We start from the raw sequence: 54,149 nt of genomic DNA on the forward strand, positions 1-54,149 counted from the left end.
CTATTGGCATTTCCCGTCCCGCGACGCGCTGCTGCAGGCTGCGCTGGAGCGTTGGGAGGCGTTCGAGGAGCAGGACGTCTTCGGCAAGCTCGAGGCCGTTCCCGATCCCCGCGAACGCCTGCGCGCGCTGTTCCAGATGGTGGCCCGGGAGTTCAAGTCGCACGTGGTGTACAGCGCGCTGCTCAAGGCGCCGGACCATCCGGCCGTGCAGCCGGTGATCGACCGTGTGTCGCAGCGCCGGCTCGATTACCTCACCGCGTCGTTCCGGCAGGCCGGCCTGGGCCGCACCGAGGCACGGCACCGCGCGCGGCTGACCTATGCCGCATATGTCGGCTTCCTGCAGTTGAACCTGCAATTGCACCAGGCCCGGATGCCGCAGGAAGAGTTCGATGAATACGTCGAGCACCTGACCCGCACCCTGGTGCCGGGCTGACGCGGAGCATTGCTGCTTATTGCACTGCAGCACGCGGCGGGGTGCCGGCTGGCTAGAATTGGTGGTCCAGCCTGAAAAAAGCGCTTTGCGGAGGCGCAAGACACATGAATGCAGTTCCCCAGCAGGGCGCCCGTGCGACGCCCGGCACGCGGCTTGCGTCCCTGCGGCAGTGGGTCGACGAGGTCGCGGCGCTGACCCGGCCGGATCGCGTGGTGTGGTGCGACGGCAGCGACACCGAAGCCGCCGGCCTGGAGGCGGCCATGATGGCCGATGGCACCCTGCTGCCCTTGAACCAGGACACCCACCCGGGCTGCGCGCTGCACCGCTCCAGTCCCGATGACGTGGCCCGGGTCGAGCACCTGACCTTCGTCTGTCCGTCCAACCGGGATGACGCCGGCCCCAACAACCACTGGATGGCGCCGGCCGAGGCGCACGCCAAGATCGATGCCCTCTTCGACGGCTGCATGCAGGGCCGCACGATGTATGTCGTCCCGTACTGCATGGGTCCGATCGATTCGCCGCTGGCGCGCTGCGGGGTCGAGATCACCGACTCCGCGTACGTCGTCGCCAACATGCGGCTGATGACGCGCATGGGCGCCGGGGCGCTGGCCCGCATCGAGCGCGAAGGCATGTTCGTGCGCGGCCTGCATTCCACCGGCGAGCTCGATCCCGGGCGCCGCTACATCATGCATTTCCCGGAAGAGCTGGCGATCAAGTCCTACGGCTCGGGCTACGGCGGCAACGCGCTGCTGGGCAAGAAGTGCCACGCGCTGCGCATCGCGTCGCACCAGGCGCGGCAGGAGGGCTGGCTGGCCGAGCACATGCTGATCGTCGGCATCGAGAACCCGCAGGGCGAAGTGCATTACGTCGCCGCGGCGTTCCCCAGCGCCTGCGGGAAGACCAACCTGGCCATGCTGATCCCGCCGGAGTCCTACCGTGAAAAGGGCTGGAAGGTGTGGACGGTCGGTGACGATATCTGCTGGATGCACCCGGGCGAAGACGGGCGGCTGTGGGCGATCAATCCGGAGGCCGGCTTCTTCGGCGTGGCGCCGGGAACGTCTGAAAAGTCCAACCCCAATGCCCTGGCTTCGATCCAGCAGAACACCATCTTCACCAACGTCGCGGTCACCGACGACGGCCAGCCCTGGTGGGAAGGCCTGGACAAGCGCGAGCCGGCGAAGGACTGGCAGGGCCGTCCCTACGACGCCGGCAACGGCCCGGCCGCGCATCCGAACTCCCGCTTCACCGTCAGCGCACGCCAGTGCCCGAGCTGGACGCCCGAGGCCGAAGCACCGCAGGGCGTGCCGATCAGCGCGATCGTCTTCGGCGGCCGCCGCGCCAGCCTGGTGCCGCTGGTGTTCGAGGCGCGCGACTGGACGCACGGCGTGCTGGTCGGCGCGGCCATGGGTTCGGAAACCACGGCTGCGGCGACCGGGGCGGTCGGCGTGATGCGCCGCGACCCGATGGCGATGAAGCCGTTCTGCGGCTACAACTTCGCCGACTACTTCAGCCACTGGCTGTCCTTCGACACACCAGAGGCGCGGTTGCCCAAGGTCTTCCACGTGAACTGGTTCCGCAAGGATGCCGACGGCCGCTTCGTGTGGCCGGGCTTCGGCGACAACCTGCGCGTGCTCGAATGGATCATCGGCCGCGTCAAGGGCGAGGCCGGGGGAACGGATACGCCCATCGGCGCCATTCCGGCGGCAGGCGACCTGGCGCTTGAGGGCCTGGACCTCGACGATGCCGCGCTGGCAACCCTGCTGGGCTTCGAGCGCGAGGGCTGGCGCACGGAGTTCGGCGAGATCGGTGGCTTCCTGGACGGCTTCGGTGAACGCATGCCGGAGGCGCTGCTCGACGAGCATCGCCGGATCAGCGACGAAATCGCCGTCTGACCCGGACTCCACGTTCCGCTTGAAGGGCGACCCGCCGGGTCGCCCTTTTTTCTGCGCGACGTATCGGCAGGCACAAAAAAAGTGGCCCCGTTTCCGGGGCCACTTCCTGAATCAGCTTCCTATCAGAAGCGCTGCATGTATTCCATGTAGATGTAGCGGCTGTCCGGAATGTCGTACTGCGGGTCGAACGAGTTCGCGAAGGCCACCTGCGAGTACGGCGCGCTCTTCTTGAAGATGTTGTTCACGCCGAGCTTGACGGTACCGTTCCACGGCAGTGCATAGCGAGCCTGCATGTCGTGATAAGTGGTCGCCGACAGGCGGTTCCGCGGGGCGAACTGGGGTGAGCCGTCGGGACCGTCGATATAACGATCCTCATTCGAGCACATGCCGTAACCGGGATACAAGCACTCCTCGACCACGCCCGAGTAGTAACGGGTGGACCAGGTCGCGCCGAAATCACCATAGTTCCAGTCAAGCGAAGCGTTGGCACGCAGGCGCCACGTCGGATCGCGGTCGTTGTAGATACCAATGAGGTTCTCGACCTCGGCGCCCGGCAGCGACTGGAGGTCCCACTTGCTCATGTAGCTGCTGTCGAAGTTCAGGGCGAACTGGCCGAACGAGGTTTCCGGCAGGCGGTAACGCACGTTGAAGTCCCAGCCTTCGACTTCGATGGACGCCACGTTCTGCGGCACCAGCAGCATGTCGGTGATCACGCCCTGGTTCGGGCCCGCGGCAGTGTCGCGGACGATCATGTCGCAGAACTGCTGGTTACCGAGGCCGTAGCACTGGTCGAGGATTTCGGTCGTGCTCGGCGTGGAGATCGCATTCGTGATCTCGATGTTCCACCAGTCAAGCGAAATGTCCAGGCCGTCCACGAAGTTGGGGCTGTACACGAGGCCCAGCGTGACGGACTCCGACTCTTCCGGACCGACATCGGCGTTGCCGCCGAAGGTGAACGGGAAGATCGTCTGCCCGCCGTAACCGTTTACGGCGTTGCTGGTGATCTGGAGGTAGTCAACCGGTACGCCCGCCGCGGTGCAGTTCGCCGCGATGGTCGCGTTGTAGCCCGGGAAGTCGACCGAGCAGATGTCGCCGAAGCTCTCGTAGGAGTCCGCGTTGCCGCGGAACAGCGTCTGGACCGGCGGGGCGCGGAAGCCTTCCGACCAGTTGCCGCGGACCAGGAGGTCTTCGATCGGCTTCCACTTGAAGCCCACCTTGCTGTTGGTGGTGTCGCCGAAGTTGCTGTAGTCGGAGTAGCGCGAGGCCAGGCTGAACTCGAGCAGCTGTGCACCCGTGACGCCCGAAAGGACCGGGAGCAGAAGCTCGGCATAGACCTCGTCGAGGTCGTACGAACCGGAGGTCGGCAGGCGCGAGTTGCCCGAGGTGTAGCCTGCGGCCACGAAGGCGTCGGGACGGTCGAAGCCGCTTTCCTTGCGCGATTCGATACCTGCCGCGAACGCCATCATGCCGCCCGGCAGTTCGACGATCTCGCCGCTGATGTTGGCGGTGAAGCTCTCGCTGCGGTTCTGGAAGGTGTCGTTGGCGGTGAACAGGATGAAGTCGAGCATCTCCTGGGTCACGCCGCCAGCCGGGCTCAGCGGGTTGAACGGCACGCAGCCGTCGATCACCGCACCCGGTGCACCGCACTTGATCACGCCATCGGTGTCCATGAACGACGGACCGACGCCGAGCGCCACGTTGAGCATGTTGGCGTCGCCGATCTGGGCGTCGTGCTGGTCGGACTTGTTGAAGTTGTAACCGACGTCCCAGTTGAAGAAGCGGTCACCCAGCTCGAACGCGCCCTCGAAGCCCACATAGGTGTGGATCGTCTTGACGTCCTGCTCGTAGTAGCGCGCCTGCTCGGTGAGGCGATGGCTCCAGTGCAGGTCGCGGCCGTCACCGCCATGCGCGACGTTATAGGGGTTGAAGTAGCTCTCACCGCTCATCACGGTGTCCGCCGGGTTGCCGAGCAGCGGGCCGCCGCTCAGCGGGAAGCCCGCAAGCTGCTGGGCCGAGCGACGCTCGTTGTACATGGCGTCGGCGCGGAAGCTGACGTTGTCGGTGATGTCGTAGCGACCCTTGAGGAACATCGAGGTGCGCGTCTGCGGAGTCAGCAGGTAGTTGTCCTGCGCGTAGTTGTACGCATGCTCGGCCGCGGTGAACGGGACGAACTGGTCCAGTGCGTAGCGGCCGTTGGTCGGCGTGGCGCTGCCGTCGACGACCAGGTTGGGCGCGCCGGCACGGATACGGCCGTGGTTGGACGTGCCGCTGTACATGTCGCTGCCCAGGCCAAACACGGGATCACGCGACAGCTCGCGGTCGCGTGCCATGACGGCCTCTTCCTCGACGCGCGACAGGCTGATGACCACGTTGCCGCGCTCGCCGCTTACGCCCACGGTCGCGTCGACCGAGGTGCGCTCGCCGTCGCCCTGGTTGAACTGGCCGATGTGGGTGCGGAACTCGGCGCCTTCGAAGTTGTCGCGGGTGATGATGTTCACCACGCCGGCGATGGCGTCGGAACCGTAGATCGCGGACGCGCCGTCCTTCAGGACTTCGATGCGCTCGATGACGGCCGCGGGGATGGTATTGAGGTCGACCGAGCCGGTCAGGGTGGAGACCCAGCGACGACCGTCAACGAGCACCAGGGTGCGCGAGGAGCCGAGGTTGCGCAGCGAGATCTCCGAAGAGCCGTCGCCGCCGTTGTTGAAGGAGCGGTTGATGCCGGCGCCGTTGGCCGAGATGCGCGAAAGCACTTCGGCAACCGAGGTCAGGCCCTGCTTTTCGATCTCGGCGCGATCCAGCACCAGGACCGGCTGCGAGGTTTCGGCATCGACCGAACGAATGCGCGAACCGGTGACCTCGATGCGATCGAGGGTGGTCGCCTGCTGCCCGGAATCCTGGGCGAACGCGACGCCGGTACCGGCGATGCCGGCACCGCCCGCGACCAGTGCGATCAGCACCGCGTCACGGAGTTGGGTGGTCTTGAACGTCATCTCTCTCTCCAAGTGAGTCTTGGGTAAATCCCATGGGAACCCCACCGGTGGAGTCAAAGCAGACGCCAAGGCCGGCAGGGCCGTCGCCGATAGTAGCCCTGCCGAAGCGAAAATTAAAGTGTTGTTAAAAAATGCGGCCCGCGTCACGGGAACCCGCATGAATCAAGGACTTAGAGGTCCTGTTCGTACCGGATATAGGGCACGGTGCCCTCGTCGTCACGCCCGTTGACGTTCGGGGCGAACGGATTCCGGCCCCGCGTGACGAGATTGTCGGCGCCCACGGTGAGCTGTCCGCTCCAGGGCGTACGCCAGGTCAGGCCCAGTCCGAGGCCTTCCCACTTGGGCTGGCCGGGGGTTTCCACGACCTGGCCGACGATGCTGGCGCCAAAGCGCCCATAGCCGCCGCCGATCGACAGGCTGTGCGAGGTCCAGGCATCGCCGATGCCGAGGTTCGTGGCTTCGGCGGGGGTCACCAACGTGGCCTTGGCCACGGTGCCGGCGATGGCGACCATGCCCTCGCGGCCGATATTGTGCTGCGCAAACACGGTCAGGTCGTTGAGGTCGACGGTGGCGCCCGTGCCCCGGGTGCCCGGGGTGAGCCAGCCGGGGAGCGTGCCGCTGCCGCTGCCGGCACTGAGGCCCAGCCGGGTGTTCCGGCCGGCCTTGAAGGCTGCCGTGCCGCTGGCATGCGTGCCGCCTTCGTCTTCGAAGCTGGCGAGCATGCAGTTGTTGGCGAGGTTGCCCAGCGCGCTGGCAAGGCCCGACTTGCGGTCGCAGAACACGCCCAGCGAATTGCCCGCGTCGATCCCGAAAGCGGCGTCGAGGGCGTTGCTGCCGAAGCCCGGAGCGGAGCCGGGGTCGGCCGCCTCGAGCAGGAGCAGGGCCTCGATCTTGCCGCTGGACTGGTTCCACACCGGCAGCACGGCCTGGTCGCGTTTACCGCCCTGCAATGACTGTGCATGCGCGCCCGTGGCCACGCCGAGGGCGAGGGCGAGCGACAGTGACAGTTGTGCAAGGCGCGACTTCATGGCGTGCCGATAGACCCCCAGGCTGAGGCGGAAGTTCCGCCCCGATCATGGCTTGGACTCTAGTGGATTTATATTTCCTTAACAATCCCCTCCACGCTACTGCAGTCCCGTGGGGGCCTCCATTGGGCGCTGCGCCGAAGTGAAGAGGGCGTGTATGGCCCCGGCATCGAACGCATAGCCCTGTCCGCAGAATTCGCATCGCACGGTGGCCGTGCCTTCAACCAACGCGGCTTCCGCCTCGTCCCGGCCCAGCGAGGCCAGCATCGCCTCAACCCGCCCGCGCGAGCACGAGCAGGCAAAGGACAGCGCGCGGCCGCCCAGCAGCTCCGGCGACTCCTCGTGGAACAGCCGGTGCAGCAGCGTCGATCCCGCAGTGGCCATCAGTTCGCCGGCATCAAGGGTGGAAAACAGCGCGCTGGCGCGGATCCAGCCGTCGTCATCGCCCGCATCGGCCGGGAGCTTCTGCAGCATTAGGCCGGTGGCGTGGTCCTCGCCGGCCGCCAGCAGGATCCGCGTGGGCAGCTGCTCGGACTGGGTGAAGTAGCTCTCGAAGGCAGCGGCCAGTGCCGGGGCGTCCAGCGGAACAAGGCCCTGGTAGCGCGCGGCATCGCGGCTGCCGATGCCCGGATTCTCGATCGTGATCGCGAGCAGGGCGTCGGCGCCGAGGTCCTGGAGCGCGGCGATGTCGCCGGCACCTTCGGCCATCCGCGCAATGCCGCGCAGGGTGCCCGCCGCGGTGCATTCGGCGAACAGGGTGCGCAGCGCGCCCTCGCCGCGCAGCTGCACCGACAGCCGGCCGTCCACCTTGACGTGGCCCGTGAACAGCGCCGACGCCACCGCGGCCTCGCCGAGCAGGCCGCGCACCACCGGCGGGTAGTCGTCGCTGGATGCGATCCGGCGCCAGGTGTCGTCCAGGTGGACGTGCACGCCGCGCACCCCGGCGCGCGGCAGCAGGAAGCGGGTCAGGAAGTCATGGCTTTCGGTGGAAGCGGTCATGCGGAATCCGGTTGCGATTGTGGCGGGCGCCGGCGGCTGGATAATCAGCGTAACGGCCCGCGTGTGGGCGAACGATGGAGATGGGGATGGCGCGTGGCAGGAACAAGGACGCGGAACCGGCGTCGCCACCGGCCCCGCGGCGTCGGCGCAGTCGCTGGCACTGGCTGTGGAAGCTGCCGCTGCTGCTGGCGTTGCTGAGCATCGCGCAGGTGCTGGTGCTGCGTTTCGTCGATCCGCCGTTCTCGTCGTTCATGGCCATCCGCCAGGTCGAGGCCTTGCGCGCGGGTGATGCCGGCTTCCGGATCGCTTACGACTGGCGTGACCTGGACCGGATCGCGCCCTCGCTGCCGCTGGCGGCGGTGGCTGCCGAGGACCAGAACTTCGCCCGTCACCGCGGTTTCGACCTCGAGGCCATCGAGCGCGCGCTGGAGCACAACTCGGAGGGCAAGCGCATCCGGGGTGGCAGCACGATCAGCCAGCAGCTGGCGAAAAACCTGTTCCTGTGGAGCGGGCGCAGCTGGGTGCGCAAGGGCGCCGAGGCCTGGTACACGCTGTGGATCGAACTGCTGTGGCCGAAGCAGCGCATCCTCGAGGTCTACGTCAACGTGGCCGAGTTCGGCGACGGCATCTACGGTGCGCAGGCCGCGGCGCGCAGCTACTGGGGCAAGGACGCGGATGCCCTGTCCAACAGCGAGTGCGCGCGCCTGGCCGCGGTGTTGCCGAGCCCACGACGCTACAGCGCGCACCGTCCGGGGCCCTATGTGCAGCGGCGCGTGCAGTGGATCGAGCGGAACATGCGTAACCTCGGCGGTGCGGCCTGGCTGGACGGCCTGGAATGAAGGTGGCTGGAGCGCCGCCGTCGCGCGATAGGATGAGGGCATGACCCGCGATCGACTGACCGTGGTGGTGGCGGCCTTCAACGAGGCCCAGTCGCTGCCGGAGCTGCACCGCCGCCTGGGCGCCGTGCTTGCAGGGCTGGCCAGCGAAGGCGGCGTGGACGGCGGCGTGCTGTATGTGGACGACGGCAGTACCGATGCCACCTGGACGGTCTTGCGGGACCTGGCCACCGCCGACCCGCGGGTGTCGCTGCTGCGCCTGTCGCGCAACTTCGGCAAGGAGGCCGCGCTGACGGCGGGCCTGGACCGGGTCGTTGAAGGCGCGGCGCTGATCCTGGATGCCGACGGCCAGGATCCGCCCGAGCTGATCCCGCGGTTCGTCGCGCGCTGGCGCGAGGGGTATGACGACGTCCACGGCACGCGCCAGGCGCGCGAGGGCGAGGGCTGGTTCAAGCGCGCGTCCGCGCACGCCTTCTACCGTGTGATGCAGCGGCTGTCGAAAACGCCGATGCCCACCGACACCGGCGACTTCCGCCTGTTGTCGCCGCGCGCGCTCGCCGCACTGCGGGAACTGCGCGAGCGGCACCGCTTCATGAAGGGCCTGTTCGGCTGGATCGGCTTCAATCGCGTGAGCGTTCCGTATCGCCGTGAACCGCGCTTGGCCGGCAGCAGCAAGTTCAACGCCTGGCGGCTGTGGAACTTCGCACTCGAAGGCATCACCAGCTTTTCCACCGCGCCGCTGCGGCTGGCGACCTACCTTGGCGTCGCCACCGCGGTCGTGGCGTTCGCGTATGGCCTGTGGATCATCCTCAAGGCCCTGTTCTGGGGAGACCCGGTGGCGGGCTGGCCGACGATGATGTCGGTGATCCTGTTCCTGGGCGGCGTGCAGCTGATGGCGCTCGGGCTGATCGGTGAATACCTCGGCCGGCTTTACGAAGAGTCCAAGCAGCGGCCGCTGTACGTGGTCGACACCTGGTCGCCGGCCGAAGGGGTATGCTCGGCCATGCCACCCACGATCGAGCGAGGCCGCGATGCGCACGGTGAGGCAGCTGCTGGAGTCCAAGGGTCCTGAAGTCCACGCGATCGGTCCGGATGCGGCGGTGATCGACGCCATCCGGCTGATGGCCGAGAAGGGCATCGGCGCACTGGTGGTGCTTGAACCTGGAGGGCGTCTTGCCGGCATGGTCTCCGAACGCGACTACGCGCGGAAGATCGTGCTCGACGGACGCTCGTCGAAGGAAACACCGGTCCGCGACATCATGACCGCCGACATCGTCACCGTCGGCCTGGATGATGTCGCACCTGCGTGCATGCAACTGGTTACCGAACGGCGTGTCCGCCATCTGCCCGTCGTCGCCGATGGCCGGGTGGTGGGCCTGGTCTCCATCGGCGACCTGGTCAAGGCGGTGATCGAGGAGCAGCAGTACGAGCTCGACCAGCTGCAGCGCTACATCACCTCCTGAACCCGCAGGTCACTGCGCGTACTGCCCACCGCAGTCGCTGTCTTCGCCCGGTCCCAGTTCCAGCGTGGCCAGGAGCGCCGCGGGCGGCGCGATGCTCGCCAGCGTCAGCGCGATCGCGCCGCGCAGGCCGAGGCGCCCCATGTCCGGCCGGAAGCCCGGGTCGCGGAAGCTGCCGTCGACCACCAGCGGTGAACGCAGCGCGAGGATGCTCCGGTCCTTGGGCCGCGGCTTGAGCACGAGGTCCAGTTGCTCTTCGTCGAGGTCGACCGTACCTTCGCCGATGATGATCGTGTCCGAGGTATCGAAGGCGAGTGCGCGCGCGGTCATCACGCCATCGGCGATCACGAAGTCGCCGAACGCGCAGCGGATCGCCACCTTGCGGTCCTTGCCGAGCAGGAACCTGAGCGCCTCGAAGATATCGAGGCCGGCGAGTTCGAGCAGCAGGTTGCTGACTTCGCCACGGCCCATGCCGAGCACGGCTTCGCCGTCGGCGCTGCCGAGCATGCGCGCGATCGAATTGCCGCTGCCGGCGATGTCGATGTCGCCGCTGATCCGCCCGACCGCATCGTCGGTGAGCGCCGAGTCGGGAAACAGCCGGCCCAGTTCGAGCCCGCGCGCGCGGATGGCGGCATCGGTGCGGATCGCTTCCTGGCGCGCGTCCATGCGGATCGTGGATCGCACGCGGCCGCCGGCCACGCCGAAGTCCAGCGGCTCAAGCCGCAGCAGGCCGGCCTCGAGCAGGATGTGCGCGTCCATGTCGTCCAGCGGCCAGCCCGGCGCTTCGATGCGCTGTGCCTTCCAGCGCACGTCGGCGTCCATGGTGCGCAGCTTGTGCAGGTCGTACGGTGTGTCGGGGAGCAGGCGGTCGGCGGCGGTGTACTCGCTGGCTTCGGCTTCGAGCTCGGCGCTGCCGGTCTCGCCGGCACCGCTCTCCGGCGCGGCTCCGACGAAGCCGGCGAGGTCGTCGAAGTCGAGCAGGTCGGAGTGGAGGTCGCCCTCGAACAGCAGGCGTTCGCGGCCTGTGGTGATGGTGGCCGTGCCGGCGAGATCACTGTCGCCGACCTTGCCGCTGAAGCCCTCGTAGCGCCACACGGCGTCCTCGCGGACGAGGCGGCCGTCGAGTTCGTAAGGCGGCGTGTTCGGCAGTGCGATCCCGAGCAGCGGATAGAGATCCTCGAGGTCCTTGCCGGACAGTGCCATCTGTACGTCGAACGCAGTCAAGCCGAGCAGGCGGGTGATGGCGCCACGGGCATGCGCGCGGGTTGCGCCGGCGGATGCCTTCAGGTCGACCGCGTAGGGCGTCCCGGTGTCGCGCAACTCCAGCGGGGAAGCGACGGCACCCGACACCTTGAAGGCTTCGCCGCGCCAGTGGCCGTCACCGCTCAGCGCAAGCGGGCGCAGCGACGGATCGTCGGTGTCTTCACTGGCGACGGAGAGGTCCACGTCGGTCTCGTGCGCGGCGTCGACGAAGCGCAGGCGGCCCGTATCGACCTGCAGGTGGTCGATGCGCGGCCCATCGCCATCGCCCGACATGCCGTCGAAGCGCCAATTGCCGCCGTCGTCGCCGGCTTCCAGCAGGACATCGGGACGCGAGAGGCGAAGTTCCGGAATGTGGATGCGGCCGGCCAGCAGCGGCAGCAGCCGGACGTGCAGCTCGAGCGTATCGGCGCTGGCCATCTCCGGCGTGTCGGACCAGCCGGCGTTGCCGAGCATCAGCCGGTCGGCACGGATCACGGCGGTGCGGCCCAGGTCGACGTGCAGGTCGCCACCGATGTCGAAGCTGCGGCCGGTGCGGGCGGTGACGATGCGTTCGACCGGGCCCCGGAACCAGTTCCAGTCCCACAGCAGCACCAGGGCCAGCAGGCCCACGCCGACGATGGCCACCGCCGTGCGCCAGGGATGGGCGTGTACGGCAACAACGGCCTTGCGATAGGGCGTGTCGTGCGGCGGGACATCCGTCGGCATTCGCCGGCTCCGGGTGCGGGTGCGATGTCCAGCCTCTACCGGGCCCGGTCAAACCGCAGTGAATGCGTTCCGGGGTGTTCAGGCGTTCAACGTCACCTGCGCCATCACGGCGACGTAATGGCAGACGCTGCCGGCGATGCAGAACAGGTGCCAGATCGCGTGCGAGTAAGGGATCGACTCGCGGTGATAGAAGATCGTGCCCAGCGTGTAGAGCACGCCGCCCGCGACCAGCCAGCCGAAGGTCCAGGCATCAAGCGCGGCCAGGACGGGCTTGATCGCCACCAGCACCAGCCAGCCCATGGCCACGTAGACCAGCGTGGACAGGCGCTTGAAACGCCCGGTGTAGAACAGCTTGAACACCACGCCGGCCAGGGCCAGCGACCAGATCGCGACGAACAGGCTCCAGCCCCACGGTCCGCGCAGGCCAATCAGGGTGAAGGGCGTATAGGTGCCGGCGATCAGCAGGTAGATCGCGCAGTGGTCGAGGACTTTCAGCCGGCCCTTGAGCACCGGGTGCTCGAAGGAGTGGTAGAGCGTGGACGCGAGATAGAGCAGCAGCAGGGACACGCCGAACACGATCGCCGCGCCCAGCTGCCAGCCGTTGCCATGCAGCGCGGCCAGCGTGATCAGTACCGCGCCGCCGGCGAGCGCCGCGGCGGCGCCCAGGCCATGGGTCAACGCGCTTGCGAGCTCTTCGCGCTTCGCGCGCAGGTTCATGGTCGACACGATGGAATCCCGGGGGAGAAGCCGGATCGATGATGCCATGCGTGGCTTGTCGGCGCCTCAGTCGTACCGCAGAAGCTTCTTGCCACGGATTCACGCGGATAAAGGCGGATTTACGCGGATAGGACAAGAGCATTTTTTTAGCCACGGATCAGCGCGGATTACGCGGATCTGGCTGGGGCACTTCTGCTGCAGGCCGCGGGATAGGAGTGGGTCAGCGCAAGGAGCAACTCAAAGCCTTGGCTTGATCCGCGTAAACCCGCGCCAATCCGCGTCATCCGCGGCAAAAAACGCTCTTCCTCCGCCCCGCCAGAACCTCAGCCCGCGCCTTGGGTGTGGACCTGTTCGCGGGTGGCGTCGAAGCGGACGTCGGGCCAGCGTTCCTGGGCCAGCTGCAGGTTGACCCGGGTCGGGGCCAGGTAGACCAGTTCGCCAGCGGCATCAATGCCGAGGTTGGGGGCGTTCTTCTCGCGGAACTCTTCGAGCTTCTTTTCGCTGTCGCAGTGCACCCAGCGCGTGGTGACGACGCCCACGGGTTCGAAGATCGCGTCCACGCCGTACTCGGCCTTGAGCCGGTAGGCGGCGACGTCGAACTGCAGCACGCCGACCGCGCCCAGGATCAGGTCGTTCGACATCAAAGGCCGGAAGAACTGGGTCGCGCCTTCTTCAGACAGCTGCGCCAGGCCCTTCTGCAGCTGCTTGAGCTTCAGCGGGTCGCGCAGGCGCGCGCGCCGGAACAGCTCGGGCGCGAAGTTGGGGATGCCGGTGAAGGCGAACTGCTCGCCCTCGGTGAAGGTGTCGCCGATCGAGATCGTGCCGTGGTTGTGGATGCCGATCACGTCGCCCGGATACGCCTCGGCTGCGATCTCGCGGTCGCTGGCCATGAAGGTCAGCGCGTTGGCGAGCTTCATGTCCTTGCCGGTGCGCACGTGGAAGGTCTTCATGCCGGCTTCGAAGCGGCCCGAGCACACGCGCATGAAGGCGACGCGGTCGCGGTGCTGCGGATCCATGTTCGCCTGGATCTTGAACACGAAGCCGGTGAGCTTCGATTCTTCGGGCGCAACGACGCGGCTGGTGGTGGCGCGCGGCTGCGGCGAGGGCGCGTGGCGCACGAAGAAGTCGAGCAGCGGCTGCACGCCGAAGTTGTTGACCGCCGAACCGAAGAACACCGGGGTCTGCCGCGCGGCCAGGTATTCGTCGACGTCGAAGGCGTGGCTCGCGCCCTGCACCAGTTCCAGTTCGTCGCGCAGCGAGGCCAGCATGTCGGCGCCGATGCGCGCTTCCAGGGCGGGGTCGTCGATCGAGGGGAAGATGGTCGAGTCCTGGCGGGTGAAGTTGCGGCCCTGTTCGTACAGGTGCACTTCCCCGGTGATCAGGTGTACGACGCCCTTCAGGCGCTTGCCCATGCCGATCGGCCAGGTCACCGGCGCGCACTGGATGCCGAGCACGCTCTCGACCTCGTCGAGCAGTTCGATCGGCTCGCGCCCCTCGCGGTCGAGCTTGTTGATGAAGGTCATGATCGGCGTGTCGCGCATGCGGCACACCTCCATCAGCTTGATGGTCCGTTCCTCCACGCCCTTGGCGACGTCGATCACCATCAGCGCGCTGTCCACCGCGGTCAGCACGCGATAGGTGTCCTCGCCGAAGTCGGCGTGGCCGGGCGTGTCGAGCAGGTTGATGATGTGCCCGTCATAGGGGAACTGCATCACCGAGCTGGTGACCGAGATCCCGCGCTCCTGCTCCAGCTTCATCCAGTCGGACGTGGCATGGCGCGCCGCCTTGCGACCCTTCACCGACCCGGCCATCTGGATCGCACCGCCAAACAGCAGCAGCTTTTCGGTCAGCGTGGTCTTGCCGGCGTCGGGATGCGAAATGATCGCGAACGTACGGCGGCGGGCGGCTTCACTGGAAACGTCAGGCATGGCGATACGCGCCTTGCTGGCGCCAGTAGTGGGCGGGAAGCCGGCAATTATACGGGGGCGGCGGGTATCGAAAGAGCATTTTTGCCACGAATGACGCGGATCCGCGCGGATTCACGCGGATCAAGCTGGGAAAGAGGGGTAGGGCGCACTGATCCGGCTGGCCTCGGCCCGATCCGCGTAATCCGCGTAGATCAGTGGCTGAAAAGCTCTTTGTTCCATCCGCGTCCATCCGCGTAGATCCGTGGCTGAAAAATGCTTTTGGCCTATCCGTGCAAATTCGCGGGTATCCGCGTAAATCCGTGGCAAAAACGCCCTCGCCCTACTGCTCGACCCCCGCCACAGCCTCGGTAAATCGCAGGATCCCGCCCGGACCGAACATCTTGAAGGGCAGCGACGCCAGGCGCAGGCCGCGGTTGGCCTGGACCACGAAGTGCAGGTGCGGGCCGCCGCTGTAGCCGGTGCTGCCCGAGGTGCCGATGTGCTGGCCGCGGCGCACGCGCTCGCCCTGGCGGACCTGCACGCCACCCGGCGCCAGGTGTGCATAAACGGCCATGGTGCCGTCGCCGTGGAGGATGCGAATGAAGTTGGCGCGGTCGATGTCGTCGGGCGAGGCCATGCCGCCCCGGGTGAAGCGCGCCTCGACCTGCATCACCACGCCGTCGCGTGCGGCCAGCACGGGCGTACCTTCGGGCACCGCGAAATCCACTGCATGCCGGTTTTCGTCGTCGCGGTGGCTGACACCGCCGCCCCAGCCCTGCCCGATGCGCAGCGTGCGGGTCGCCAGGGGCCAGGCGTACTCGACGTCCAGTGGTCGCGCGCCCGGATGCCCGGGAACGACTTCAAGCAGCAGCTGCGCATCGCTGCGGTCGACGCGCGCGACCAGGACCCGGGCAAGCGCCGGAACCGTGGCGCGCGCGGGCAGTGCGGGGCGTGCCGCCGGCGTCGGTCCGCGGGCGCGCAGCACGACTTCGATCGGCCCGGACAGGAGGTTTTCCGCCCAGGCCTCGGGGCCATGGCCACGATCGACGACATCCAGTCGCGCCAGGGGCGCAGGCCCGGCATGTCCATGCTGCTGCTGCGGACCCTCCGCGTGTGCCACGCCGACCGCGGCGATCCACGCAAGCACGATGGCGGCGGAACGCATGCGCATCGTCAGTGCAGGCAGGCGGGATCCAGGCCCAAGGCTACGACGATGTCGCGCAGGTCGAAGGCCGACATTGCGCGGTCGTCATGCACCGCGTACAGCACGCCGCCCGGGAAGCGTGGCGTGGCGGCCGCGTGCAGGGCGATGCCGTCGGTGCGCGCAGTGACCTCGCCGTGGAAGCTGCCCACCGGTGACAGGTCGGCGCGGTCGAAGAGGTGGAACCAGGTCAGCGGCGCCTGCTGGTCGACCGCCAGCCAGTAGCCTCCCGTGGCGCTGCAGGCCCAGAGCACCACGCCCTCGGCCTCGCCGGTGAAGGTGCCTTCGGGCAGGCTGCGGCCGGTCCAGCGGCCGTCGAACCCGTAGACATGCAGGTTGGACGGGCTGGCCTTGTCTTCTTCCGCGACCAGGAGGCGGTCGTGGGCCGGGTCGCCGGCGATGGACTCGACCATGTTCAGGCGGGCGGGCCCCTCGGTTTCACCGAAGGAACCGAGATAGGCGGCATCGAGGTGGCCCTGGTCGTCGAAGCGCAGGCGGTAACGGCGCACGCGCTGTGAAAGCTCTTCCGCCGGCGGCACCACGTCGTAGCGTTCGCCGTACATGAAGCTGTCGGTGACGAAGGCCTCGAGCTCGCCCGGCGCGGACTCGTGCAGCCAGATGCCGTAGGGGCTGCGCAGCTCGTCGGAGCCGAAGATCGCCTGGGGTGCGAAGTCGGGCAGCGACAGCAGCTGTACGCGATGGTTGTCGCGTTCGACCACGAACAGCAGGTCGCCGAACACCGTCAGGCCGTTGGGACGGTTGAATTCGCCCGGCGCCTTGCCGCGCGTGCCGATGCTGCGCAAAGGCTCGCCGCTGTCGCCATCGAACAGCGAAAGGCGATGGGTGGACTTGCCGGTGGCCAGCAGCCAGGTGCGGCCGTCGGCGTCCACCCAGGTGGCGACGGAGTCCAGCTCCTCGCCGCGGACATCGGGCGAGATCCAGGCTTCGGCGACCAGGCTCGATGGGGCTGCATCGGCCCCGGCCGTGGATGGCGGCGCCGAACGTGGAGCAGTGGCACAGGCGGTGAGGAGCAGGGCGAGCGCGCCCGCAACGAGAGTTTTCGACATGGCGCGATTATGCGGTGGCGAGGCGGGTCCCCGCACTGTGACCGATTTATATCGCTTCATCCGCATGAAGCGATTGACAGCGGTCGGGCGCGCTGCCAAGCTGCCGCCATCCATCGAGACCGGCTGAGGGACAGGCCCGACGAAGCCGGGGCAACTGGATGGGGCGCAAGCCCCGTCCGCCGTGCCAAGTCCTGCGGGGACCTGTGCGTCCACCGGAAGATGGTTGCGGATCGCCTCGCGGCGGTCCGTCGCGTATCGCCGTGGTCGCGCGGCGCTACCCGTCTTCCGGCATGCCCCGCGGCATCGATGGCCTTGTCCCTTTCCCGGATATCGCCATGAGCCTCGAAGACCGCGTCGCCGCTGCAGCCCCTCTGGCCGCACCGTTCCCTTCCACCTGCGAACCGCAGGTTGCCGCAGCCATCTGTCCGGCAGCCGGCCATGCATCCGTGCGCGGCGACATCGATGTCGTGCTGCCCATGCGCTACGCCGGCGCGCGTCGACTACGCCTGGCCTGGGAGCTGAGTGGTCCGGACGGGGCGCCGGTGGTGCTGGTTTCGGGCGGGATATCGGCTGGCCGCCACCTTGCCGCCAATGCATCGCTGCCCGGCCGCGGCTGGGCCGAAGCCGTGGTCGGGAGTGGCCGCGCGCTGGATCCCTCCCGTCTGCGCCTGCTCGCCTTCGACCATGTCGGCGCCGACGGCACGCTGGACGCGGTGATCGACACCGCCGACCAGGCCGATGCCGCGGCGGTGCTGCTCGATACGCTGGGCATCGCGCGCCTGCATGCCTTTGTCGGCTATTCCTACGGTGCGGCAGTGGCGCTGCAGTTCGCGGCGCGCCATCGTGCGCGGCTCGAAAGACTGGTGGTGGTCAGCGGGGCGCACCGCGCGCATCCCTGGGCCGCGGCCTGGCGCGCGCTGCAGCGCAAGGCGGTGGCGCTGGGCGAGCTGCAGTGCGCTGGCGACCAGGGTCTTTCGCTGGCCCGGCAGTTCGCGATGCTGGGCTATCGCAGCGGAGAGGGGTTCGCCGCGCGCTTCGATGCGCCTGCGGAGGTCGCCAACGGACGCGTGCGCGTCGCGGCCGAAGACTACCTGGACGCGGCGGGTGCGCGCTTCGTTGCCAGGACACCCGTGCTGGCCTGGCAGCGGCTGTCGGAATCGCTCGACCTGCATCGCGTGGACCCGGCCCAGGTGAAGGCGCCCACCACCGTGGTCGCGGTGGAAGGCGATCCGCTGGTCCCGCTGTCGGAGGCGGTGGCCTTGGTGGAGGGGCTGGGCGGCCGCGCCACCCTGCGCGTGCTGCGTTCGCCGCATGGCCACGATGCCTTCCTCAAGGACGACGGCCGCGTCGACGCCATCCTTCGCGCTGCGCTGGCCGCGGAGGTGGCGGCATGAGCGCGCCCGCAGCCGGCCATGCCACCGCCACGCTTGCAGTGCGTGCGGGCATCGACCGCGACGAGGCCTTCGGCGCCGTGGTGCCGCCGCTGGTGCTGTCGTCGAACTTCAGCTTCGACGGCATCGGCGGCAAGCGCGAGTACGACTACACGCGCAGCGGCAATCCGACCCGGGACCTGCTCGGCGAAGCGCTGGCAGGCCTCGAAGGCGGTGCAGGCGGCGTGGTGACCTCCAGCGGCATGGCGGCGATCGCGCTGCTGCTGCATGCGCTGCTCGAGCCCGGAGAGCGCCTGGTGGTGCCGCATGATGCCTATGGCGGCAGCTGGCGGCTGTTCGACGCGCTGGCGCGCAAGGGCCACTTCGAACTCGTCACCGTCGACCTGACCGATCCGCGCGCGCTGGCCGATGCCCTGGCGACGCAGCCGAAACTGGTGCTGGTCGAGACGCCGTCCAACCCCCTGCTGCGCATCACCGACCTGCGCTTCGTCATCGAAGCGGCGCACCGTGCGGGCGCCCTGGTCGCGGTCGACAACACCTTCCTGTCGCCTGCGCTACAGCGACCGATCGACTTCGGCGCGGATGCGGTGCTGCATTCCACCACCAAGTACATCAACGGTCACAGCGACGTCGTCGGCGGCGCCGTGGTGGCGGCCACCCCGGAGCTGCACGATCGGTTCACCTGGTGGGCGAACGCGCTCGGTATCACCGGCGCGCCTTTCGACAGCTTCCTCACACTGCGCGGCCTGCGCACGCTCGATGCGCGCGTGCGGGTGCACCAGGAAAACGCCGAAGCCGTCGCACGCCAGCTCGATGCGCATCCGGCGGTGGCGACGGTCCATTGGCCGGGGCTGGAGACGCATCCGGGACATGCCGTGGCCGCGCGGCAACAGGCGGGTTTCGGCGCCATGCTGAGCGTGGAGCTGCACGGCGGCGAAGCGGCGGTGCGCGCATTCTTGGACGGGCTGCGCTGCTTCACGCTGGCCGAGTCGCTGGGCGGCGTGGAAAGCCTGGTCGCGCATCCAGCCACGATGACGCATGCAGCGATGACGGCCGAGGCGCGCAAGCGCGCCGGGATTTCCGACGGGCTGCTGCGCCTGTCGATCGGCATTGAATCCTGCGCCGACCTGCAGGCCGACGTGGCCGCGGCGCTGGAGCGCGCGGCCCGCACGCAGGCGCCAGCCGTGCGCAGGCAGGTGGATGCATGAGCGCCGTGGCGCCAGTACCGCTGCATGGACACACCGTCCGGCCGCCTGCGTCGCGTCGCGCGGATCTCGTGCCCCGCTTGGCACTGCTCGGCACCGGCACGGTGGGACGCGCCTTCGTGGCCCGCTGCGAACAGCTGCGCGCGCGGGGCGTTGAGGTTCCGACGTTCGCCTGGCTGACCAATTCGCGCGCGCTGGCCGAGTGCGGCGCGGACCCCGTGGCTGCTCTTGCCCGGGTGAACTCCGCAGCGCCGCGTGACGATGCCTTTGCGCCCTGGGTGCAGGCCGAAGGGCTGCGTCGCGGCGACATCGCCATCGACGCCACCGCAAGCGACCGCGTCGCCGACTGGCATAGCGAGTGGCTCGCGCGCGGCGTGCACGTGGTCAGCGCCAACAAGCTCGGCAACGGTGCCGGGCTGTCACGTGCGCAGGCGATCGTGGAGGCACAGCGGGAGGGCGACGCGCGTTACGGCGACAGCGCCACGGTCGGCGCCGGGCTGCCCTTGCTGCGTTCCATCCGCGCCCTGGTGGCCGGCGGCGACCGGATCAACGCGCTGGAAGGTGTGTTGTCGGGTTCGCTGGCCTGGCTGTTCGACCGTCATGACGCCACGCGACCGTTTTCTGCCCTGGTGCGCGAAGCCCGTGAGGCCGGCTATACCGAACCCGATCCGCGCATCGACCTGTCGGGCGAGGACGTGCGCCGAAAGCTGCTGATCCTCGCGCGTGCAGCCGGATGGCCACTGGAAGCAGGGCAGGTTCGGGTGGATTCGCTGCTGCCCGAAGCACTGGCGGGCGCCGATGCGGCCATGGCCGACGCGCAGTACGGGCTGCTCGATACGCTGCTGGCCGAGCGCTTGGCGCTTGCCAGGCGGGACGGCGCCCGGCTGTGCTTCGTCGGCCGCTTCAGTGATGGCGATGCGGACGTGGGGCTGCGGGCGCTGCCGGCCACGCATCCGCTGTGCGCCGGCGGCGGCACCGACAACCTGGTCGCGATCAGGAGCTGCCGCTACCGCGAGCAGCCACTGGTGATCCGTGGGCCGGGCGCCGGCGCCGAAGTGACGGCGGCAGCCCTGCTCGACGATGTGCTGCGGATCGTGCGCCTCAGCACTCGATGACGTTGACCGCGAGCCCGCCGCGGCTGGTTTCCTTGTACTTGTCCTGCATGTCGCGGCCGGTGTCGCGCATGGTCTTGATGACCTCGTCCAGCGATACCTTGTGCTTGCCGTCGCCGCGCATGGCCATGCGCGAGGCGTTGATCGCCTTCACCGCCCCCATGGCGTTGCGCTCGATGCACGGGATCTGCACCAGGCCCCCGATGGGATCGCAGGTCAGCCCCAGGTTGTGTTCCATGCCGATCTCGGCGGCGTTCTCGATCTGGCTCGGGCTGCCGCCCAGCGCCGCGGTCAGGCCCGCGGCCGCCATCGAGCAGGCCACGCCGACTTCGCCCTGGCAGCCGACCTCGGCGCCGGAGATGGAGGCGTTTTCCTTGTAGAGGATGCCGACCGCGGCGGCGGTGAGCAGGTAGTCGAACACGCCCTGTTCGTTCGCCCCTTGGCAGAAGCGCTCGTAATAGCGCATCACCGAGGGCAGGATGCCGGCGGCGCCGTTGGTCGGCGCAGTCACCACGCGACCGCCCGCTGCGTTTTCTTCGTTCACCGCCAGCGCGTACAGGTTCACCCAGTCGAGCGTGGTCAGCGGGTCGCGCATGCCGGCTTCCGGGCGCTCGGACAGCTCGGCGTACAGCGCCGGCGCACGGCGTGACACGCGCAGCCCGCCGGGCAGCGTGCCGCCATTGGCGATGCCGCGCTGGATGCACGCCTGCATCGCGTCATGGATCTCGCGCAGGCCCGCACGCACCTCGTCCTCGCTGCGCCACGAGACCTCGTTGGCCATCATCAGCTGGGCGATGCTGAGCCCGTGTTCTTCCGTCTGCGCCAGCAGTTCGTCGCCGCTGTGGAACGGATACGGCACCGGCGTGGTGTCGGCCACGATGCGGTCTTCCGCGGCTTCGTCCTGGTTGACCACGAAGCCACCGCCGACCGAGTAGTAGTCGCGGGTGGCGATCACTTCCTCGTTGGCGTCATACGCGGTGAAGCGCATGCCGTTGGTGTGGTGCGGCAGCTTCTGGCGCTTGTTCATCACCAGGTCGCGCTTTTCGTCGAACGGCACCGGGTGGCGGCCGAGCAGCAGCACCTGCTTGCCGCCCCGGATACGCTCCAGCGCGGCCGGGATGATGTCGGGGTCGATGGTGTTGGGGTGCTGGCCCTCGAATCCCATCAGCACGGCCTTGTCGGTGCCGTGGCCGCGGCCGGTCATCGCCAGCGAGCCGAAGACCTCCGCACGGACCCGGGCGACGTCGCCCAGGCGGCCCGGTTCGTCCAGCCAGTGTTCGACGAAACGCGCCGCGGCGCGCATCGGCCCCACGGTGTGGGACGAGCTCGGACCGATGCCGATCTTGTAGAGGTCGAACGTGCTGACGGCCATGGCATACCGGAAAGGCAGGGTGTATTGCCTATGATAGCGCCCGCCCCGACTCCCAACGCCCGCATGGGCGCAACACTGCCAGGCCTCCGGCGATGCCCTTGATCCTGTTCCAGCGCGATGAATGCCACCTCTGCGATCTCGCTCTCGAGGTGCTGGCCGCGGCGCGCGCGCCCGAGTTCGAGAGCGTGTTCATCGATGGCGACGAGGCGCTGGAAGCGGACTATGGCGAGCGCGTGCCGGTGCTGCGCGACGGGGCCGATGGGCGCGAACTGGCCTGGCCCTTCGATGCCGGCCGGCTGGAGGCATTCCTCGGGCGGTGACCTCCGAGGGCCCCCGCCAGGCCTGGGCGTCTATTGCGTGGCTTCCACCTCGATCCGCACCTCGACCGCGTCCCCGATCATCGAACTCCACGCGCTGCTGCCGAATTCGCCCCGGCTGAGCGTCGCCGTCGCCGAGAATCCCACGGTGTTCCGGAACGGTGGCAGGGGGTGCCGCCGCTCGGCATTGCGCACGGCTTCCAGGACGATTTCGCGGGTCGTGCCACGCATCGTGAGTTCGCCGTGGATGCGGGCGCGGTCGGCATCGAGCGGTTCCACACGCGTGGAGCGGAAGCTGGCGACAGGGTGCCGCCCGGAGTCGAGCAGTCCGCTCGCGGCCACCGCGTGGTTCCAGTCCGCGTTGCCGAAGTCCAGCTGGGACAGCGGGATGTCCGCTGCCACGCGCGCGCCCTCCCAGGAGCCCGGCAGCAGTTGCAGCGTGCCGGTGGTCCCCGACACCGTGCCGATGGCTTTCGAGAATCCGGCGTGGTCGACCGCGATCGCGATGCGCGTGTGCACCGGGTCCAGCGTGTAGGTCCTGGCCTCCGGATGCTGCGCAGGCTCCAGGCTTGCGAGCGCACCGGCGGGCAGTGCGCCGCGGGTCGCCGGCTGCGCACACGCGCCGGCCAGCATGCAGGCTGCGATGAGCACCGCCGCGCGCAGCATTGGCCGATGGAGGATGCTTCGCATGGCGTTCCCAGGGTGCGGCCGGATGGGTGGTCGGCCCGATTCTAGGCGCAGGCCGTGAATGGTGAAACTTGCGCCAGCGCGGTGGCATTGCGACGATGCCCGTGGAGTCGGACGGTGCCGGGGGCACCGCGGACGACATGGGGAGTTCGATGCGGCGCTGGGCGATGCGTTCGTGGCTGTGGCTGTTGTGCCTGCTGGCGGGTGCGGCCGGCGCCTCCGTGCCCCAGCTGCCGCAACCGCGCCAGGTGAGCGTGTTCGACGGCTTGCCGTCAAACCGCGTGAACGCCATCGACGAGGACCGGCAGGGCTACCTGTGGATCGCCACGCGCGATGGCCTTGCGCGTTACGACGGCGTCGGCTTCCGCATCTGGCGCGTGGGCGACGGCCTGCGCGACAACTTCGTGTGGTCGGTGCATGTCGACGCCAGGGACCGGATCTGGATCGGCACCTCCACGGCGGGCATGGCCATGCTCGACGTCGACCGCGAGCACTTCACCTGGTACGACCGCGCGACGCAGCCCGAGATGGCCAGCAACGACGTCTGGTCGATCAATGGAACGCCGGACGGAGACATCTGGTTCGGCACCTCGGAGGGCGGCCTGCACCGGCTGTCGGCGGATGGCCGCCTGCAGCGCTACCAGTATGATCCCGGTGATGTCCGCAGCCTGCCGTCCGACGGCGTCTCGCACCTGGTGGTGGATCGCCGCGACGGCACGCTGTGGGTCGGCACCAAGGGCGGTGTCGCGCGCTGGACAGGGGACGGCTTCGACCGCTTGCCGCCGGAAAAACTGGGCACGCTGATGGTCGACGGCATGGCGCTGGACGATGCCGGCAGCCTGTGGATGGGCATACACGGCGCGGGCATGGTGCGCCATGCGGACGGCCGCATCGAACAGCTGCGGTGGACCGACCCGGCGCTCGGCGAGCGGGCGTTGAACATGCTGCTGCAGGACTCCCAGGGCGCGCGCTGGCTGGACACGCGGAGCGGCCTCGCATGGGTCCACGGCGACCGCGTCGAGCACGTGCCGCTGTACAGCAACACCAGCCGCGGACTGGTGCGCCCGGCATGGTCGACCGCCTACGAGGACCGCGAGGGCGGCCTGTGGTTCGCCAGTTCCGACTCGGGCCTGTGGCACCTGCCCGCGAACTGGCGCAACTTCACCGTGCTGCAGCGGCGCATCAACGATCCTGCGTCGCCCGGCAATGCCTTCGTCTACAGCGCTGCGCCGTCCGCGACGGGCGCCGGCGGAGGGCTGTGGCTCGTCGGCAGCGGCGGCGTGCTCGATCACCTGGCACCCGAGAGCGGCGCGATCGAGCACCGGCTGTCCGCGGTCTGCGGCGCACTGTTCGTGACCGGTGTCATCGAGGCGCGCGACGGCGGCGTCTGGCTGGGCTGCCAGGACCAGCTGGTGCGGTTCGATCCACGCTCCGATGAGGTGCGGCGCTGGTATGCGGACGGCAGCGACGACGCCGCGCCGCCGGGTCGCGTCGCGCAGTTCGTCGAGCAGCGCGACGGCAGCCTGTGGCTGGCCAGCCACCAGAGCATCCAGCTGCGCGACGCCCGCGGACGGGTGCTCGACACGATCCATCGCGGTGACGGCCGGGGCCTGGGCGCGGCCATGCTCGTCGAACACCTCGTGCATGCCCCCGATGGCGGGGTCTGGGTGGCGACCAGCCACGGGCTGCTGGCCTGGGACGATGGCCTGCGCAAGTTCGAACCCGTTCCCGGTGCCCCCGGAACCGGCGTCTACAGCGTGGCGCTTGGCATCGATGGAATGGTCTGGCTGGCCGGGTACGGGGAGCTTGGTGCATTTTCCTGGGACGGCGCCGCGCTTACCCGCCAGCGCTCCGTGGGTGCGGAGCAGGGCCTGCCGATGGTCGCGCCCGGCGGTGTCCTGGTCGATGACGTCGGGGTGGTCTGGCTGACGACCGTGCGCGGGCTGGTGCGCTTCGATCCGGAAAGCGACCGGCTGCGGGTCTACGGTGTCCACGACGGTTTGCCCAGCCAGGAGTTCAGCGAATATCCGGTCGCCGTCTCCGACCAGGGGTATGTCGCCGCCGGCACCGCGGATGGCCTGCTGCTGTTCCATCCGCGCCAGGTGCAGTGGAGCCAGAGCACGCCCACGCTGGCCATCGAGTCCGTCGACCTGCGGCGTGGCGATGAACGCGTGGTGCTGTCGCCGCAAGGCCACCTCTCGCTGCGGCATGACGATCGCGATCTGCACGTGGTGGCCCGGCTGCTGTCGTTCACCGACGCCCATGCCCACCGCTATCGCTTCCTCCTGCATGGCTACGATCCCGGCTGGGTCGAGACTGGCGCCAGCGGCGAGCGCGTGTTCGCGCGGCTGGCGCCCGGCCAGTACAGGCTCGACGTCCAGGCACGCACGGCCGACGACGAATGGACGCCCGTCCAGAGCCTGCGGCTGGCCGTGGAGCCGCCCTGGTGGAAGGCGCCCTGGGCGGTGGCGATGTTCGCGGTGGCCGTCGCGCTGCTCATGCTGTGGGTGGTGCACCTGTATCGGCTGCGGCTGAAGCGACGCCACGCCTGGCAGCTCAACAAGCAGAAACGCGAACTGGCCGAGCAGGCTTCGGACGCGAAGACACGTTTCCTGGCCACGCTCGGACACGAGGTCCGCACGCCGATGACCGGCGTGCTGGGAATGAGCGAACTCTTGCTGGGCACCAGCTTGGACACGCGGCAGCGCGGCTATGCCGATGCGATCCGTCGGGCCGGGGAACACCTGATGCGGCTGGTGAACGACGCGCTGGACCTGGCGCGGATCGAGGCCGGCAAGCTGGAGCTCGTGGCGCAGCCCTTCGACCTGGTGGCGGTGTTCGACGAGGTCTGTGGCCTGGTGGAGCCGATGGCCCGGCAGCGCGGTCTCCGGTTCCGCTGCCACATCGACACGCAGACCCCTCGCTGGCTGCTGGGTGATGCCGGACGCGTGCAACAGATCCTGCTCAACCTGCTGGGCAACGCGGTCAAGTTCACCGAGGAGGGCAGCATCTCGATGCAGGCGGGGCCGATCGCCACGGGGGGCGTGCGGCTGGTGGTGTCGGACACGGGGCCTGGCCTCAACGAAGAGCAGCAGGCGCACCTGTTCCAGCGCTTCGAGCAGGCCGATGGCGCGCGCACTGCGGCCCGCTACGGCGGCAGTGGCCTGGGCTTGGCGATCTGCCAGGAGCTGGCGGTGGCCATGGGCGGGCGCATCGAACTCGACAGCACACCGGGTCAGGGCACGGACTTCACCGTCGACCTGCCGCTGCAAGCGACGTCGCCGGGGCCTGAGACCGTCACCGCAGCGGTGGTTCCCGGGCGTGCCCGGCGCGGCGGACTGTCGCTGCTGCTGGTCGAGGACGACACCACGGTCGCCGAGGTCATCTGCGGCCTGCTTCGCGCGCAAGGCCACGATGTGGTCCACGTGCCGCACGGGCTGGCTGCGCTGTCCGAGGCGACGAATGCAGCATTCGACATGGCGCTGCTCGACCTCGACCTGCCGGGCATCACCGGCCTGGCGCTGGCACGGCAGCTGCGCGCCGGCGGGTTCGACGCGCCGCTGCTCGCGATCACCGCCCGCGCCGATGCCGAAGCCGAACCGCTGGCGCGCGACGCAGGCTTCGACGGGTTCCTGCGCAAGCCGGTGACCGGTGCGATGCTGGGCGAAACGATCGATGCGCTGCGTCGCCCACCCGCAGCCGGCGGGGCCGCGGCTCCGGAGTCCGGGCCCTCCGCGCCGGCGTGACCGTGCCACGGACGCCGGAGCCATGGTGCGCTATCTTCCGCGTTCCATCCCGCCAGCCGCAGGAGCCTCCATGTCCGATCGAGCCACGCCCATCGCTCCCTTCATGATCGCAGCGGCGCTCGTCGCCGCGGCAGCGCTCGCGCCCCTGCCGGCCGAGGCCATCCGGGTCGTCGCCCAGGCCACCGCCATCTGCCAGGGCGCGCTGCCCGCCTTCGAGACCCAGATCCGCAAGCGTCCGCTGGCGGTGCAGAACGAGGGCGGCACCAACGCCTTCGTGACCTGTTCCTTCAACAATCCCGGCAACAGCAACGGCAGCAGCCGCGTCAGCCGATTCACCGTGTACCTGCAGAACATGTCGTCCGCGCGCACCGTCTCCTGCACCGCCGTCAACTCCGGGGCCGGGGCTAACGGCAGCGATGCGCTCTACGCCACGAAGTCGATCCGGGTGCTGCGCGACGAGGACGGCAGCACCGCCCTGGACTTCGAGCCCGGCGACTTCGTCGGGGGCGCATTCCTGTTGCCGGGGGATGCGGTCAGCGTCTCGTGCAACCTGCTGCCCGGAATCGGGATCACCAGCACGGTGCTGGTCAACAACGCAAACTGATCAGCGTCGGCTGTGCGCGTGCACCTCGTCGACCAGCACCGCGTCGATGCCGAAGCCGAACCGCTGGCGCGCGACGCAGGCTTCGACGGGTTCCTGCGCAAGCCGGTGACCGGTGCGATGCTGGGCGAAGCGATCGACATGCTGCTGCATGGAGCGTTGGAACGATGAGGACACCCGGACAAGTCGGGGCGGCGCGCATGGCAGGGCTGGCCCTCGTGCTCGGAGTGCTTGCCTGCGCCGCTGCCGCGCAGGCCGCGCCCGGCGGCGACGATGCGCCCGTGCCTTTCCTTGGTGGTTTCCTCAAGGAGACGCGCATTGTCTACCCGCTGCAGGTCGGCGCATGGGAAGCAGTGGGCGAGCGCCTGTATGACGAAGCCGAACTCGGCGCCTCGGTGCGCTACCAGTCCGGCGACAGCCTTGATCGCTGGATCGACATCTACTTCTACCCTGCGGGCGTGGTGTCCGACTCGCACCTGCACCAGGCGGCGCAGGCCGCGCTGCAGGGCATCGAGTCCACCGTCGGACAGTCCGGTGGCTACGTCGATGGCGACTTCAGTGGCTTGCGCAGGTTCCAGGTCATGCCGCTCGGCGACAAGGTCGCGGCGATCCCGGCCCGCTCGGCCGACATGCGACTGGTGCGTGAGGACGGCGAATACCACTCGGCGCTGACCCTGCTGATCGATCGCCTGTACTACGTGAAGGGGCGCTACACCGTCGCGGCCGGCGCAGTGGATCGCCCCGAGGCAAGGAGCGCGCTGGAGGCGTTCGTCGCCGAACTGGTCCGCGGGACCTACATCGGCAGCACCGGGCGCTGCTGGTCGCCGGCTCCGGTCGACGCGCTCCCGGCAGGCGCGCCCGCGCCCGCGGACTCACGCCTGTCGATCATGTCCGAAGGCGAGGCGGGCGCCTGGCTGGTCGGCGGTCGCGTGCTGGCACACGAGCCGCTGGGAGATGCCGCGCAGGCCCTGGCCATGCTGGCGATGGCCGTCGACGGCCGCCTGTATCCGGGCTGCGTCGGCGCCGAACCGCATAACCCCGACGTGTCAGAGGGTCTTCGCGAGATCCGCCTCGAGTACCGCTCGCCCGCCGACGCGCGCAGTGATGGCGGGCGCCGGCTGTGGCCGTCGCGGTCCGGCGTGGGGTGACACGCCGGACGGCAGGGCCGGTCAGCGCCGGCTGTGCGCGTGCACCTCGTCCACCAGCACGCCGACGTGCTCCGGATCCATGTTCGGCGACATGCCGTGGCCGAGGTTGAAGACGTGTCCCTCGCGCGACCCGCCGTTGCCGTCGCGGTAGCTGTCGAGTGTGCGCCGCACCTCGCGGCGGATCGCTTCGGGCGAGCCGTACAGCGTGGTCGGATCAAGGTTGCCCTGTAGCGCGACCTTGCCGCCGGTGCGCTGCGCGGCCTCGCCGAGTTCGATCAGCCAGTCCACGCCCACGCCTTCGGCTCCGGTGTCGGCCAGTTCGTCGAGATAGGCGGCATTGCCCTTGCCGAACACGATCAGCGGCGTGCGCTCGACGCCTTCGCCGCGCTCGAGTTCGCGCGCGATGCGGGTCAGGTAGGGCAGCGAGAACTCGCGGTACATCGCCGGCGACAGCACGCCGCCCCAGGTGTCGAACACCTGCAGTGCCTGGGCGCCGGCCGCGCGCTGGGCGGCCAGGTAGGCGATCACGGCGTCGGTGTTGACCGACAGCAGCGCGTGCAGCGCCTTCGGATCGTTGTGCGCCATCGCCTTGATGATCGCGAAATCCTTGCTGCCGCCGCCCTCGACCATGTAGCAGGCCAGCGTCCAGGGGCTGCCGGAGAAACCGATCAGGGGCACGCGGCCGTCGAGCTCGCGGCGGATCACGCGCACGGCATCCATCACGTAACCGAGGTCGGATTCCATGTCCGGCACGCCGAGCTTCGCGATCGACGCCGCGTCACGCAGCGGACGCTCGAACTTCGGGCCCTCGCCATCGACGAAGTACAGGCCCAGGCCCATGGCGTCGGGGATCGTGAGGATGTCGGAGAACAGGATCGCGGCGTCGAGGTCGAAGCGCGCCAGCGGCTGCAGGGTGACTTCGCAGGCGAGCTCCGGGTTCTTGGCCATCGCAAGGAAGCTGCCGGCCTTCGCGCGACTGGCGCGGTACTCGGGCAGGTAGCGCCCGGCCTGGCGCATCAGCCATACCGGCGTGCAGTCCACGGGCTCGCGGCGCAGGGCACGGAGGAAACGGTCGTTGCGAAGGGTCTGGGGCAATGCTCTGGTCCTGTGTCGTGGGGGATGTCGGGCCGCGTCAGCCGCCGCGCGCGTCCGCGCCCTGCGCGAACATCAGCTGGAAGCCGCGCCTGATCTGCTGGTCGCGCGCCTGTTCGAGCGCGGCCACCGCCGATGCCTGGTCGAGGTACTGCTCACGCCGCACGCTGCTGCGGCCGCCGATGTGGCCGGTTTCGCGGACCAGGGTCCAGCCACCGAGCAGGTCGGGCTGCAGCATGAGCTGCACGAAGCGGGGGGCGTCGTGGCCGTCCGGGCGTTGTTGCAGGAGCAGGCGCATGGGCCGCTGATTCTACGCGAGATGCGGCCTGCGGACGTCGGGAGCGGTCCCGGTAGCGGGCGCTCGCGCCTGCCGCGTGGCCTTCAGCGTTCTTCCAGCACCGCCATGACCGCGTCCCCCGGCACGTCCGTGGCCATGCGGGCGCGGCCCGGGCCATCCCAGAGCACGAAGCGCAGGCCACCGGCCACTGCTTTCTTGTCCAGGCGCATGCGCTCCACCAGGGTGGCCGGGTCGAGCCCGCGGGGCAGGGCCACGGGCAGTCCGAAGCGTTCCAGCACGCGGCACAGCGCGTCGGCGTCGGCGTCGACGGCCAGCCCCTGCCGCGCCGACAGGCGCGCGGCGAGCACCATGCCCACCGCCACCGCCTCGCCGTGGTTGAGGCCGTCGTAACCCTGTTCCGCCTCGATCGCGTGGGCAAAGGTGTGGCCGAAGTTGAGCAGGGCGCGTTCGCCGTGTTCGAAGGGATCGCGTTCGACGATCGCGGCCTTGTGCGCGCAGCTGCGGGCGATGGCTTCGGCCAGCGCGGCGTCCTCGCGATCCAGCAGCGCGCCGGCATGGCCGGCGAGCCATTCGAGGAAGGGAGCGTCGACGATGGCGCCGTACTTCACCACTTCGGCCAGGCCTGCGCGCAGCTCGCGGTCGGGCAGGCTGCGCAGGGTCGCGGTATCGGCGAACACCGCGCGCGGCGGATGGAAGGCACCGACCAGGTTCTTGCCGGCAGTCAGGTCGACGGCGGTCTTGCCGCCCACCGAGGAATCGACCATGGCCAGGAGGGTGGTCGGCAGCTGCACGCAGTCGATGCCGCGCATCCAGCAGGCGGCGGCGAACCCGGCAAGGTCGCCGACAACGCCGCCGCCCAGGGCGTAGACACAGGCGTCGCGGGTCGCGCCGAGGGCCGCCAGGGCGTCGATCGCATCGCCGAACCCGGCCAGGGTCTTGCTGGCCTCGCCGGCGGCAAGCACGAAGGTCGAGATGCGTGCCTCCGGGCGTGCGGCGCGCAGGGCGTCGCCGACGGTGCCCGCGTACAGCGGCGCGACCTGGCTGTCGCTGACCACCAGCGCGTGGCGTCCGCGGAGCGGTGCGGCCAGGGCGGCGCCGTCGGCGAGCAGCCCCGGGCCGATGGTGATGGTGTACGGCGCGCTGCCGCCGACGTCGATGCGCCCGGTCGTGGTCATGCCGCAGGCGCCGGTCGGGTACGGGGTGCGGCGCGCCGCCATTGCGCGTCGAGCTGCGACGCCAGCTGGCGGGCGGCGTCCGCGGCCGAGAGCTGCCGGGTGTCGAACACCAGGTCGGCGACGTCCGCGTACAGGGCTTCGCGCTCCGTCGCCAGGCGGCGCAGGGTGGATTCACGATCACCCGTGGCCAGCAGGGGGCGGCTGCGGTCGCGTGCAAGGCGTTCGATCTGTGCTGCCACGTCCGCATGCAGGTGCACCACGAAGCCGGTGGCGGCAAGCAGCCTGCGGTTGCCGGCATCCAGCACCACGCCTCCCCCGGTGGCGACGACCGCGTCGGGGCCCGCCAGGAGCGTCGCGAGCACATCGCGTTCGCGCGCGCGGAAGCCGGCCTCGCCCTCGCACTCGAAGATGGTCGGGACCGCCGCGCCGGTGCGCTGCTCGACCTCGAGGTCGCTGTCGACGAACACCAGGCCGAAGTGCCGCGCCAGGCAGCGCCCGATCGAGGTCTTGCCGGCGCCCATGGGGCCGACGAGCACGAGGTGGCGGGCAGGATTCATTGGCAGGACGCGCTTGCTGCGGGACACGGGATGCTAGCAGCCTGCGCGGCGCCATCATCGGTGTCCGTGGGCACCGGGCGCGCCGACCGGCCGCCGTCGCGCGTCCAGGGCGACCACGCGGTCGGCGATGCGCGGCAGCGTGCGCAGGGCGTGGCGGCCGGTACGCTCGCAGTGCTGCACGAAGCGGTCGATGGCCGCGCGGTCCATGGCGGCCGCACCGGGACGCGCCGCCTGCAGCGCCCGCTCGGCCTGCCAGCGCCACTCCGGCACGATCCCGAACGACGGCGCCTGCAGCAGCAACAGGCGATCGATGCGCCGCCACAGTGCGGGATAGTCGCGTTCCAGCGCGGTATTGCACCAGCGCCGCCACAGGCCCCCGGCGTCCTCGTCGCGTTCCAGGATGTTGACCGGCACCTCGAGCTCGGTCGCGTCCTGCGGCGGCGTGCCCAGGAACCAGCCCTCGAACAGCACCAGGTCCACCGCGCCCGTGCGCGGCCAGAGCGTGGATGGCAGGCGATCGTCATCGAGCTTGTCGAAGCGGGGCAGGGCGACGTCGCGGCCCTGGCGCAGCGCGTCGAGCACGTCGATCGCAAGGGCGACATCGTGCGTGCCCGGTGGTCCGCGGGTCGCAAGCAGCGGATGCATGTCGCGCGCCAGCCGCAGGCGATCCGCGTGCGGCAGGTAGACGTCGTCGATCGACAGCAGCGCGCAGCGCAGGCCGCGCCGCGCGGCTTCCGTGGCCACCTGTGCGGCCAGCGTCGACTTGCCGCTGCCCTGCAGCCCACTGATGCCGTAAGTGAATGCACCGGAACGCAGCGCATCGTCCAGCACCGCGGACACGAACGTGGAGTCGAAACCATCCAGGTGGATGTGCATCGCCGTCGCCATCCGGGCACGATAGCCCAGGCGCGGGCGCATCCCGCGCATGACGACGATCTGCACGACCGCGGAGCACGCAAGCCGATGACCGACCTCTACGCCGAAGCCCTCCACACCTTCGACACCCTGTTCGACGAAGCCCTGGCCGCCGGTGAGCCCGACCGCACCGCCATGCAGCTGGCGACGGCCCCGCCCGACGGCCGGCCGTCGCTGCGCACCGTGCTGCTGAAGGCGCACGACGCCCGCGGCTTCGTGTTCTATACCCAACTCGATGGCCGCAAGGGGCGCGAGCTCAAGTCCAACCCGCGCGCGGCGCTGCTGTTCCACTGGCCGCGGGTCCGCCTGGGCGTGCAGGTGCGCATCGAGGGTGGCGTGGCCATCGTCGACGATGCCGAGGCGGATGCCTATTTCGCCAGCCGCCCACGCGGCAGCCAGATCGGCGCATGGGCCTCGCAGCAGTCGGAAACGCTGGAGTCGCGCGAGGAATTCGAGCGCCGGCTGACCGAGTGCGAGCGCGAGTTCGAAGGCCGCGATGTGCCTCGCCCGCCGCGCTGGACCGGATTGCGCGTCGATCCCGAGCGGATCGAGTTCTGGTACGCCGCGGAGTACCGCTGGCACGAGCGCTGGCTGTACGAACGCGACCTTGCCGGCGGCTGCAGCAAGCGGATGCTGTATCCGTGAGCAGCGCGCCCGCGCTGCTGCGCGGCCCGCGGCGCATCGTCTGCCTGACCGAAGAGCCCACGGAGACGCTGTACGCGCTGGGCGAGCAGGACCGCATCGTCGGCATCAGCGGCTTCACCGTGCGTCCGCCGCGGGCGCGGCGCGAGAAGCCCAAGGTCAGTGCCTTCACCAGCGCGAAGATCGAGGCGATCCTGCAGCTCGAACCCGATCTCGCCATCGGTTTCTCCGACATCCAGGCCGACATCGCCGCGGAGCTGGTGCGCCGCGGGGTGGAGGTGTGGATCAGCAACCATCGCAGCGTCGAGGGCATCCTCGACTATGTGTGCCGGCTCGGCGCGCTGGTCGGCGTGGCGGCGCGCGCCGAAGCCTATGCCGACGGGCTGCGCAGGGGGCTTGAAGCGATCGAGGCGCGGGCCGCGGCGCTGCCACGCCGGCCGCGGGTGTACTTCGAAGAGTGGGACGAGCCGCCGATCACGGGCATCCGCTGGGTCGCCGAACTGGTGCGCATCGCCGGCGGCGACGACGTGTTCCCGGAGCTCGCGGCCGAGTCCTTGGCGAAGCAGCGCATCCTTGCCGACCCGATGGAGGTGGTGCGGCGCGCGCCCGACATCATCATCGGCTCGTGGTGCGGGAAGAAGTTCAGGCCGGACAGGGTCGCGGCGCGACCGGGCTGGGACGTGATTCCCGCGGTCAGGGACGGCGAGCTGCACGAGGTCAAGTCGCCGCTGATCCTGCAGCCCGGACCCGCGGCACTGACCGACGGCGTGGCAGCGATGGCGGACATCATCGGGCGCTGGCGCGGCGGTGGCTGAGCCGCAGGCCGGGCCGCACCGCGTACCTGCCGGCACCCGCAACACCGATGCTGACGATTGCGCCCCGGTTTGACATCATCCGCGGCCACGCCACGGAGACAGACGACATGAACCAGGCCGCCATGCACGACGCCGCCCGACTGCTGCTGCGCATCGCGCTTGGCCTGCTGGTCCTGCTGCACGGCATCGCCAAGCTGCGCGGCGGCATGGGCGGGATCGAACGCATGGTCGAATCCGCCGGCCTGCCAGGGGTGCTCGCGTATGGCGTGCTGATCGGCGAGGTGCTGGCACCGCTGATGGTGCTGCTGGGTTTCCATGCGCGGCTGGGCGGGGCCCTGGTCGCGGTGAACATGCTGTTCGCGATCGCACTGGCGCACCTGGGCGAGCTCGACCGGCTCAATGCCGGCGGCGGCTGGGCGCTGGAATTGCAGGGCATGTTCCTGGCGACCGCCGTCGCGGTCGCGCTGCTGGGTCCCGGCCGCTACGGCATCAACCAGAACTGAGGCGCGCCCTCAGTCGTTCGCGGCCGACAGCTCGCGGCCGCGCACGGCGGCGGCGTCGATGGCCGAGGCGACCAGTGCGCGCAGCCCGCCGGCCTCGAAGGTCTCGATCGCCGCCTGCGTGGTGCCGCCCGGCGAAGTGACGCGGCGACGCAGCTCGGCCGGCGCCTCGTCGGAGCCGGTGAGCATGCGCGCGGCGCCGAGGATCGTCTGCTGCACCAGGATGCGCGCGGCGTCGGCGGGGAGGCCCTGGGCACGCCCGGCCTCTTCCATGGCTTCGGCCAGAAGGAACACGTAAGCCGGGCCGCTGCCGGATACAGCGGTGACTGCGTCCATCAGCGCCTCGTCTTCGATCCAGACGGTTTCACCGGCGGCGGCCAGCAGCGCCTGCGCGCGCGCGCGCCCGGAGGCGTCCACGGCAGCGTTCGCGTGCAGGCCGGTCACGCCGGCGCCAAGCAGGGCGGGGGTGTTGGGCATGGCGCGGACCACCGCGGCATTTCCGCCAAGCCAGTCCGACAGCTGGCCGGCGGTGATGCCGGCCGCGATCGACACCGCCAGCGGCCGCGCCGTGCGCGCGTGCTCGGCCAGGCCCTCGCAGACCTCACGCATCACCTGCGGCTTGACTGCGAACACCCAGGTGCCGGTACGTACTGCAGCATCCGACGCCTCGGCATGGACCTGCACGTTGAAGTCGCGGGCCAGTGCCTCGCGCAGCGCGTCCACCGGTTCGACCACGTGGATGCCGGCGGGGTCGGCGCCGCGCGACACCATGCCGCCGATGAGACTGCGGGCCATGTTGCCGCCGCCGATGAAGGCGACGCTGTCCGCCGTGGCTGGTGCGGGGTGGGTCATGGCGGGGTGACTCCTGCGGCGCGTGGAGGGCCATTGTCGCCGAGCACGATTCCCGTCGCGACCCCGTGGCCCGCGTGCTGCGGCACGCGGGTCAGGCCGCCGGTCGCGGCCCGAACAGCGCGGTGCCGATGCGGACCATGGTCGCGCCCTCGGCGATCGCGAGTTCATAGTCCTCGCTCATCCCCATCGACAGGGTGTCGGCTGCGGGATGGTCGGCGCGCAGCGCATCGTGCAGCGCGCGCATCGCGGCGAAGGCGTCCCGGCGGCGCGCAAGGTCGGGGTGGGGCTCCGGGATCGCCATCAGGCCGCGCAGCGCCAGGGTCGGCTCGGCTGCGATGGCGGCCGCCAGCGCCGGCACGTCATCCGGCGCGCAGCCGTGCTTGCCGTCTTCGCCTTCGATATTGACCTGGATGAGCACGTTCAGTGGCGGGTGGCCTGGATCGCGCGCGGACGCCAGGGTCGCGACCAGCTTGGGGCGGTCGACCGACTGCACCCAGTCGAACAGCGCCGCGGCCTGCGCGGCCTTGTTCGACTGCAGATGGCCGATGAGGTGCCACTCGATGCCGCTGCCCTCGAGCGCGGCGATCTTCGCCGACGCCTCCTGCACGTAGTTTTCGCCAAACGCGAGCGTGGCGCCGGTGCGCAGGCCGGCCCATTCCGCCGCCAGGGTCGCGATCTCGCCCGCCTCGCGGGTCTTGCCCACGGCGACCAGACGCGCGGCTGGCCGAGTCGCGTCGCCGGCGGCGTTTTCAATCGATTCTAGGACGCGCGCGAGGGGTCCGGTCGGCATCTGCCTGCTCCTCCAGCACCGCTGGTTCTGTGACGCGGATACGGGGCTATACTGCCTGCGGGGAGTACTCTGGCGCCAGCCGCAACGACGGTCGGGCGTCCATCACCAACTTGTGCACTGCCGCTGGGGAGCATGCATGGATATCGCCGAACTTCTGGCATTTTCGGTCAAGAACAAAGCTTCGGACCTGCATCTGTCCGCGGGGCTGCCGCCCATGATCCGCGTCGACGGTGACGTCCGCCGGATCAACATCCCGGCGCTCGACCACAAACAGGTGCATGCGCTGGTCTACGACATCATGTCGGACAAGCAGCGGCGCGACTACGAGGAGTTCCTCGAGGTCGACTTCTCGTTCGAGATCGCCGGCCTCGCGCGCTTCCGCGTCAACGCGTTCAACCAGAACCGCGGTGCGGGCGCGGTGTTCCGCACCATTCCGTCCGAGGTGCTGACGCTCGAGGACCTCGGAACGCCGCGGATCTTCAAGGAGCTGATCGACCAGCCGCAGGGACTGATCCTGGTGACGGGACCGACCGGTTCGGGCAAGTCGACCACGCTCGCGGCGATGGTCGACCACGTCAACAAGAACGAGTACGGGCACATCCTCACCATCGAGGACCCGATCGAGTTCGTGCACACCGCGCAGAAGTGCCTGATCAACCAGCGCGAAGTGCACCGCGACACCCACGGCTTCAACGAGGCCCTGCGCTCGGCGCTGCGCGAGGATCCGGACTACATCCTGGTCGGCGAACTGCGTGACCTGGAAACCATCCGCCTGGCGTTGACCGCCGCGGAGACCGGCCACCTGGTGTTCGGCACCCTGCATACGAGTTCGGCGGCCAAGACGGTGGACCGCATCATCGACGTGTTCCCCGCCGGCGAGAAGCCGATGGTGCGCTCGATGCTGTCGGAGTCGCTGCGCGCGGTGATCTCGCAGGCGCTGCTGAAGAAGGTCGGCGGCGGGCGCACCGCGGCCTGGGAAATCATGGTCGGCATCCCGGCCATCCGCAACCTGATCCGCGAGGACAAGGTCGCGCAGATGTATTCGTCGATCCAGACCGGCCAGCAGCACGGCATGATGACGCTCGACCAGCACCTGCAGGACCTCGTCAAGCGCGCCATGGTCACCCGCCAGCAGGCGCGGGACTATGCCAAGGACAAGCGGCTGTTCGAGTAACCGGAGCACCACATGAGCGCCATCGACTTCACCTCCTACCTCAAGCTGATGGCCCACCAGAAGGCCTCGGACCTGTTCATCACCGCGGGCATGCCGCCGTCGATGAAGGTCCACGGCAAGATTTCGCCGATCACGCAGAACCCGCTCACGCCGCAGCAGGCGCGCGACCTGGTGCTCAACGTGATGACACCGCCGCAGCGCGAGGAGTTCGAACGCACCCACGAGTGCAACTTCGCCATCGGCGTGTCCGGCGTCGGCCGCTTCCGCGTGTCGTGCTTCTACCAGCGCAACCAGGTCGGCATGGTGCTGCGCCGCATCGAGACCCGCATCCCGACGATCGAGGAGCTCAACCTCCCGCCGATCATCAAGACGCTGGCGATGACCAAGCGCGGCCTGATCATCTTCGTCGGCGCCACGGGTACCGGTAAATCGACGTCGCTCGCGTCGATGATCGGCTACCGCAACCAGAACTCCACCGGGCACATCATCACCATCGAGGACCCGATCGAGTTCGTGCACAAGCACGAGGGCTGCATCATCACCCAGCGCGAGGTCGGCATCGACACCGACAACTGGGAGAACGCGCTCAAGAACACCCTGCGCCAGGCGCCCGACGTGATCATGATCGGCGAGGTGCGCACCCGCGAGGGCATGGACCACGCCATCGCCTTCGCCGAGACCGGCCACCTGGTGCTGTGCACGCTGCATGCCAACAACGCCAACCAGGCGATGGACCGGATCATCAACTTCTTCCCGGAAGACCGTCGCGGCCAGCTGTTGATGGACCTGTCGCTCAACCTCAAGGGCGTGGTCGCGCAGCAGCTGATCCCGACGCCTGACGGCAAGGGCCGGCGCGTGGCGATGGAAATCCTGCTCGGCACGCCGCTGGTGCAGGACTACATCCGCGATGGCGAGATCCACAAGATCAAGGAAGTGATGAAGGAGTCGACCAACCTCGGCATGAAGACCTTCGACCAGAGCCTGTTCGAGCTCTATCAGGCCGGCGAGATCTCCTACGAGGACGCGCTGCGTTATGCGGACTCCGCCAACGAGGTGCGCCTGCGCATCAAGCTCGCCCAGGGCGGCGATGCGCGCACGCTGGCGCAGGGGCTGGATGGCGTCGAGGTGGCCGAAGTCACCTGACGCGGCGCATCGGGTGCGGCGGCGCATCGCTGCGATTGCGACCCTGCATCCAGGCAAGAATCAAACGGACGCATTGCCCGTCCTTCAGCAGTGCCAAAAAACAAAACAGGGGAAAGTTTGGATGAAGGGTTTCACGTTTGGAATCACGGCCATCGCGGCTGGCTTGCTGGTTGCTGCATCCGCGTCGGCTGCGCCGGTGGTACGCACCCATACGGTCAACGCCGCCGGCGCGTGCAACGGCGCATTGCCGTCGTATGAAGGTGAACTCCGCAAGCGCCCGCTCGGCGTGCAGAACGAGGGCACCGCGCCGGCGTTCGTGACCTGCTCGCTGCCTGGCGACTTCGAGGCGTCGGGTAACCTGATGCTGGTAGCGGCATTCACCAACCAGAACGCCGCGCCCGTCGACGTCAACTGCACGTTCGTCGACGGCATGACGCCGCCATTCGACGCACCGGCCTACTACCCGCAGACCATCACGGTGGCGGCCAACGGTGCCAACATCGGCGAGTGGTACCCCCCGGCGGGTCAGGTCTTCAGCCCCCTGGCGAACGTGAGCTGCAACCTGCCTGCAGGCGTGGCCTTCAACGTGTTCGAAGTGGTGTACGCGGAAGACAACGGCGTCGACGACCCGGTCTGAGGTTTCGCCGCACGACATGCCGACGGGGCGCGCAAGCGCCCCGTTTTCGTTGCTCGATCCGCCAAGGGGTGGGCCTGCACGTCAAGCTGGCGCAAGACCTGGGCGGCGTGGTTGGCCTGGGATGCAGCGTTCCGTGGTGTACCGGCAAGGGCGCCCGCGTGGCGCCCTTTCCTTTGCGCACTTTTTACCTTGCAGCGGCGACAATGGCTGGCCGATCCATCCACCTCTGGAGATCCCCATGGCTTTCACCCTGCCCAAGCTTTCCTACGCCTACGACGCGCTCGAGCCGCACATCGACGCGCAGACGATGGAAATCCACCACACCAAGCACCACCAGACCTACATCAACAACGCCAACGCCGCGCTCGAGGGCACGGAGTGGGCCGAAAAGAGCGCCGAGGACATCATCGCCAACCTCGACCAGCTCCCCGAGGACAAGCGCGGTCCGCTGCGCAACAACGCCGGCGGCCACGCCAACCACTCGCTGTTCTGGACGGTGATGTCGCCCAAGGGCGGCGGCAACCCGGTGGGCGAGGTGGCCAAGCACATCGACAGCGACCTCGGTGGCTTCGACGCGTTCAAGGAAGCCTTCACCAAGGCTGCGTTGACGCGCTTCGGCAGCGGCTGGGCGTGGCTGTCCACCGACAAGGCCGGCAAGCTGCTGGTCGAAAGCAGCGCCAACCAGGACAACCCGCTCATGAAGGGCGTCGGCTCGGGCAATACCCCGATCCTTGGCCTGGATGTGTGGGAGCACGCCTATTACCTGAAGTACCAGAACCGCCGTCCCGACTACATCGCCGCGTTCTACAACGTGGTCGACTGGAACGAAGTCGAGCGTCGCTACCAGGCCGCCATCGCCGGCTGAAGCCGTCGCGGCACCTGATGCAGGACGAAGCCCCGCCCTGGCGGGGCTTCGCACGTCCGGGCGCCGCGAACCGCGTCACGCCCGGGCGTCCCCGGGCTTGCGCGACAGCCCGGCGCTGGCGAGGATGCGGCGACAGCCGACGAGGACCGCCGCCGATGGACATCGCAGACCGCCGCATCGCCACCGTGCACTTCACGCTGACCGATGCCGACAGCGGGCAACCAATCACCAGCACCCGCGACCATGCGCCGCTGACCTACATGCATGGCAGCGGTGGCATCGCACGCGGACTGGAACAGGCGCTGGAAGGGCGCAGCGCGGGCGACCGCTTCGAAGTGGTGGTGTCGCCGGAGGATGGCTTCGGCCCCCGGCACGACGCGCTGGTGCAGACGCTGCCGCGCAGCATGTGGCGCGCGACTTCCGAGCCGAAGGTGGGCGACAGGCTCGAGACCACGACGGCCAAGGGCGCGCTTGATGTGGTGGTGACGGCGGTCGATGCCGACACGCTCACCGTGGACGGCAACCATCCGCTGGCCGGGCGCCGCGTGCGCGCCGACCTCGAAGTGCTGTCGGTGCGCGTGCCGACGCCCGACGAGGTGCAGTTCGGCCTGGGCTGACGCGGACTGCTCAGCGCTCGTCGACCGGACTGAACCTGTGGAGCCGGTCGTCATCGCCGATGCGCAGGTCCGGCCAGCGCGGCGGCACCGCCTGCACGCGTCCGCCGAGGAGGTCGTCGCGCAGCGTGCGTCGCCAGGCTTTGTCCGGGGTGTTTCCGGCCCACATGTGGAAGCTGGTCGCGGCGTTCCAGGCGCCGTTGGCGTCACGTGCGAACAGCGCGCATCGCGACCTGGGAGCGCTGCCAAGCGTGCACAGCAGGGGGTCGCCAGCACCGTCGCGGTCGAGGTCCGGCGTCAGCAGGATGCACTCGTCGGTCGCAAGGGCGCAGTCCTGCTTGCCGAAGCGTCCGGCAGCCAGCGCGTCCCACCAGGCATCGTCTGGTGCGATGGCTCCTTCGGCCAGCCGTACCTGGGCACGCAACTGTGCCGCGTCACGCACGGGGCGTTCGGCCTCGTCGTCCGAGTACGTGCCCCAGCGGTTGGTGCGGGCGATCACGCGCTCCAGCTCCGCGAGCCGCTCGGCGTCGCCGGTCCAGGAGGGATGGGTGCGCAGCGCCAGCGTGGCTTCGTAGCCTCGGCGGCCGCTGTCGTGGCGGAGCCAGGCCAGGTCGAAATCATCGGGTGCAGTGCGGCCATCCGCCAGGCGCTGCAGCTGGCTGCCCACCGCGATCCGGTGTGGATCGAGCAGTGGCGTGTTGGCCAGCAGCGCCAGCGCCAGCACGACCAGCGACATCACCCGGTTCACCGGGCGGATCGCACCCAGCCAGCCATCCCGGCGGCGGAGCACCGCCCACGCATAGCCGAAGGCGTAGCCGGCCACGACCACCGCCAGCAGCACCGCCCAGACCCGGTCCGTCGTCCAGCCGTGCTGGTGGATGCGCAGCCACATGGCGTACAGCGCCAGCAGCGCGTACAGCGGCAGTGCCACGAGCCCGGCATCCACGAGCCGCCGCAGCCAGCCCGGGTAGGGCCGCTCGCCTTCGCCGTCCTGCAGCACCGAGTTCGTAAACGCCACGAGCAGCGCCACCACGGCGATCAGGGTGCTCGCCGCCGAACGCATCTCCCACAGCGGAGCGAGCCCCGTGAACGGCAGGCTGACGACGAACAGCACGGCGATGAAGGCCAGCAGCGGCAGCAGGCCGGTGAAGATCGCGAACAGGACCTGGCGTGCCACCTGGACCGCGCGATGCTGGGTGCGGCCGATCAGCACGCCCAGGCCGGCCATGGCGCCGGTGGCAAGGTAGATGAAGGCGTCTTCGCGAAACAGTTCGCGGAAGAAGGTGATGTCCACCAGGGCGAACAGCGCGCCCCACAGCATCAGCACCAGCCAGCAGATGCCGGTGAACAGCAGCGCCAGCGCCAGTGTCAGCGCGTTCTGCCAGGCGTGCTCGAACAGGCAGGGATAGGGCGCCTGCCAGTGGCCGTGGGCCAGGCGGCACTGCAGCCAGGGCAGGGCGACGAACAGGCCGATGGCGATCGAGGCGCCGAAGGGCCCGAGTACCTGGTCGGCGCGGATGCCGGGGGCGCCGGTGGCGTTCCAGGAGGCCCAGGCCGCGAGCCCCGCGAAGACGACCAGGGCGCCCACCGCGTGCTGCCAGAAACGGGCATCGCGCAGCCGCACCACGCTCAGCGCCATCATCGTCGGCACCGTCAGCACCAAGGTGTACCAGCAGATCCGCCCGCCAAGCTCCGCGAACGGCCACCACCCGGCGTCGTGTCCCTTCTGGGCGAGGTACATCAGCCCGCCCTGGAGCACGGCCAGCAGCACGATGAAGGCGCGTTCATTGCGCGGAAGCGAAGCGTCTGTCGACATGGCGGGTCCCGCGGCGGTGGCGATGCCGCCATGTTAGCCGTGGCCGGACGCAAGTTGCCGGCACTGGATAGAATGGCCCCATGTCCCCGCAGTCCACCCCGCTTGCCAACCAGCTGCTGGTCGCGCTGCCGTCGCTGGCCGATCCCCACTTCGCGCGCACCGTGTCGCTGCTGTGCCAGCACGATGCCAACGGTGCGATGGGCGTGGTGGTCAACCGGCGGTCCGACTACACGCTGGGCGAGATCTTTTCCCAGATGGGCATTGCCTGCGAGAACGGCGCGCTGTGCGCGACGCCCGTGCTCGCCGGCGGCCCGGTGCATCCCGAGCGCGGCTTCGTGATCCACGACGGCGATCATGGCTGGGACTCCAGCCTCACCGTCGCCGATGGCCTGCGCGTGACCACCTCGCGCGACGTGCTCGAAGCCATGGCCCGGGGCGACGGCCCCGAACGGGCCGTGGTCGCACTGGGATGTGCCGGATGGAGCGCGGGCCAGCTCGACGCGGAGCTGGTCGAGAACAGCTGGCTGACCGTGCCCTCCGACGACGAGATCCTGTTCGCGCTGCCGCTGGACGCGCGCTGGCAGGCGGCCGCGGGCCGCATCGGTGTCGACCTCGCCCACATGCCCGGCTACGCCGGACACGCCTGATGGACACCATTCGCGCCGACGGCACAGTGCTCGGTTTCGACGTCGGCGCGCGTCGCATCGGCGTGGCCATCGGCAGCAGCTTCGGCCACGGCGCACGCGCGCTGGCGGTGGTCGACGTGCACGCCGACCAGATCGACTGGTCCGCGATCGACCGCCTGCAGAAGGAATGGCGCCCGGACGGCTGCGTGGTCGGTGACCCGATGACGCTCGATGGCGGCGACCAGCCGATCCGGACGCGCGCGCGCGCCTTCGCGCTCGAACTCGCGCGCCGCTACCGGCTTCCCGTGGTGATGGTCGACGAGCGCTCGAGTTCGATCGAGGCCGCGCAGCGCTTCGCTGTCGACCGCGCCGAGGGCCGCCGTCGCCGCCGCGACGCCGTGGCGCTGGATGCAGTGGCCGCCGCGATCATCGTGGAACGCTGGCTCGCCGCGCCCGGCGACGCCGTTCCGGTCGAGCCCGAATCGCCGCCCACCGGCACCACGGCATGAACCCGCAAACCAGCGAAGACGGACGGCTGCGGCACCTGCTCACCCTGGAGGGCCTGCCGCGCGCGACGCTGGTGGCGCTGGTGGACCGCGCCCAGGCCTTCCTCGATGGCCACGGTGGCGCCGATCCGCGCACGGCGCTTGCCGGCACCGCGGTGTGCACCCTGTTCTTCGAACCCTCCACGCGCACGCGGCTGTCGTTCCAGCGCGCCGCGCAGCGGCTGGGTGCGGACGTGCTCGCGTTCGACGCCTCCACCTCGTCCACCAGCAAGGGCGAGACCGCGCTCGACACCCTGCGCAACATCGAGGCCATGGGCGTGCGTGGCTTCGTCGTGCGCCATCGCGACGACGGCGCCGCGGCCATGCTGGCCGCCGCCGCGCAGCCGGGCACGGCGGTGGTCAACGCCGGCGATGGCCGCAGCGCGCACCCCACGCAGGGTCTGCTCGACGTGTTGACGCTGCGCCAGGCCAAGGGGGCCGACTTCCCGCGGCTGAAGATCGCCATCGTCGGCGACATCCGGCATTCGCGGGTGGCGCGATCCGAGCTGCACGCGCTACGCAGCCTGGGCATCGGTGAGGTCCGTGCCTGTGGGCCGCGCCCCCTGCTGCCGGACGCTGGCGACGCGATGCTGGAGGGCTGTGCCGTCACCAGCGACCTCGATGCCGCGCTGGAAGGCGTCGACGCGGTGTTCATGCTGCGGCTGCAGCGCGAGCGCATGGAGGAGGGGCTGGTGCCTTCGCTCGAGGCCTATCACCGCGACTACGGCCTGACCGCCGCGCGCTTGCGCCGTGCCGCGCCCGGCGCCGTCGTGCTCCATCCAGGCCCGATGAACCGCGGCGTGGAGATCAGCGACGAGGTGGCCGATGGGCCGCAGTCGTTGGTGCTGCAGCAGGTAGCCAACGGCGTGGCCGTGCGCATGGCGGTCCTGGAAGCGCTGCTGGCCTGAGCCGCTGGCCGGCCGGGTAACCGCTCCCACAGTGGTGCTTGCGGCTTGGGTCAGCGGAGGAGGATGACCGTCGCCAGGCCCAGGAAGCTGAAGAACCCCACCACGTCGGTCACCGCCGTCACCACCACGCCGCCCGCCACCGCCGGGTCCACGTTCGCGCGCTTCATCGCCAGGGGCACCAGGACCCCCGCGAGCGCCGCGGACGCGAAGTTCACGATCAGCGCCACGGTGATCACCAGGCCGAGCATCCAGTCGTGGAACCAGGCCACGGACACCAGCCCGACGAAGCCGCCGATCAGCAGCCCGTTGATCAGCGCCACGCGCAGTTCTTTCCACAGCAGCACGCTGGCGTTGCTCGCGCCCACCTGGCCCAGGGCGAGGCCGCGCACCATCAGCGTCAGCACCTGCATGCCTGCGTTGCCGCCGATGCCGGCGACGATCGGCATCAGCACCGCCAACGCGACGATCTGCTCGATGGTGGCTTCGAAGCGACCGATCACGCCCGCCGCCAGGAAGGCGGTGGCCAGGTTCACGCCCAGCCACACGATGCGGCCGCGCACAGCGCGCCGCACCGGCGAGAACAGGTCCTCGTCCTCGTCCAGGCCGGCGGCGCCCAGCGCCTGGTGCTCGGCCTGCTCGCGGATGATGTCGACCACGTCGTCGATGGTGATACGGCCGAGCAGGACGTTGCCCTCGTCGACGACGGGTGCGGACACCCAGTCGTGGTCGGAGAACTGCCGCGCCACCGACTCGGCCGACTCGCCGACGTGGATGGCCGTGAGCTCGTCGTCGATCAGCTTGTTGATCGGGTTGCCGGGCTCGCTGGTCACCAGGTTCTGGAGCGCGACCCAGCCCAGCAGCTGGTGGCGGCGATTGACCACGTACAGGTGGTCGGTGTGGTCGGGCAGCTCGCCCCGCAGGCGCAGGAAGCGCAGCACCACGTCGACCGTGGTGTCGGCACGCACCGTCACCACGTCGGGATTCATCAGGCGGCCGGCGGTGTCCTCGGCATAGGACAGGGCCTGTTCCAGGCGCTCGCGGTTCTCGCGGTCCATGGACTTCAGGACTTCGTCGATCACCGTGTCCGGCAGGTCCTCCACCAGGTCTGCGAGGTCGTCGATGTCGAGGTCTTCGACCGCGGCGACGATTTCGTCGGTGTCCATGTCCGCGAGCAGGCTCTCGCGCACTTCGTCGCCGACGTGGACCAGCACCTCGCCGTCATCTTCGGGATCGACCAGGCCCCAGACCACCATGCGGCGATCGGGCGGCAGCGATTCGAGCAGGTTTCCGATCTCCGCCGGGGCCAGCGTGTTGACCAGCCGGCGCACGGGACCGAGGCGGCCGCTGTCCAGGGCATCGGACAGCAGGCGCAGCTGGCGCGCGGTCTTGTCGTGGCGGACGGCTTCGGCCATGGAATGCTTCCGGGGGGCGCGTCGCGCGACGGGATGCGCGACAGGGATCAGGCGTTCATGCCGGCATTATCGCCCGCGTCGCCACTGCTGCACAGCCCGCGCTCAGCGACGCAGCCGCGCGCGCAATCGCCTGGCCGCGGCGAACACCCGGCTGGCGAAGCTGCGGTCGAGCTCCGCCTGCAGTTCCCGCACCTCGCCGTAGAGGCGGCGGTTGTGGGCGTCGCGCCGTGCCAGCAGGTCACGCAGGTCGGCGACGTCGCGCTCGCTCAGCGTCCGCCCAGGCCGCAGGTGCGCGGGGAGCGGCCGGTCGACATAGACGGTCGAGTGCCGCGGCGCGGCTTCCGCGGCGGGGCGTTCACGGGTGTAGAAGTACAGCGCCACCGACCTGCGGCTGAGCGTTTCGCGCCCGGGCGGCAGTCGGATCGGCGGGAACCCGTGCCAGCTGTGCTCGGTGGTCTCGAAGATCACGCAGCGGTTGAACACCGGCGCGACCGCGACCACCTCGTCGGTGTCCGGGTCATGGGGATCGCGGCGCAGCTCCAGCGCGCCGCCCCAATCGTCCTGCCACTCGCGGTTGAGGTAGACGATCAGGTTCAGCCGCCGGTGCCAGCCCGTGGCCGGGTGGTGGTTGAAGTCGATGTGGGTGTCGAGGCTCTGGCCATCGCGGTTGTCGTGGGTGCCGCCGCCGAAATAATCCGGGTCGTAGAGCAGGCCGTCGATGCCGGTCAGGCGCTCCACCAGTCCAAGGAATGCCGGCGACTGGATGCAGTCGTCGAGCGCGGCGTAGGCGTCGCCGAGCGCGCGGATGCGCTCGACCGTGGACTTCCCCGCGGCGACCCCGTCTTCGTTGATGGCATTGCCGCGTTCGAAGGCCGGGAACCGGGCCATCAGCGCATCGGCGAAACCCGGGACGAGGAAGTCCTCGATCACGCAGTGGCGGAACGGCTGCGCGGCGAGGAAGCCCTCGCGGATCGCGTCCGCGCCGGCGACGACCCGCGGCGCGACGATGGCGTGCAGCGCGCCGACGGAAGCGGGGTCCGTGCTCATGCCGCGGCCGCCGCCACGCTTGCCAGCCAGCGTTCGATGCCGGCCCGGTCGCGCGCGCGCAGCAGGGCCGGGGCGCGCTTTCGAAGCACGGACAGATCGTGCGCGCGAAGTTCGCGGCGCACCTCGAGCAGGGTGCCGGGATGCACGCTGAATTCCTCCAGCCCGAGCGCGAGCAGCAGCGGCGTGAACAACGGATCGCCGGCCATCTCGCCACAGACCGCCGCCGGCCGGCCGTTCGCCTGGGCGGTCGCGAGCACTTGGTGCAGCAGCTGCACGACCGCCGGGTGCATCGGGCTGTGCAGTTCCTGCAGGGCATCGTTGCCGCGGTCGGCGGCGAGCAGGTACTGCACCAGGTCGTTGGTGCCGATGGAAATGAAGTCGACCAGGTCGATCAGCGCCGGCAGGGCGATGGCCGCGGCCGGCACCTCGATCATGGCCCCCAGTGCGATCCCGTCGGCGACCACGTGGCCTTCGCTACGGAGCTTCGCGGCGGCCTGGCGCAGCAGCCGGCGCGTGGCCACCAGGTCCTCGCGACGCGCGACCATCGGCAGGAGGATCCGCAGCGGCCCGTAGCCCGACGCACGCAGGATCGCGCGCAGCTGGGTGGTGAACACGCCGCGCTGGCGCAGCGCCAGGCGCACGCCGCGCACGCCCAGTGCCGGGTTGGGCTCATCGGGCAGCGCGAGTCCGCTGCCGTCGGCCTTGTCGGCACCGACGTCCAGGGTGCGGATGGTGGCGATGCGCCCCGTCATGCCCAGCACGAGATCGCGGTAGGCGACGAACTGCTCTTCTTCCGACGGCAATTCGTCGCGCTGCAGGAACAGGAATTCGGTGCGGTACAGGCCGACGCCGGCCGCGCCCAGGGCGTGGGCCTCGGCCACGTCCTCCCGCGATTCGGCGTTGGCGTACAGGCGGATGTCGACGCCGTCGAGCGTGCGCGACGGTTCGCGGCGCAGGCGGTGCAGCTGGCGCCGCTCGCGCTTGCCCTCGCGCACGCGCTCGCGGTGTGCGCGCAGGTCGTCGGCGCCGGGATCCACGATCACCAGCCCCGTGCTGCCGTCGATCATCAGCACGTCGCCGTCGTTCACCTGTGCCAGCGCCTGCGCGGCCCCCACCACCAGCGGCAGGTGCAGGCTGCGCGCGAGGATCGCGCTGTGCGCGAGCATGCTGCCGCCCGCGGTCACGACGCCGAGCACGCCGCGGGCATGAAGCCGCGCGACCTCGGACGGAGCCAGCGCGTCGGCGACGATGATCTCGCCCGCAATGCCGACCACCTGGGCATCGTGGCGGTGCAGGGCGGCGTGGATGCGACCGATGACGTGGTCGATGTCCTCGACGCGGCTGCGGAAATAGGGGTCGTCCATGCTTTCGAACACGGTTGCGAGCCGGTTGCGCTGCAGGCGCAGCGCGTAGTCGGCAGCGTAGCGTTCCCTGGAGATCAGGCCATCAAGCCCCTGCAGCAGTTCGGGATCGTCGAGCAGCAGGGCATGCAGGTCGAGGAACTCACCGACTTCGCCGGCCAGTGCGCCGTGCAGGCGCGAGCGCAGGTCGCGCAGCTCCGCGCGCACCATGCCGATGGCCTCGTGCAGTCGCGCGATCTCGGCCGGAACGGCTGCGCGTGCGATGCGCTCCTCCGCGACCTCCAGCGCATGCGGCTGGCGCACGCGCGCCCGGCCGAGGGCATTGCCCCGCGATGCGCCCTGGCCGGGGAACACCTGGCGCATCAGCTGTCCTCGTCGAATCGTCGCTCGAACAGCGCGCACACGGCGTCGGCGGCCGCGGCCTCGTCGGCGCCCTCGACCCGCAGCGTGACCGCGGTACCGGTGCCCGCGGCGAGCAGCATCACACCCATGATGCTCTTGGCGTTGACCTCGCGGCCCTTGGCGGTGAGGGTCGCGTTGACGTCATAGCCCGACAGCAGCTGCACCAGCCGCGCGGTGGCGCGCGCGTGCAGCCCGAGCCGGTTGGACACGGTGAGTTCGCGTTCGATCATGGCCGGCCTGCCTCATGCGTCATCGTGCAGCACTCCATTGCGCGCGCCGGCGGCGGCCACCGCGGGCAGTTCATCGAGCGGCAGCTCGGGATAGTTGAGCACCCGCAGCAGCATGGGCAGGCTGAGCGCGGACACGCGGCGCACGGGGGTGCCCAGGTGCGCCAGGCGCGAGGCGATGTTGGCCGGGGTGGCACCGTAGAGGTCGGTCAGCAGCAGGACCCCGTCGCCGCTGTCGGCGCGGCGCAGCGCCGCACTCGCGGCCGGCAGCACGGCGTCCGGATCGGCGTCGAAGGACACCTCGAAGACCTCCACCGCCAGCGGCAGCGGACCCAGCAGGCGGCCCGCCACCGCCGCCAGCGCGGTGCCGATGCCAAGGTGTGTCACGAGGAGGATGCCGGCGGCCATCGCTACAAATTAGCAGAGCGGCGCGACCCTCAGGAAGCGCCGGCTGCGCGGGGCGCCGTTGCGGGGCTCAGTCGAGCTCGCGGTGGTGGGTGGCGACTTCGCTCCAGCCCTGCTGGCGGGCGTGCGCCGCCGCGGCCTCGGCGAGGAATACGGAGCGGTGCCGGCCGCCGGTGCAGCCGAAGGCCACGGTGACATAGCTGCGCGTGGACGAGTGCATGCGCGGCAGCCAGGCGTCCAGGAAGGCATTGACCTGCTGCAGGAACTCGGTGACATCGGCCTCCTTCGCGAAATACTCGCGCACCGGTGGGTCGCGTCCCGACAGCGGCCGCAGGCGCGCATCCCAGTGCGGGTTGGGCAACGCCCGCGCATCGAACACGAAGTCCGCGTCCGGCGGCACGCCGCGGCGGTAGGCAAAGGACTCGAACAGCAGCGACAGCGACGAGTCCATGCTCAGCCCGAGGTCGGTCAGCACCCGGCGCCGCAGCTGGTGCACGTTGAGTTCGCTGGTGTCGATGATGACGTCGGCCAGCGAACTCAGTGGCCGGAGCACCTGGCGCTCCAGCGCGATCGCGTCCGACAGTGCCAGCCCCAGGCGGGTGAGCGGATGCCGGCGGCGGGTGTCGGCATAGCGCTTGAGCAGCACGGCGTCGGCGGTGTCGAAGAAGACCAGCTTGGGGTCGAAGCCCATCGCGCCGACGGCGGACAGCCATTCCGGGATGTTGGCGAGGTCGCCGCGGCTGCGCACGTCGATGCCCACCGCGAGCTTCTGCGACGCCCGTTCGGGATGGGTGGCGCTGCGCACGAAATCGGGCAGCAGTTCGGCCGGGAGGTTGTCGACGCAGTAGAAGTCGAGGTCCTCGAAGGTGTTCAGGGCGACGGTCTTGCCGCTCCCGGACATGCCGCTGACGATGATCAGCGAATTGCCGGCGGCGTTCATGGCGTGCTTCTCAACGGCGTGCTTCTCAACGGTGTGCTCCTCACTGTGTGCTCCGTTCCAGGAAGTGCGAATGGCGGGCGAGGAAGGCCGCGGCGGGATCCACGCCCTTGGAGCGCAGCACGTGCACGCGGGTGGCGGCCTCGGTGAGGACCGCCAGGTTGCGCCCCGGCATCACCGGCAGCGTGATCATCGGTACGTCGAGGTCGAGCACGCGCCGCGAGCCGAGGTCACCGGTGAGCCGGACCATGCCGCTGGGGTCGCGCGCATCATGGGCGCTGTCCGGCCGCGCGAGGTGGACGACCAGGCGCAGGTACTTGTTCCGCTTCACCGCGGTATCGCCGAACATCTCGCGGATGTTGAGCACGCCCAGGCCGCGCAGTTCGAGCAGGTCCTGCAGCAGCTCCGGGCAGGTGCCGTCGAGCACGTCGGGCGCGAGCTGCGCGAACTCCGGCGCGTCGTCGGCAACCAGGCGGTGGCCTCGGGTGACCAGTTCCAGCGCGAGCTCGCTCTTGCCGGTCCCGGACTCGCCGGTGATCAGCACGCCGATGGAGTAGATCTCCATGAACACCCCGTGCAGCGTGACCCGCGGCGCAAGTGCGCCGGCGAGGTGGTACTGCAGGACGTTGTAGAGCTCATGGCCGCGGCGTTGCGACGCCCAGAGCGCGATGCCCGATTCCTCGGCCATCTTGACCAGGTCCTCGGGGCAGGGCTGGCCCTTGTTGACCACCAGCGCCAACGGGCTGAACTGCAGGATCTTCTCCAGCGTTTCCCAGCGCTGCCGCGGCTCCAGCCCATCCAGCCAGGCGAGCTCTTCGCCGCCGAGGATCTGCACCTTGTTGGGATAGATGATGTTGAGGTAGCCGGCCAGCGACGGCCGTCGCGATACGGCGTCGACCGATTCCAGCTGCCGCGACGCGCCGGCCTGGCCGGCCAGCCAGCGCAGCTCCAACCGGTCCTTGAGCTGGTCGAACAATCCCTGTGCGGTGACGACCGCCCTCATCCCGACCCTGTCCGCCGGGGGGCGTCGTTCTGCAGCAGCAGGGCGCGCAGCGCGGCGATGTCGGGTGCGCCGCGCACCGACTCCCGGAAACCGGCGTCGGCGAAGCGGCCTGCGAGTTCGGAGAGGGTGTCGAGGTGTTGCTGCTGGGCGTGGTCGCCCGGAACCGCCATCGCGAAGACCAAGTCCACGGGCTCGCCGTCACGGGCGTCGAAATCCACCGGATTGGCCAGCCGGAGGAAGGCCGCCATCGGCTCGCGGCAGCCATCGCTGCGGCAGTGCGGAATCGCTACGCCGCGGCCGATGCCGGTGCTGCCGACCGCTTCGCGCCGGCGCAGGCCATCCGCGATCGCCGGGGTCAGCGCCGGCGAGCCGCCGCCCAGCAGGCGGGCGGCGACATCCAGCACCTGGTCACGGTTACCGGGTTCCACCACTTGCACGATGCGGCCGGCGGTGAGCAGGTCGGTGTAAGGCATCCCCCGGGCCTTCGATCGCCGGCTTCAGCCGAACTCGCCGTCGCGCACCGGATTCCCGCCGCGACGGTGCTGGTCGATCATCTTCTTCTTTTCCTTGACCAGCATGCGGTCGAGCTTGTCGGCGAGGAGGTCGATGGCGGCATACATGTCGGCCGCGCGGGCGTCGGCGTGGAGAGGTTTGCCGGCGACGATGACCGTGGCTTCGGCGCGATGGTCGGGCTTGTCGATGCTGAGCTGGGTGCGGACCTGCAGCGGTGGATCGTAGAGGCGCGACAGCCTGCCAAGCTTGGTTTCAACGTAGTCGCGCAGGGCCGGGGTGACGTCCATCTGCTGGCCGTGGGTCTCGATGAGCATCGCAACCTCCTTTCTCCGTGGGGACCACAGCATCGCGCATGGCGGCGCGGTGGTTGTCACGGACAGGTTAACCCAGCCCCCCGGGGGCGGGAAGCGGCCACACGGAGTTCAGGCGATGCGCACGCGTTCGTGCGATGACGGGATGTTCAGTGCTTCGCGATACTTGGCGACGGTGCGTCGTGCCACAGGGACACCGCTGTCCTTGAGCCGGTCCGCCAGGCGCGCGTCGGACAGCGGCTTGCGCGGGTCCTCGGCTTCGACCAGGCGGCGGATCATGTCCTGGATGGCGATGCTGGAGGCCTCGCCGCCGCCACCGGTGTCGATGCCCGAAGCGAAGAAGGCACGAAGGGGAATGGTGCCCCGCGGCGTGTGCACGTACTTGCGCGACACCGCCCGGGAGACGGTGGATTCGTGCATGCCGATCTGCGCGGCGACTTCGCGCAGCGTCAACGGGCGCAGTGCCTGGCCGCCGAACTCGAGGAAGCCCGACTGCTCCCGCACCAGGCAACGGACCACCTTGAGCAGGGTTTCGCCACGGGCCTCGATGTTCTTCAGCAGCCAGCGCGCCTCCTGCAGGCGGCCGCGCAGGTAGCCTGCATCGGTGCCTGCGGTGTGCTGCAGCATCTGCTCGTAACCGCGGTGGATGGTCAGGCGGGAATGGCGGCCGCCCGCCAGCGTGACCCGCCAGACGCCGTTGTGGCGCGCGATGCTGCAGTCGGGAACCACGTAGGTGTCGTGTGGCATGCCCCCGATGCCGGCGCCCGGGCGCGGGTCGAGGCCGCGGATCAACTGCAGCGCGGCGACCGCATCCTCCCTGCTGCAGCCCAGCGCCTCGGCGACGCCATCGGTGCCCAGCTTGGCCAGGCGCTCGATCAGCGTCGCCACCGCGCGGCGGGCGACGTCGCGGCCGGGAGTGTCTTCGGGCAGGGTGTCGAGCTGCAGCAGCAGGCACTCGCCGAGGTCGCGTGCACCCACGCCGGTCGGGTCCAGGCGCTGCACCGTGCGCAGCACCGCCGCGATCTCGTCCTCGTTGCAGCGAAGGTCCGGTGCCAGTGCCTCGGCGATCGCGGACAGCGGTTCGCGCAGGTAGCCGTCATCGTCGATGGCGTCGACCAGCGCCACGCCGATGGCGAGCTCGCGTGGCGACAGGTGGCTGAGGTTGAGCTGCCAGAGGAGGTGGTCGCGCAGGGTCTCGGACTGGGCGATGCGCTCGGAGGCGTCGCCGTCCTGGTCGTCGCCGCCACCACTGCCGCCACCGCTACCGTAGCTTTCGTCCCAGGCGACGTCGCGGTCGTCGTCCCAGGCGTCCTGGGCGGCATCGTCGTTTCCGTCTGCGCGGGCGTCGTCGCCGTCGGATCCGGAGGCCTCATCCGCAGACGACGGCGGAGCCGTTTCGTCCCATTCCAGCAGCGGATTGCTCTCGACCGCCTCGGTGATCTCGAGCTCTAGCTCGGGCATCGAAAGCTGCAGGAGATGCAGGGCCTGGCGCAGCTGCGGCGTCAGTACCAGGTGCTGTCCCAGCGATGTCTGCAGGCGAGGTTTCACGGTGTCCCCGATCAGGCGGGGGCGCCCGCCGGCTTACAGCCGGAAGGAATCCCCCAGGTAGACCCGGCGCACGTCCGGGTCGGCCAGCAGCGCGTCCGGAGCCCCCTGCGCGAGCACGCTGCCTTCATTGAGGATATACGCGCGGTCGCAAATGCCCAAGGTCTCGCGGACGTTGTGGTCGGTGATGAGTACGCCGATGCCCCGGTTCTTGAGGTGGCGGACGATGCGCTGGATCTCGCCGACGGAGATCGGGTCGACGCCGGCGAAGGGTTCGTCGAGCAGGATCAGGCGTGGCCGGGCCGCCAGCGCACGTGCGATTTCGACCCTGCGGCGCTCACCGCCCGACAGGCTGGCGCCGTTCTGGCCGGCGACGTGGGTCACCTGCAGTTCGTCCATCAGCGACTCGAGTTCGTCCTCGCGGCCCTTGCGGTCGAGGTCCTTGCGCAGTTCGAGCACCAGCTTGATGTTGTCGGCCACCGACAGCTTGCGGAACACCGAGGGTTCCTGCGGCAGGTAGCCCACGCCCAGGCGGGCGCGGCGGTACATGGGTTCGCCGGTGATGTCGCGGCCGTCAAGGACGATGCGCCCGGCATCGGCCGGCACCAGGCCGACGATCATGTAGAAGCAGGTGGTCTTGCCGGCGCCGTTGGGGCCGAGCAGGCCGACGACCTCGCCGGCGTCGAGCGTCAGCCCGAATTCGCGCACGACTTCGCGCTGGCGGTAGCGCTTGCGCAGGCCTTCGGCGACCAGCATCAGTTGCCGCCCTGGTCGGCCTTGGCGCCCTTGGGAAGGATGCGGGTGCGGACCTGGCCGCCTTCCTCGCCGCCGCCCTGGACCCGCCCGGTCCGCATGTTGTAAACGATGCGCCCGCCGCCCATGGTGCCGCGGCCGGGCTGGTTGATCTCGACGTTGCCGGTGAAGACCACGGTCTCGGTCTGCAGG

54 protein-coding genes and 1 riboswitch (2 of these 55 only partly in view) are annotated in these 54,149 nt (G+C 69.6%); of the genes, 24 read left to right on the forward strand and 30 right to left on the reverse strand.

Annotated features, from left to right (window positions below):
• Positions 1–433: the 3' portion of a TetR/AcrR family transcriptional regulator gene (locus tag ACW5E8_RS01570; protein WP_456963751.1), read on the forward strand. The gene continues 149 nt to the left of window position 1, outside the view; the window shows 433 of its 582 coding nt (coding positions 150–582); its start codon lies beyond the left edge, outside the window; the stop codon is at positions 431–433.
• A 104-nt stretch (positions 434–537) separates the two neighbouring features.
• On the forward strand, positions 538–2,325 hold the full coding sequence (locus ACW5E8_RS01575; RefSeq protein ID WP_456963752.1) for a phosphoenolpyruvate carboxykinase (GTP): 1,788 nt from the start codon (positions 538–540) through the stop codon (positions 2,323–2,325).
• Positions 2,326–2,447: 122 nt separating this feature from the next.
• Here ACW5E8_RS01575 and ACW5E8_RS01580 read toward each other — a convergent pair whose 3' ends face one another.
• From ACW5E8_RS01580 to hslO, 3 genes are all read right to left on the reverse strand, one after another.
• Complete coding sequence (locus tag ACW5E8_RS01580) at positions 2,448–5,318, reverse strand: TonB-dependent receptor plug domain-containing protein (protein WP_456963753.1); 2,871 nt, start codon at positions 5,316–5,318, stop codon at positions 2,448–2,450.
• Positions 5,319–5,488: 170 nt separating this feature from the next.
• On the reverse strand, positions 5,489–6,346 hold the full coding sequence (locus tag ACW5E8_RS01585) for an XOO1806 family protein (protein WP_456963754.1): 858 nt from the start codon (positions 6,344–6,346) through the stop codon (positions 5,489–5,491).
• Between the two features lie 96 nt (positions 6,347–6,442).
• A complete protein-coding gene (hslO, locus tag ACW5E8_RS01590; protein WP_456963755.1) occupies positions 6,443–7,342 on the reverse strand; it encodes an Hsp33 family molecular chaperone HslO in 900 nt (299 codons plus the stop codon).
• Between the two features lie 86 nt (positions 7,343–7,428).
• Between hslO and mtgA the strand changes: the two genes are divergently transcribed.
• Genes mtgA through ACW5E8_RS01605 form a run of 3 tightly spaced genes read left to right on the forward strand, consistent with a single transcriptional unit; the run spans position 7,429 to position 9,641 of the window.
• A complete protein-coding gene (mtgA, locus tag ACW5E8_RS01595; RefSeq protein WP_456963756.1) occupies positions 7,429–8,181 on the forward strand; it encodes a monofunctional biosynthetic peptidoglycan transglycosylase in 753 nt (250 codons plus the stop codon).
• Between the two features lie 40 nt (positions 8,182–8,221).
• The gene (locus ACW5E8_RS01600; protein WP_456963757.1) at positions 8,222–9,250 is read left to right on the forward strand and encodes a glycosyltransferase family 2 protein; all 1,029 of its coding nucleotides are present in this window, start codon (positions 8,222–8,224) and stop codon (positions 9,248–9,250) included.
• Positions 9,210–9,641, forward strand: coding sequence for a CBS domain-containing protein (locus ACW5E8_RS01605; protein ID WP_456963758.1), 432 nt, complete (start codon positions 9,210–9,212; stop codon positions 9,639–9,641). Before ACW5E8_RS01600 ends, ACW5E8_RS01605 begins: the two co-directional genes overlap by 41 nt.
• 9 nt (positions 9,642–9,650) lie before the next feature.
• Here ACW5E8_RS01605 and ACW5E8_RS01610 read toward each other — a convergent pair whose 3' ends face one another.
• From ACW5E8_RS01610 to ACW5E8_RS01630, 5 genes are all read right to left on the reverse strand, one after another.
• Positions 9,651–11,606, reverse strand: coding sequence for an AsmA family protein (locus ACW5E8_RS01610; RefSeq protein ID WP_456963759.1), 1,956 nt, complete (start codon positions 11,604–11,606; stop codon positions 9,651–9,653).
• A 78-nt stretch (positions 11,607–11,684) separates the two neighbouring features.
• The gene (trhA, locus tag ACW5E8_RS01615) at positions 11,685–12,323 is read right to left on the reverse strand and encodes a PAQR family membrane homeostasis protein TrhA (protein ID WP_456965205.1); all 639 of its coding nucleotides are present in this window, start codon (positions 12,321–12,323) and stop codon (positions 11,685–11,687) included.
• A gap of 323 nt (positions 12,324–12,646) precedes the next feature.
• Positions 12,647–14,251, reverse strand: a complete 1,605-nt coding sequence (locus ACW5E8_RS01620) for a peptide chain release factor 3 (protein WP_456963760.1) — start codon at positions 14,249–14,251, stop codon at positions 12,647–12,649.
• A 319-nt stretch (positions 14,252–14,570) separates the two neighbouring features.
• On the reverse strand, positions 14,571–15,395 hold the full coding sequence (locus tag ACW5E8_RS01625; RefSeq protein ID WP_456963761.1) for a M23 family metallopeptidase: 825 nt from the start codon (positions 15,393–15,395) through the stop codon (positions 14,571–14,573).
• An 8-nt stretch (positions 15,396–15,403) separates the two neighbouring features.
• Positions 15,404–16,498 carry a phytase gene (locus ACW5E8_RS01630; protein ID WP_456963762.1) on the reverse strand — a complete coding sequence of 365 codons (1,095 nt, stop codon included), beginning with the start codon at positions 16,496–16,498 and terminating at the stop codon, positions 15,404–15,406.
• A 107-nt stretch (positions 16,499–16,605) separates the two neighbouring features.
• Positions 16,606–16,724: riboswitch (SAM riboswitch) on the forward strand.
• Between the two features lie 109 nt (positions 16,725–16,833).
• Here ACW5E8_RS01630 and metX point away from each other — a divergent pair.
• Genes metX through ACW5E8_RS01645 form a run of 3 tightly spaced genes read left to right on the forward strand, consistent with a single transcriptional unit; the run spans position 16,834 to position 20,209 of the window.
• On the forward strand, positions 16,834–17,892 hold the full coding sequence (gene metX / locus ACW5E8_RS01635; protein ID WP_456963763.1) for a homoserine O-succinyltransferase MetX: 1,059 nt from the start codon (positions 16,834–16,836) through the stop codon (positions 17,890–17,892).
• A complete protein-coding gene (locus ACW5E8_RS01640) occupies positions 17,889–19,097 on the forward strand; it encodes an O-succinylhomoserine (thiol)-lyase (protein WP_456963764.1) in 1,209 nt (402 codons plus the stop codon). The genes metX and ACW5E8_RS01640 overlap by 4 nt, the downstream gene beginning before the upstream one ends.
• Positions 19,094–20,209, forward strand: a complete 1,116-nt coding sequence (locus tag ACW5E8_RS01645; RefSeq protein WP_456963765.1) for a homoserine dehydrogenase — start codon at positions 19,094–19,096, stop codon at positions 20,207–20,209. The genes ACW5E8_RS01640 and ACW5E8_RS01645 overlap by 4 nt, the downstream gene beginning before the upstream one ends.
• Here ACW5E8_RS01645 and ACW5E8_RS01650 read toward each other — a convergent pair.
• The gene (locus tag ACW5E8_RS01650; protein ID WP_456963766.1) at positions 20,196–21,578 is read right to left on the reverse strand and encodes an L-serine ammonia-lyase; all 1,383 of its coding nucleotides are present in this window, start codon (positions 21,576–21,578) and stop codon (positions 20,196–20,198) included. The two genes, ACW5E8_RS01645 and ACW5E8_RS01650, sit on opposite strands and share 14 nt — an antisense overlap.
• 92 nt (positions 21,579–21,670) lie before the next feature.
• On the opposite strand from ACW5E8_RS01650, the gene ACW5E8_RS01655 reads away from it, so the two are divergent.
• Positions 21,671–21,898, forward strand: a complete 228-nt coding sequence (locus ACW5E8_RS01655; protein ID WP_456963767.1) for a glutaredoxin family protein — start codon at positions 21,671–21,673, stop codon at positions 21,896–21,898.
• Positions 21,899–21,928: 30 nt separating this feature from the next.
• On the opposite strand, the gene ACW5E8_RS01660 is transcribed toward ACW5E8_RS01655, so the two are convergent.
• On the reverse strand, positions 21,929–22,585 hold the full coding sequence (locus ACW5E8_RS01660; RefSeq protein WP_456963768.1) for a YceI family protein: 657 nt from the start codon (positions 22,583–22,585) through the stop codon (positions 21,929–21,931).
• Positions 22,586–22,734: 149 nt separating this feature from the next.
• Here ACW5E8_RS01660 and ACW5E8_RS01665 point away from each other — a divergent pair, with 149 nt between their 5' ends.
• The 4 genes from ACW5E8_RS01665 (at position 22,735) to ACW5E8_RS01680 (ending at position 28,077) form a co-directional block, all read left to right on the forward strand.
• Positions 22,735–26,328, forward strand: a complete 3,594-nt coding sequence (locus tag ACW5E8_RS01665; RefSeq protein ID WP_456965206.1) for an ATP-binding protein — start codon at positions 22,735–22,737, stop codon at positions 26,326–26,328.
• Positions 26,329–26,398: 70 nt separating this feature from the next.
• Positions 26,399–26,932 (forward strand): hypothetical protein, encoded by a 534-nt coding sequence (locus ACW5E8_RS01670; RefSeq protein ID WP_456963769.1) that lies wholly within the window; start codon positions 26,399–26,401, stop codon positions 26,930–26,932.
• An 18-nt stretch (positions 26,933–26,950) separates the two neighbouring features.
• A complete protein-coding gene (locus tag ACW5E8_RS01675; protein WP_456963770.1) occupies positions 26,951–27,100 on the forward strand; it encodes a hypothetical protein in 150 nt (49 codons plus the stop codon).
• A 29-nt stretch (positions 27,101–27,129) separates the two neighbouring features.
• Positions 27,130–28,077 carry a hypothetical protein gene (locus tag ACW5E8_RS01680; RefSeq protein WP_456963771.1) on the forward strand — a complete coding sequence of 316 codons (948 nt, stop codon included), beginning with the start codon at positions 27,130–27,132 and terminating at the stop codon, positions 28,075–28,077.
• A 21-nt stretch (positions 28,078–28,098) separates the two neighbouring features.
• On the opposite strand, the gene hemE is transcribed toward ACW5E8_RS01680, so the two are convergent.
• The 5 genes from hemE to ACW5E8_RS01705 form a co-directional block, all read right to left on the reverse strand.
• Positions 28,099–29,172: a uroporphyrinogen decarboxylase gene (hemE, locus tag ACW5E8_RS01685; protein ID WP_456963772.1), complete on the reverse strand. Its 1,074-nt coding sequence runs from the start codon at positions 29,170–29,172 to the stop codon at positions 28,099–28,101.
• Positions 29,173–29,209: 37 nt separating this feature from the next.
• Entirely contained in the window at positions 29,210–29,467 is a 258-nt protein-coding gene (locus ACW5E8_RS01690; protein WP_456963773.1) for a WGR domain-containing protein, read from the reverse strand.
• An 83-nt stretch (positions 29,468–29,550) separates the two neighbouring features.
• Positions 29,551–30,642: a 3-dehydroquinate synthase gene (gene aroB / locus ACW5E8_RS01695; protein ID WP_456963774.1), complete on the reverse strand. Its 1,092-nt coding sequence runs from the start codon at positions 30,640–30,642 to the stop codon at positions 29,551–29,553.
• Positions 30,639–31,199 carry a shikimate kinase gene (locus ACW5E8_RS01700; protein ID WP_456963775.1) on the reverse strand — a complete coding sequence of 187 codons (561 nt, stop codon included), beginning with the start codon at positions 31,197–31,199 and terminating at the stop codon, positions 30,639–30,641. Before ACW5E8_RS01700 ends, aroB begins: the two co-directional genes overlap by 4 nt.
• 54 nt (positions 31,200–31,253) lie before the next feature.
• Positions 31,254–32,087 (reverse strand): kinase, encoded by an 834-nt coding sequence (locus ACW5E8_RS01705; RefSeq protein WP_456965207.1) that lies wholly within the window; start codon positions 32,085–32,087, stop codon positions 31,254–31,256.
• Between the two features lie 75 nt (positions 32,088–32,162).
• Here ACW5E8_RS01705 and pdxH point away from each other — a divergent pair, with 75 nt between their 5' ends.
• From pdxH to ACW5E8_RS01720, 3 genes are all read left to right on the forward strand, one after another.
• Positions 32,163–32,759, forward strand: a complete 597-nt coding sequence (gene pdxH, locus ACW5E8_RS01710) for a pyridoxamine 5'-phosphate oxidase (RefSeq protein ID WP_456963776.1) — start codon at positions 32,163–32,165, stop codon at positions 32,757–32,759.
• On the forward strand, positions 32,756–33,571 hold the full coding sequence (locus ACW5E8_RS01715) for a cobalamin-binding protein (protein WP_456963777.1): 816 nt from the start codon (positions 32,756–32,758) through the stop codon (positions 33,569–33,571). Before pdxH ends, ACW5E8_RS01715 begins: the two co-directional genes overlap by 4 nt.
• A gap of 107 nt (positions 33,572–33,678) precedes the next feature.
• Positions 33,679–34,074, forward strand: coding sequence for a DoxX family protein (locus tag ACW5E8_RS01720; protein ID WP_456963778.1), 396 nt, complete (start codon positions 33,679–33,681; stop codon positions 34,072–34,074).
• A 9-nt stretch (positions 34,075–34,083) separates the two neighbouring features.
• Here ACW5E8_RS01720 and proC read toward each other — a convergent pair whose 3' ends face one another.
• Entirely contained in the window at positions 34,084–34,923 is an 840-nt protein-coding gene (gene proC / locus ACW5E8_RS01725) for a pyrroline-5-carboxylate reductase (protein ID WP_456963779.1), read from the reverse strand.
• A gap of 91 nt (positions 34,924–35,014) precedes the next feature.
• Positions 35,015–35,713, reverse strand: coding sequence for a YggS family pyridoxal phosphate-dependent enzyme (locus ACW5E8_RS01730; protein WP_456963780.1), 699 nt, complete (start codon positions 35,711–35,713; stop codon positions 35,015–35,017).
• Between the two features lie 136 nt (positions 35,714–35,849).
• Between ACW5E8_RS01730 and ACW5E8_RS01735 the strand changes: the two genes are divergently transcribed.
• From ACW5E8_RS01735 to ACW5E8_RS01755, 5 genes are all read left to right on the forward strand, one after another.
• Positions 35,850–36,887: a type IV pilus twitching motility protein PilT gene (locus tag ACW5E8_RS01735; RefSeq protein WP_456963781.1), complete on the forward strand. Its 1,038-nt coding sequence runs from the start codon at positions 35,850–35,852 to the stop codon at positions 36,885–36,887.
• Between the two features lie 12 nt (positions 36,888–36,899).
• On the forward strand, positions 36,900–38,030 hold the full coding sequence (locus tag ACW5E8_RS01740) for a PilT/PilU family type 4a pilus ATPase (protein ID WP_456963782.1): 1,131 nt from the start codon (positions 36,900–36,902) through the stop codon (positions 38,028–38,030).
• A 121-nt stretch (positions 38,031–38,151) separates the two neighbouring features.
• Complete coding sequence (locus ACW5E8_RS01745; protein WP_456963783.1) at positions 38,152–38,667, forward strand: hypothetical protein; 516 nt, start codon at positions 38,152–38,154, stop codon at positions 38,665–38,667.
• Positions 38,668–38,905: 238 nt separating this feature from the next.
• Positions 38,906–39,532 carry a superoxide dismutase gene (locus ACW5E8_RS01750; protein WP_456963784.1) on the forward strand — a complete coding sequence of 209 codons (627 nt, stop codon included), beginning with the start codon at positions 38,906–38,908 and terminating at the stop codon, positions 39,530–39,532.
• 155 nt (positions 39,533–39,687) lie between these two features.
• Positions 39,688–40,149, forward strand: a complete 462-nt coding sequence (locus ACW5E8_RS01755; RefSeq protein WP_456963785.1) for an FKBP-type peptidyl-prolyl cis-trans isomerase — start codon at positions 39,688–39,690, stop codon at positions 40,147–40,149.
• Positions 40,150–40,159: 10 nt separating this feature from the next.
• Here ACW5E8_RS01755 and ACW5E8_RS01760 read toward each other — a convergent pair whose 3' ends face one another.
• Positions 40,160–41,986, reverse strand: a complete 1,827-nt coding sequence (locus tag ACW5E8_RS01760; protein WP_456965208.1) for a DUF4153 domain-containing protein — start codon at positions 41,984–41,986, stop codon at positions 40,160–40,162.
• A gap of 56 nt (positions 41,987–42,042) precedes the next feature.
• On the opposite strand from ACW5E8_RS01760, the gene ACW5E8_RS01765 reads away from it, so the two are divergent.
• From ACW5E8_RS01765 to ACW5E8_RS01775, 3 genes are read left to right on the forward strand one after another with little or no spacing between them, the layout of a single operon-like run.
• Positions 42,043–42,609 (forward strand): YqgE/AlgH family protein, encoded by a 567-nt coding sequence (locus ACW5E8_RS01765; RefSeq protein ID WP_456963786.1) that lies wholly within the window; start codon positions 42,043–42,045, stop codon positions 42,607–42,609.
• Entirely contained in the window at positions 42,609–43,097 is a 489-nt protein-coding gene (ruvX, locus tag ACW5E8_RS01770; protein WP_456963787.1) for a Holliday junction resolvase RuvX, read from the forward strand. The genes ACW5E8_RS01765 and ruvX overlap by 1 nt, the downstream gene beginning before the upstream one ends.
• Positions 43,094–44,041, forward strand: a complete 948-nt coding sequence (locus ACW5E8_RS01775) for an aspartate carbamoyltransferase catalytic subunit (protein ID WP_456963788.1) — start codon at positions 43,094–43,096, stop codon at positions 44,039–44,041. The genes ruvX and ACW5E8_RS01775 overlap by 4 nt, the downstream gene beginning before the upstream one ends.
• Before the next feature lie 50 nt (positions 44,042–44,091).
• Here ACW5E8_RS01775 and mgtE read toward each other — a convergent pair whose 3' ends face one another.
• The 12 genes from mgtE to lptA all read right to left on the reverse strand — a co-directional run.
• Positions 44,092–45,453 (reverse strand): magnesium transporter, encoded by a 1,362-nt coding sequence (gene mgtE / locus ACW5E8_RS01780; RefSeq protein WP_456963789.1) that lies wholly within the window; start codon positions 45,451–45,453, stop codon positions 44,092–44,094.
• A gap of 102 nt (positions 45,454–45,555) precedes the next feature.
• On the reverse strand, positions 45,556–46,500 hold the full coding sequence (locus tag ACW5E8_RS01785) for a 2OG-Fe(II) oxygenase (protein WP_456963790.1): 945 nt from the start codon (positions 46,498–46,500) through the stop codon (positions 45,556–45,558).
• Positions 46,497–48,224: a phosphoenolpyruvate--protein phosphotransferase gene (gene ptsP / locus ACW5E8_RS01790; protein WP_456963791.1), complete on the reverse strand. Its 1,728-nt coding sequence runs from the start codon at positions 48,222–48,224 to the stop codon at positions 46,497–46,499. Before ptsP ends, ACW5E8_RS01785 begins: the two co-directional genes overlap by 4 nt.
• Positions 48,224–48,493, reverse strand: a complete 270-nt coding sequence (locus ACW5E8_RS01795; RefSeq protein WP_456963792.1) for an HPr family phosphocarrier protein — start codon at positions 48,491–48,493, stop codon at positions 48,224–48,226. Before ACW5E8_RS01795 ends, ptsP begins: the two co-directional genes overlap by 1 nt.
• A 12-nt stretch (positions 48,494–48,505) precedes the next feature.
• The gene (locus ACW5E8_RS01800) at positions 48,506–48,898 is read right to left on the reverse strand and encodes a PTS sugar transporter subunit IIA (protein WP_456963793.1); all 393 of its coding nucleotides are present in this window, start codon (positions 48,896–48,898) and stop codon (positions 48,506–48,508) included.
• Between the two features lie 67 nt (positions 48,899–48,965).
• The gene (gene rapZ / locus ACW5E8_RS01805) at positions 48,966–49,835 is read right to left on the reverse strand and encodes an RNase adapter RapZ (protein ID WP_456963794.1); all 870 of its coding nucleotides are present in this window, start codon (positions 49,833–49,835) and stop codon (positions 48,966–48,968) included.
• 40 nt (positions 49,836–49,875) lie between these two features.
• Positions 49,876–50,835 (reverse strand): HPr(Ser) kinase/phosphatase, encoded by a 960-nt coding sequence (gene hprK / locus ACW5E8_RS01810; RefSeq protein WP_456963795.1) that lies wholly within the window; start codon positions 50,833–50,835, stop codon positions 49,876–49,878.
• On the reverse strand, positions 50,832–51,308 hold the full coding sequence (locus ACW5E8_RS01815; RefSeq protein WP_456963796.1) for a PTS sugar transporter subunit IIA: 477 nt from the start codon (positions 51,306–51,308) through the stop codon (positions 50,832–50,834). Before ACW5E8_RS01815 ends, hprK begins: the two co-directional genes overlap by 4 nt.
• Positions 51,309–51,332: 24 nt before the next feature.
• Entirely contained in the window at positions 51,333–51,662 is a 330-nt protein-coding gene (gene hpf / locus ACW5E8_RS01820; RefSeq protein ID WP_456963797.1) for a ribosome hibernation-promoting factor, HPF/YfiA family, read from the reverse strand.
• Between the two features lie 108 nt (positions 51,663–51,770).
• Positions 51,771–53,207: an RNA polymerase factor sigma-54 gene (locus ACW5E8_RS01825; RefSeq protein WP_456963798.1), complete on the reverse strand. Its 1,437-nt coding sequence runs from the start codon at positions 53,205–53,207 to the stop codon at positions 51,771–51,773.
• Positions 53,208–53,240: 33 nt separating this feature from the next.
• Positions 53,241–53,960 carry an LPS export ABC transporter ATP-binding protein gene (gene lptB, locus ACW5E8_RS01830; RefSeq protein ID WP_456963799.1) on the reverse strand — a complete coding sequence of 240 codons (720 nt, stop codon included), beginning with the start codon at positions 53,958–53,960 and terminating at the stop codon, positions 53,241–53,243.
• A protein-coding gene (gene lptA / locus ACW5E8_RS01835) for a lipopolysaccharide transport periplasmic protein LptA (protein WP_456963800.1) crosses the window boundary here: on the reverse strand, positions 53,960–54,149 show its 3' end. 338 nt of this gene lie beyond the right edge of the window; 190 of the gene's 528 nt are visible here — the last part of the coding sequence; the start codon falls outside the window, past its right edge; its stop codon occupies positions 53,960–53,962. The genes lptB and lptA overlap by 1 nt, the downstream gene beginning before the upstream one ends.

Source organism: Luteimonas sp. A649 (assembly GCF_054072735.1).

What these genes read in the sequence shown, in the direction of transcription:
- ACW5E8_RS01575 (WP_456963752.1), top strand. Translation starts at nt 538, where the DNA reads ATGAATGCAGTTCCCCAGCAGGGCGCCCGTGCGACGCCCGGCACGCGG.
- rapZ (WP_456963794.1), bottom strand. Translation starts at nt 49,835, where the DNA reads ATGAACGCCGCCGGCAATTCGCTGATCATCGTCAGCGGCATGTCCGGG.
- ACW5E8_RS01690 (WP_456963773.1), bottom strand. Translation starts at nt 29,467, where the DNA reads ATGCGCCTGCTCCTGCAACAACGCCCGGACGGCCACGACGCCCCCCGC.
- aroB (WP_456963774.1), bottom strand. Translation starts at nt 30,642, where the DNA reads ATGACCACGACCGGGCGCATCGACGTCGGCGGCAGCGCGCCGTACACC.
- ACW5E8_RS01750 (WP_456963784.1), top strand. Translation starts at nt 38,906, where the DNA reads ATGGCTTTCACCCTGCCCAAGCTTTCCTACGCCTACGACGCGCTCGAG.
- ACW5E8_RS01610 (WP_456963759.1), bottom strand. Translation starts at nt 11,606, where the DNA reads ATGCCGACGGATGTCCCGCCGCACGACACGCCCTATCGCAAGGCCGTT.
- ACW5E8_RS01745 (WP_456963783.1), top strand. Translation starts at nt 38,152, where the DNA reads ATGAAGGGTTTCACGTTTGGAATCACGGCCATCGCGGCTGGCTTGCTG.
- ACW5E8_RS01735 (WP_456963781.1), top strand. Translation starts at nt 35,850, where the DNA reads ATGGATATCGCCGAACTTCTGGCATTTTCGGTCAAGAACAAAGCTTCG.
- hpf (WP_456963797.1), bottom strand. Translation starts at nt 51,662, where the DNA reads ATGCTCATCGAGACCCACGGCCAGCAGATGGACGTCACCCCGGCCCTG.
- ACW5E8_RS01625 (WP_456963761.1), bottom strand. Translation starts at nt 15,395, where the DNA reads ATGCGTTCCGCCGCCATCGTGCTTGCGTGGATCGCCGCGGTCGGCGTG.
- ACW5E8_RS01755 (WP_456963785.1), top strand. Translation starts at nt 39,688, where the DNA reads ATGGACATCGCAGACCGCCGCATCGCCACCGTGCACTTCACGCTGACC.
- ACW5E8_RS01785 (WP_456963790.1), bottom strand. Translation starts at nt 46,500, where the DNA reads ATGAGCACGGACCCCGCTTCCGTCGGCGCGCTGCACGCCATCGTCGCG.
- ruvX (WP_456963787.1), top strand. Translation starts at nt 42,609, where the DNA reads ATGGACACCATTCGCGCCGACGGCACAGTGCTCGGTTTCGACGTCGGC.
- ACW5E8_RS01775 (WP_456963788.1), top strand. Translation starts at nt 43,094, where the DNA reads ATGAACCCGCAAACCAGCGAAGACGGACGGCTGCGGCACCTGCTCACC.
- ACW5E8_RS01585 (WP_456963754.1), bottom strand. Translation starts at nt 6,346, where the DNA reads ATGAAGTCGCGCCTTGCACAACTGTCACTGTCGCTCGCCCTCGCCCTC.
- mgtE (WP_456963789.1), bottom strand. Translation starts at nt 45,453, where the DNA reads ATGGCCGAAGCCGTCCGCCACGACAAGACCGCGCGCCAGCTGCGCCTG.
- ACW5E8_RS01800 (WP_456963793.1), bottom strand. Translation starts at nt 48,898, where the DNA reads ATGGCCGCCGGCATCCTCCTCGTGACACACCTTGGCATCGGCACCGCG.
- ACW5E8_RS01740 (WP_456963782.1), top strand. Translation starts at nt 36,900, where the DNA reads ATGAGCGCCATCGACTTCACCTCCTACCTCAAGCTGATGGCCCACCAG.
- ACW5E8_RS01765 (WP_456963786.1), top strand. Translation starts at nt 42,043, where the DNA reads ATGTCCCCGCAGTCCACCCCGCTTGCCAACCAGCTGCTGGTCGCGCTG.
- mtgA (WP_456963756.1), top strand. Translation starts at nt 7,429, where the DNA reads ATGGCGCGTGGCAGGAACAAGGACGCGGAACCGGCGTCGCCACCGGCC.
- ACW5E8_RS01700 (WP_456963775.1), bottom strand. Translation starts at nt 31,199, where the DNA reads ATGAATCCTGCCCGCCACCTCGTGCTCGTCGGCCCCATGGGCGCCGGC.
- ACW5E8_RS01580 (WP_456963753.1), bottom strand. Translation starts at nt 5,318, where the DNA reads ATGACGTTCAAGACCACCCAACTCCGTGACGCGGTGCTGATCGCACTG.
- ACW5E8_RS01680 (WP_456963771.1), top strand. Translation starts at nt 27,130, where the DNA reads ATGGCAGGGCTGGCCCTCGTGCTCGGAGTGCTTGCCTGCGCCGCTGCC.
- trhA (WP_456965205.1), bottom strand. Translation starts at nt 12,323, where the DNA reads ATGAACCTGCGCGCGAAGCGCGAAGAGCTCGCAAGCGCGTTGACCCAT.
- pdxH (WP_456963776.1), top strand. Translation starts at nt 32,163, where the DNA reads ATGACCGACCTCTACGCCGAAGCCCTCCACACCTTCGACACCCTGTTC.
- lptB (WP_456963799.1), bottom strand. Translation starts at nt 53,960, where the DNA reads ATGCTGGTCGCCGAAGGCCTGCGCAAGCGCTACCGCCAGCGCGAAGTC.
- ACW5E8_RS01620 (WP_456963760.1), bottom strand. Translation starts at nt 14,251, where the DNA reads ATGCCTGACGTTTCCAGTGAAGCCGCCCGCCGCCGTACGTTCGCGATC.
- metX (WP_456963763.1), top strand. Translation starts at nt 16,834, where the DNA reads ATGAGCCTCGAAGACCGCGTCGCCGCTGCAGCCCCTCTGGCCGCACCG.
- ACW5E8_RS01815 (WP_456963796.1), bottom strand. Translation starts at nt 51,308, where the DNA reads ATGCCTTACACCGACCTGCTCACCGCCGGCCGCATCGTGCAAGTGGTG.
- ACW5E8_RS01795 (WP_456963792.1), bottom strand. Translation starts at nt 48,493, where the DNA reads ATGATCGAACGCGAACTCACCGTGTCCAACCGGCTCGGGCTGCACGCG.
- ACW5E8_RS01630 (WP_456963762.1), bottom strand. Translation starts at nt 16,498, where the DNA reads ATGTCGAAAACTCTCGTTGCGGGCGCGCTCGCCCTGCTCCTCACCGCC.
- ACW5E8_RS01660 (WP_456963768.1), bottom strand. Translation starts at nt 22,585, where the DNA reads ATGCGAAGCATCCTCCATCGGCCAATGCTGCGCGCGGCGGTGCTCATC.
- ACW5E8_RS01670 (WP_456963769.1), top strand. Translation starts at nt 26,399, where the DNA reads ATGTCCGATCGAGCCACGCCCATCGCTCCCTTCATGATCGCAGCGGCG.
- ACW5E8_RS01600 (WP_456963757.1), top strand. Translation starts at nt 8,222, where the DNA reads ATGACCCGCGATCGACTGACCGTGGTGGTGGCGGCCTTCAACGAGGCC.
- ACW5E8_RS01720 (WP_456963778.1), top strand. Translation starts at nt 33,679, where the DNA reads ATGAACCAGGCCGCCATGCACGACGCCGCCCGACTGCTGCTGCGCATC.
- ACW5E8_RS01650 (WP_456963766.1), bottom strand. Translation starts at nt 21,578, where the DNA reads ATGGCCGTCAGCACGTTCGACCTCTACAAGATCGGCATCGGTCCGAGC.
- ACW5E8_RS01640 (WP_456963764.1), top strand. Translation starts at nt 17,889, where the DNA reads ATGAGCGCGCCCGCAGCCGGCCATGCCACCGCCACGCTTGCAGTGCGT.
- ACW5E8_RS01655 (WP_456963767.1), top strand. Translation starts at nt 21,671, where the DNA reads ATGCCCTTGATCCTGTTCCAGCGCGATGAATGCCACCTCTGCGATCTC.
- ACW5E8_RS01730 (WP_456963780.1), bottom strand. Translation starts at nt 35,713, where the DNA reads ATGCCGACCGGACCCCTCGCGCGCGTCCTAGAATCGATTGAAAACGCC.
- hprK (WP_456963795.1), bottom strand. Translation starts at nt 50,835, where the DNA reads ATGAGGGCGGTCGTCACCGCACAGGGATTGTTCGACCAGCTCAAGGAC.
- ACW5E8_RS01705 (WP_456965207.1), bottom strand. Translation starts at nt 32,087, where the DNA reads ATGGCGACGGCGATGCACATCCACCTGGATGGTTTCGACTCCACGTTC.
- ACW5E8_RS01605 (WP_456963758.1), top strand. Translation starts at nt 9,210, where the DNA reads ATGCGCACGGTGAGGCAGCTGCTGGAGTCCAAGGGTCCTGAAGTCCAC.
- hslO (WP_456963755.1), bottom strand. Translation starts at nt 7,342, where the DNA reads ATGACCGCTTCCACCGAAAGCCATGACTTCCTGACCCGCTTCCTGCTG.
- ACW5E8_RS01645 (WP_456963765.1), top strand. Translation starts at nt 19,094, where the DNA reads ATGAGCGCCGTGGCGCCAGTACCGCTGCATGGACACACCGTCCGGCCG.
- proC (WP_456963779.1), bottom strand. Translation starts at nt 34,923, where the DNA reads ATGACCCACCCCGCACCAGCCACGGCGGACAGCGTCGCCTTCATCGGC.
- ACW5E8_RS01665 (WP_456965206.1), top strand. Translation starts at nt 22,735, where the DNA reads ATGCGGCGCTGGGCGATGCGTTCGTGGCTGTGGCTGTTGTGCCTGCTG.
- ptsP (WP_456963791.1), bottom strand. Translation starts at nt 48,224, where the DNA reads ATGCGCCAGGTGTTCCCCGGCCAGGGCGCATCGCGGGGCAATGCCCTC.